The following is a 57,671-nucleotide window of genomic DNA, read 5'->3' as shown; positions in this document are numbered from 1 at the left end:
ATTTACCTTTCATCGTGAATACTCCCTTCTATTTGAATGATTTTTGGTTTAAATTACATTGAAAATAAACTAACTAAATACACCAATTTATATAGATGTTCCTAAAAACAAACTGTATGAGCCCGTAACAATTCCAAGAATAATAAACAAGATTTTACTATATGAAGATTTCAAGAACCTCCAGGTAGCAATATATGTATTTATCTAAAAGCATATTTAACCCCCAGCTTACTATTCTATAAAATCATATTCGTAAGTTTCAAAACTACAACTAAATGATGTTATGATTCATAAAATCGCATTAAAAAAGCACCTCTACGACAAAGTCGCAGAAAGTGCTATAATCCGTCTGGAAAAGTAATCATTGTAAATATACCAGTCTTATCATACACCTCCCTATCCTCGTAGGTTTTATTAGTGTTCATGAAAAAGGCAGGTCTCCTGACTCATGGATCATCGTATTTACTGAATGCAAGATTCAGTTACTCAAGCCTTCCCGTTACTCACAGTGACTTAAATATACTATCCAATTACAGTGGCGGGACCGTGACGGATTTGCACCGTTCTTCCCTATTAAGGAACGAATCAACGTTCCACCTGTTTCAATACTATTCGATTGTTTGAAACTTCTAGTTCATTATAAAGATATATTGAAATACTGTCTATGATTATTTTGAAAACAAGTTTAACTTGATGAACAATAACCCCTATTAGAGTCTCCCGTTTCAACTATTTAATTACGATTACCTTGCATAACGATGTAAGTCGTTATATACTAACTATGAAAGGAAGGGAAATTATGGATAAAGAAATCATGAAAGGCAGCATTGATATTTTACTACTTTCTCTAGTTATAAAAAAAGATATGTATGGTTATGAAATGGTAAAGACATTAAAGGAAAACAGTCAGGATTTATACCAAATGAGTGAAGGAACACTATACCCTGCTCTAAAACGTTTAGAGAAAAAGAACTGGATACAATCATACTGGGGGGACTCAGAATCAGGAGGTAGACGGAAATATTATCGAATAAAAGAAGATGGTAAAAAAGAATTAGATAGAAAGTTATCTGAATGGAAGAAAGTGAACCATCTAATCAAGGTGAACACGGAGGGATTATCTTGGATAAAAGCTTTGAAACCTATATAAATAAAATCGTAAAGAATATCAAAACAAACAAAGAAGAAAAAATGGAAATTGCTGAAGAATTAAAAGACCACTTAATTTTACTGAAGAATGAATTTATTGAAAAAGGTTATTCAGAGAAAGGAGCAATTGCTGAAGCTATTCGTAGTTTCGGAGATCATGAGCAATTAGAAAGTGGGTTTCAAAAGTCTATTTCTCCCTACTATAGTTTATATAGGATCTTTCTTTGGAGTATCTTCGTCATTTATATTTTATATTTATTACTTAGCCTTATTATTCGATTTAGTTTTTTCAATACAACATGGTTTCAGGATAGATTAAATGAAAATAGTTATGTTGATCTTATTATTCAAAACACAAATATAATTCCTTTGAAAACGATTTTGACGTATATTATCCAATATGAACATTTCCTATATGAGCATCATGATTTAAGTATCTTTTTTGAAAATATATTTGGAAATATCATTCTATTTATACCATTTGGGTTATTAATATCTATTTTGTTTATCAGCGCAAACAATGTAAAAAGTATATTTATCATCACTCTTACCACTAGTTTCTTCATTGAAATGCTACAGGTCTTTTCTTTACTAGCTATTTTTGATATAGATGACATTATACTTCATTCTTTCGGTGCTGTGATTGGTTTTTATATCTTAAAAGCTTTTAAGAGAATCGCAGTACATATTAGGACTACATATATTACGCCTTTAAGATAGATATCAAAAATATAAACCCTTTCTCTTATTTGAATAGGGTTTATATTTTGGTTTGTTATAAACAACTAACATATGATAGTATAGCAATTTATATTAAATAAATGAGACTGCTACATATACTATTCTACTTGTCCTATTAGAAGTTATGGTAAATTATATTTTTGTTCTTATTTTCCTCTAGTAAATTCATGCTTCTTTAATTTTATTTTATTGAATAACTTATAATTCCTTTGTCATAAATACACTATATGGATCATCTTCATAATCTGAGAATGGCTTACAATATTGAAATCCATAATTTTCATACAATTTACGTGCTGGTTCAAAAGCATCCATAGCACCCGTTCCTAAACTTAGTCGCTTGTAACCTCTTTGTTTAGCTTCTTCCATTATGTATTCAAGGATCTGTTTTGAAACACCTTTACGTAAATGTGAAGAAACTGTTTTCATAGATTTTAATTCCCCGTGCTGAGAGTCAAGTTCAATAAGTGCACCACAACCAACTAATTCACTCTGCTCCCATGCACTCCAAAATGTAATTTCTGGCTTTTTTAAATCTTCAATATTAAATCCATAATTCATACCCTCTGGATAATGAAGCCCCATGTTATGGAAATGTTCCTCTATTAGTGCTGTTATTTCAGAGCCAGTTAAATCATCAAGTTGAATATCCAATACAATCTCTCCTTTGGAATGAATCTAGTTGTATTAAAAATGCATTATACATGTAAAAATATTTGAATGCAATATCAATAAGGGCCAGTATATATTGTTCTACTTTACGAAGGAATAAAAAATATGGTATATTAGTGATCACTAACTTAGAGGGGATCATTATGAAATGAAATTAAATAGTAAATCTACAACTATGAACAAGCTTCCAGCCTTTTTTCATCTTGGCATATTAACATTTTGTGCAATACTTTTTATCATTTTTCTTATTCTTGCAAATATGGTTCAACGAACAAAATCAATAGCCTTGGATTCAATCATTAAAAATATCTTTCTGGAAGTCCCATCTTCTATATATAATTTATTTGAAACCATATCATGGTTTGCTTCCAACAAAGGTATTATTACACTAGTCGTTGCTATGTTGATATGGTTGCTCTGGAAACATCGTGATTTTAAAGGAGCTATTGTTTTTGTCATCATGGTTGCTTCTTCTAATGTATTAAACAAAGTTTTAAAAGGATATTTTGAAAGAGAACGTCCTCTCATCAATGATACATTAGAGCTAGGTTACAGCTTCCCAAGTGGAGGGGCAATTACCGGATTAGTAGCTTATGGACTAGCAGCCTATTTAATATTAAATAAAAAATCTACAATAAATGAAAAATACATAGTTGGACTGATAGGTGCGATTGTAATTCTCCTAATTGGTCTTAGTCGGATTGTATTATCTGTACATTATCTAACGGATGTTATTGCAGGTCATTTGCTTGGGATCATTTTACTCATTATATCTATATATTTGTATAGAAGCTTTGCAAAAAGATAAAAGGTTACTTCATTAAAAATAATGATTTACTTCACTAAATTATTTTTTATATAACCTAAAGTTTATTCTTCGATTAAACCAGCACCCCATGCATACACAGCATCCGTTGTTCCATTATAATCACCTGACCACAACACCACGGTTACACCATCCTTACCATCTTCGCTCAATTGCAGAGGTTCATCTAATGTAACTTTATAATAATCCCATTCTGTTGTCACGTTGACTACTTCTGCTTTAGAATCACTATTGTCTCTATTTTGAATTTTGATTTGTGCTTCATGATCACGATCTGCCTTTAACCATATCCCAAACGATAACAATTTACCTTCAGGATTGATATCGACAGTTTGCTGTAGGCTTTTATTCACTTCTTCAGGTGTTAACTTTTGTATAGTTTCATCTCCAAAAGGTGTGGAATTCATAAAAAGCTCAAGGAGAACAATTCCCCTTGAGCTCATAAAATGATTTATTGTATTGTTCTTACTATTGGGTAGAATACATCTATTGATCTTGTACCTTCCTCAATATCTGGTTTAATTGAAAATTGAAATTCAGCTTCGACAGATTGATTATGATTAACATCAAGTTCAACTTTTTTCCATTCCGTAGTCACTTGGATATCTTTAGATGTTATAATTCCATCTGAGTTAGTTATACTGATTTTGGCCATATGTTCCTCATTTGCTCGTATCCAAATGGAAGCATCTACAATATGATTTGTAACAAACTTTTGTTTGATTTGAGAATTCACATCGTTTTGAGGAGTTAGTGTGTTTATTATGCCTTGGTCTTCTACAGAAACATAATTCCAACTTCCTTTTATCCAAATATCATTTGAAAAATCATCTATGGATTGTAAAATATTTGTTGGTTCTAAGTGTAGTGGTTCCACTTGTTCTATACTTTCTTCATTTGATTTTGGTGACCATTCTCCATCTTCATTTACACTTATTACATAGTATGTGGTTTTTTCAGCGTTAATTTGATCTGAAAAAGTAATTTCATCTTCTGACGTCCGAATAAATTCTAAAAATTCTTCATTTTTATAAATACGATAACCATCTAATTCCGTGTTTGGATCAGCAGTGATTAACAACTCAACTATTGTACCTGTTGATCCAGCTATTTGAAGTGTTGGTGCAGGAATTTGAGCAACAACTTCTAGTTCAGTTCCCTTTTCTGGGGAATAATTATATCTTGTATTTCCAACCACAAGCTCATAATTAGCCATTACTTCATAAAGATGCGTAGCATCAGGGATAATTCCTTCATCTCTATATATAAAATTGCTAATGTCTATTGTTGAACTAGCTAATGAATCTATCCATTTTCCATCACGATATATTTGTATATTTTCTACTTCCAGATCCTCCACTTGTGGTAAATCTATACCAAATTCTATATAGTGCGCGTCAGTATTTAATAAATTTAAAATAGGTTGGGACTCATTGATGATATCCATAATAGGTTCCATTTTAATAGAAGAAACTTTATCATTGATATTATCATTTCTGAAATTTGCCACATCTTCGTAATATGTTACAACGTTGCCACCGAAGTTCTCATCTTCATATAAAGTGATTTTATAATTTCCATCTGTGATAAGGGATGATAATCGGTCATCTGCTCCAATTGTGCCTGTAAATATATCTTCAGAAGAAGAGGGGTTTTCCGTGAAACCTCCTAATTGAATATCATTTAAAGATGGGTATTCTCCTTCTTGTAATAAAACCCACTCGCCTTCATAATCTATATATCTATAAAATACAACACCTTTATTTAGAGACGCCAATCTCCTAGCTGATATTCGTTCTAAGTTGTTAATAGTTCCATATTCTCTTTGAGTAAGACTAGCAGCATGTGCATAGACAGGATCTGTTGTTCCGTTATAAGCACCTGGCCATAAGACAACTGTTACACCATTCCTACCATCTTCGCTCAATTTTAGCGGTTCATCCAACGTAATTTCATAATATTCCCATTCGGTTGTTACATACACTATTTCTGATTTGGAGTCACTATTGTCTTTATTTTGGATTTTAATTTGTGCTTCATGCTCACGTTCTGCTCTTAGCCATATTCCAAATGTAAACAATTTACCTTCGAGATTGATATCAATCCTTTGTTGTATGCCTCTATTCACTTCTTCCGGTGTTAACTTTTGAAAAGTTACATCGCCATCAGGTAATTCTGCTTGAAATTCCTCAACAACTATTCCACCTGCTTGCCATTCTATAAAATCATTAGGAGATTGTAATAAATTTGTATTTTCAGTTACATCTTGAGATTCTTGAAATTCTTCAATCGAATTAATTAGGTCATCTGCCAGACTCTCTAGGGTAATCGCTCGCCCATGTTCTTTTAGACTAGCCCCCCATGCATAGACAGGATCTGTTGTTCCATTATAAGCACCTGGCCTTAAGACTACTGTTACACCATTTCTACCATCTTGGCTTAATTGCAGTGGTTCATCCAATGAAACTTCATAATATTCCCATTCCGTTGTCACATCGATTACTTCTACTTTTTTGTCACTATCATCTCTATTTTTGATTTTGATTTGAGCTTTATGGTTTTTGTCAGCTTTGAGCCAAATACCAAATGTCAACAATTTCCTTTGTGGATTGATATCAACCGTATACTGTACACTTTTGTTCAATTCTTTTGGTTCAAGTTTATATACTTTTTTGTTTACAAAAGGAGCAATCTCATCGCTTTCATAAATATCTAAATCATTGGTCTTATTCCATTCAAGGTAATTATTAGGTAAATATATATTTACAGGTTTGGAAGTTTGAACATCTAGGTGACCTTGAAAGTCCATATACACGATCGTTTGATCATCTACAGAAAAACCATTATTATAAGCTTTTCGAATATCACTTTCGTCACGAGCAATATTAGATAATCTAAATTCCACAAAGGTTCCATTTAACTGACTTTTACCATCATTTCTGGAACCAATATGCAATATTTCATCAATATCTGGTGTGTAGCTTGTTGTAGTTTCTCCTATGAGTTGACCATCTACATAGGCTTTCGTTACATATAAACCTAATCCTGAATCATATTTGTAAGTCATAGCTACATGGAGTAGCTGACCTGGTACTACCGTCCCTTCATCAGATGAGATTTCATTCGTTTGTCCGACGGATCTAAAATAAATTTTTCCATGAAGATTATAAAAGATTGTCGTTTGTCTATTTCCTAATCCTTCATTATGTGCTACAAATATGTCACTATAATTGTACAAATTATTCGGAATGACAGTCGCTTCGATCGTAAATTCTTCATCATTCATAAAAACTTCATCTTCGTTATTTAAAGTTAATACATCCGCATCCCTTTCACCATCTACAAAACTTGTTGCGTTCTGCATACTCGTCTCTGTAATTCTTCCCTGAAGTTCTTCCACTTGAGGTCCCCACATGTATATAGAACCTGTATCTAAATAATATCCTGCCGGATAGATCGTCGTTCTTAACCAATCTGCTGATTCATCAAAAGATTCTGTTACTTCATAACGCTCCCACTCTGTTGTCACTTGAAATGTATGAATTTCATCATTGTCCCCGTTTCCACTGTTTTGATTACCCTGACTTCGTAAACGTAAACTTACATCATGAGGTTGATCCGCTTTTAACCAAACACTGAACGTATATGTTTTATTGTTTGGATCCACATCAAACGTCCGATTCATATAATCATTTGAGTTAGCAGCAGTTACTTCTAATACTGAGTCCCCATTAAGAAATCGTTCATATGGATGTTTCTCATAAGTAAGACTATCTGCTTTACCATAATCTGCATGTGCTAATTCCAATGGATCTTTCCAAAGATTTACTGCTTTATTCTCTATAATTAAACCATGCTCATTAAATCTTGGTACATCATTTACTGAAATTTCAAAATCGTCGTTGTATGCATGACTGCTTCGTTCAAAAGTAACGACTTCTTCATTTTGAATTAACCCTTCTGGCAGTTCTCTTCGTATGACAGGCACGATCGTTTTCGTATCATAATCAACTTGTTGTGGAATAAATGCTGCATTTCTGGATAAATTTAAACTCGGATATTCATGTAATTTCTCTACTAATTTATTTAGATTTCCACCTGATTCAACCTCAAAAGACCTAATCAGTTGATAGTAAGCATACTTAGCTGGGATACCTGTAAATAGTGGTTCATACGAGTTACTTGTTTTATCCTTTTCAGTAATCGTGATGGTTGTGCCAAAGCTTTCAGTTAAAGTTTCAGACCAATTCTTTGTTAATGAAGAGCTAAAATCTGCACCGGCAAAACTAACTTTTCCCCCTGCAGTAAATGACAACCCAGTACTAGTAGCAAAACTATATGCTTCACTTTCTGCAATACCTACAGCCTTTTCTTTTTCATAAACTAACTTAGGACCTCTCCCTTCGTGATCTGTTCCACTTTCCTGTACTTTAATCCATTGGTTTTGAAGCGTTAAAAAAGAATTTTCTGCAAGTTTAGAATCAGGATCAATCATGACAAGTACTTTACCACTTTCGGTAGTTAAATGATTTATAGAAAAATAACCTTTTATTCCACTAGATGCTCTATGCAATTCTAAAATTCTGCCATCATCTACTAAGGTTACAAAGGGCTTTTGACCAGAGTTATACTTAGTAGCCCCATGCCTTTTGTTCCAATTAATTTCATCTCCTGCTAGTTGACCAACTTTATAATAGATTTCATTTTTTGACTCGCCTTGATGCACTTGAATCACTGTACCACCATTGGTAACCGCAATTGAAGGATTCCATCCTTTTCCGTAAGATACATTTTTCCTTAGCCAATCAATTGTTTTATTACTAGTATTTAATGAACCTATACTATAATGTAAATCACTTCTTAAATTCGCATTGTGTGCTACTACTATTTCTCCACTATCTGTTAATGCGATGGTTGGATTCCAGCCTTTCATTAGAGAATTATGATCATTTCCCCAACTAATATTATGATTATTTTTATTATATTTCCCAACAACATAGTGTAAATTTGATCCATCTCCTGTCTGATAAAACACAACAATATCTCCATGTTTATTTACAGATAATCCATGCACTTGATCATCATAATCTTTCACACCTGGAATTTGTGCATAGCTCCCCCCTTCAAAATCAAAGTCTATACTTTTTCCATTTATTTTTGCTAGATTATAAGCTAATTTGTGATTTTTAACACTTGTCATTAAAACAATATCATCTGTCAAAAATACTGCTTTATTGTATCCCTGTCCACCAGATCCCGAACCAGCAGAGTAACGGGTTCCTTGTGTTTTGGATTGATCATTTCTTGGATTAAACCATTCAATTCTGTTGTCATCCTTCACACTTCCTAAGTTGTAGTACCAGTTACCGGCTTCTGATTCATGAATTTCAAGTACAGTTCCATTATTGCTCACCGCAGCGGCTGGATGGTTTACATCATCATAATTTCTATCGTCATCGGAAGATAAGTCTAAATTAATCGTAGAGTGAATATAATCTGGATCATGTTTTGTTTTATCCACAACGTAGTTGAGTACTGGATTCCCACTTCCCCCTAAATCTTCTTCAACACGAGTAAAAATGGCATTGAACAAAGGAAAATTCAACTGTACGTTAGTCATTTCCAATGGCAAGTAATCTATCACATCCACTTTTTGAGTTCTATGATCTGAGATGATCTCTTCAAAAGTAGTATTTCTATGATAAGCATCAATGGGTATTAAGCTTTCTAAATCATTTGCATCTTCTGGGATGTCTATATTTTCTCCAGCAAGCTCAAACGTTTGAGCTTGTGTGACTGAGCTGAATTGAAACATCTGTGTAAATACTAAGCTTATCATCAGTAAACCTATCAGAATATTTCTACTAGATTGTTTTATTGCTTTTCGCAAGATAAATCCCCCCATATAGATAATATAAACACAAAATGAATACGCTTATAAAGATTGTTTAAACACCTCCTCAATTATAAATATCTATGTCAAGAGGTTAGCGAAAAAAAAGATGATGAGTTATCATAATGAACCCGAAGATGTTTTCAAATTTAAAGCATTTCATTGAGAGAACTTTTCTACTAGCCTCTAGTTTTAGATTATAGGAAATTAATTAGTTATGGTTAGTTAGTTATAAATAACATTATAATACGTGGATTTGTTTTTTTCAAGAAAGATATACTATATTATTGAAAATACAGGAAATAACATAGATACTTTCATGAACTCTAATACGAGGTTTTATTGTAAGGTGTTGGGTGGAGGATTTAAATGAGAATTGAAATTCAGCTTCAATATCTTAAATATGATCAATATTAAATTCAACTTTTTTCCATTCTGTAGTGACTTCTTCTGAAAAGAATCTAAAATAAGAGGATTTATCTACTAAACTCTGGGATATAAAAAATGGAAGCATTTCTCATTCTTTGTCCACTTTTTGAGTTTGTGTACTGATAGAAATAATGAACAAAATGTTTTAATCTATTATTATGTGAAGTGGGATAAAAATAGAGGGTGGGCATAGAATAGGAGTAGTGCTTCATTAGGATGTCTTTGAATGATACAACTCCATAGACATCCCTATTGCAATTCAATAACTTAAGACTCTGTTGTTATACCTTTTTCTTTTTTCATTCTTTTTTTTCTCATTTCATAACGTTCAGGAGCAGAAGCAAACAACTTTTTCTCCTCGTCAGTTTCCGGAATAACTTCAGGAACAGGTACCGCTTTACCATTCTCATCAACAGCGACAAAGGTTAAAAATGCAGTGGCTGTTTTTTTAAATTCTCCTGTTAATAAATCCTCCGAGCATACTTTTACATATACCTCCATAGAACTTCTGTGAGTCCAAGTTACAAAAGCTTCAAGAACTAAGGCTTCACTTAATTTTGCAGGTGCTAAAAAATCTAAGCTGTCGCTGGAAGCAGTTACAATCGTTTTTCTACAATGCCTCATGCTTGCAATTGAAGCTATTTTATCAATGTACGACATCACTAATCCCCCAAAAACCGTACCATGATAATTTGTATCTTGTGGGAAAATAAGCTCCGTCATATAGGTTCGGGATAAATGAGCTGGTTTCGCTTCCACTGTAATTCCTCCTCAAAATAATCTATTGATAAATTTATTGTTAAGAGTACTTAGAGATAGAAGTACTTGTTCAACTAATATCTCTAAATCAGACAAATGATTTTCATTAATTTTCCTTTTAAAGTCCAATTTAATTTCATTTTGAATGATGGATTCAGATAAATCCTGCTTGATTTCAAAGCTGAATTTTTGTGTAATTTGAGGTCTGTTTTCCCATATTTTTTGCAATATTTTTTCTATAATTAGTGCTTCATTACTTACTTCATCCATGGATAAACCAACAAAGTCTATCATAAATCGTACCTCAAGCTTACAGCCAACCTGATACATATCATGTTCCAAAATTTCTGTACTTAAATCACCTACACCTGTATGTAAACTACAAAACGCTCTAATTTGAGTATTATGTTTTTCTGAAAATTCTATAGAATAAGTTCTAGACATCGTAGCTAAGTCAACCATATCTTTACGATCCGTAATTTGAACCTTTTCTTCTAAATCTAATTCATATACAATTCCCTCTAATACCACCTTGATATTGTCAAAAACAGTAGGATCAAACAATGTTTTTCTCCTCTCTATCGTAATCATGAAATTCCATTTATATACATCATTTTAACAATAAAATCAATAACCTACAAAAAAACCTTAAAAGAGTTTTTAAGGTTCATATCTGTTCTCTGTTGGATATTTTTGTCATTCTTTTGGTTTCCCTTCTGATTCAACAATAAGATTTTGATACATGGCATGACTAGCAAACTCATGAACATAGAGATTCGTAAGATTCTTAAAGTCTACTAAGCTATAATCGGAAGTGTGTTCCTTATTACTATCCTTAATGGTTACAACTTCAGAAATTTCATACAATCGTTCTTTTATTTCTAAAGAATTTAAATCGGGTTCATTCGTTTTTAAAAATGATAGCACACCTGATACATAAGCCGCGGACATGCTTGTTCCAGATTTATTAGTGTAATCTCCATTCAACCCAGCACTTCTAATGTTCATTCCGGGAGCAATAAAGTTTACGAGCTCACCATAATTGCCAAATAACTGATGATTCCTTTCATCATAACCTGATATGCTTAGTACTCCTGAATATTTTGCAGGATAATACACATTGTCAATCCCTTGATTCCCAGATGAAGCTACAAATACAACCCCTTTCGATTGCCCATATTTAATCGCTGCATAAGTTAAAGTATTGTAAGATTCTGCATAACTCATATTTATTATGTCAGCACCATTCATGACTGCATATATAATAGCTAAATAAGTATTTTGTACTTCATCTTTTTCCGTAATAACACGAACAGGCATAATTTTTGCATTAGGAGAATTTGTGGTTATGATTCCTGCAACATGTGTTCCATGACCTACAACATCCTCAGGATCAGAATCAAAATCAATAAAGTCATAACCTTCAATGAGCCTATTTTCCAAAAGTGGATGAGAGTCGTCTACCCCAGTATCTAAAACTGCAACAATGATATCATTTGAGTGATCTGTTGGAAATACGAAATAAATGATAGGGTATAGGATTAATGTTAGACTGAGAATCATGTTTTTATATTTATTTTTCATCAGAGTACCCTCCTCTATACTCAAAAAGAAAACGCATACATTTCTTTCTTAAAGTATATTCAATTGGAGGAAACAATGATTTCTCATCCACTTTACACTTTGTTTACGTTCTTATTACAAAAGCTTTGATATAAAAAACTCCCGATTGCGAGCCTTATGGGCGAAAAAAGTGGAACAAAATCTCCTATCGAAGTCTCTCGGAAGATTATTCTTACGTTAACAAATAAAATAGCACCACAAAGGTGCTATTTCAACAGATGATATAAGTAATCTACTGATGTCATCGAATATTCTTTTTTTACTAATATCCTGTTTTTAAATAAAAGCAAGCATGGAACACTTGTAATTTCATATGTTTTTGTTAATTGAGGCAAATAATTAATGTTGCTTTTATATACAGTCTTATTTACTTTCATTTGAAGAGTGATATTCAGCATTCGTTCTGCAAGTTTGCAGGTGCCACACATAGGTGTAAATATAAACAACGCAAATTCATTTTTATCGTTAAGCACATTTATAAAATGATTCTCTGATATATCTTCCATTCATTACGCTTTCCACTTGATGTTACAGCCTATGCTTGGCTTTTGTTTCTCATCCACAGACTCTCCATTTAAGATTTGATCTAACGCTCTTCGAATATCTTCCCCTGTTACTGGTTTTCCATTTTCAGGACGTGAATCATCAAGCTGACCTCTGTATACACATTTTAATTCACCATCGTATATATAAAAGTCTGGTGTACATGCAGCTTCATAAGCCTTAGCTACTTCCTGTGTTTCATCATATAAATAGGGAAACGGATACCCAAAACGTTCAGCATCCTCTTTCATTTTTTCTGGCGAATCATCAGGATAATTCTCAACATTATTAGAACTAATCGCGATAAAAGATATTCCCTTAGGGATATAATCATTTGCTAATTTTACCAATTGCTCCTGCACATGTTTTACAAACGGACAATGATTGCAAATAAACATCAAAACTGTTGCAGTATCAGACTTCAATTCTTTTAACGTGCGTTCATTACCAGTTACTGGCTCCAATAAACTAAAATCTGGTGCTTTTGAGTGAAGTGGAATCATGTTTGAAGGTGTTCTTGCCATATATATCATTCCTTCCTATTTTTACATCAATAATATGATAAACTTTTTCAATTCAATACTTCAAGTATTTTGCTTTTTTTTCTTAGATAATTTATATCAAGCAAACTTCAGGCATGGAAAATCCCAATATTTCTCACTGAATGATACCTGCTCTAGCATAAGATTGAGGTCATTTAAAATCTCGTTTTCAGCATCTAATTTCATATAATTCTCTATTAAAGAAATCAAATAGGATCCAATCGCTCCCCTTTTCCTATTGATGTTGATTAATCATAGGGTTTATTAAAAAAACTAATATTTTAAATTTATAGAAAATATTGTATAATTATAGTTGTGCACAATATAGTTCAGAGGCGTGGTTATTGTTTTCTCTTTTTTAGGGAGGTGAACGAAATGGATTTTGATTGGGTTGAATTTTTTGTAGCCTTTTTTAATTTCATTATCTCAGTTTTAGAATTGTTAGGGTAGTAATATATTTAGGAAAGTGTAACTTCAAACATTATATTTTAACCCAACAAAAGTATTACGAATTGAGTACTAACTACATAATAACACTATACTTTTGTCGGTAAAATTGAACTTATTTATATATATATCCTATAAGTCCTACTGCATACTTATTGTGTTGATCCAACTACCTTCATCATAAGCTAATCCCTCAAAAACCCAGCAAAATCATTTTGCTGGGTTTGGCTTTATAATATATGAATATATTAAAGAAGGATTCGAAGACATCTTCGACAGATCACCGATGGGTGGTTTTCTTACTCATTATAGAATTCCATATGATGTTTTTCATCTCTATAATAAGCCAATCTATCATCTAAGGTTCCAGTATGAAACTCAAACTTATGTCCATCAGGATCTGTAAAATATATAGAACGTTTGTCTCGTCCATCTCTTTCACGTCCTGGCAATATATTTACGTCAAATTGTTTTAATCTTCTAAAACTATCATCAAAGACTTCCTCTTTAATTGAAAAAGCAATATGTGTGTACGACCTATGTATTTCATTCCTAGGTATGTCTGTTTCTTCATTTAATGCTAACCATAAACCATCTAGATCAAAATACGCTAGTTTTCTTCCTTTAACCAACGGTTCTGCACCAAATACTTCTGAATAGAAATGAATCGATTTTTCTAGATTAGATACGGAGAACAACAAATGATTTATACCTGATAATTTCATATAAGAGTGTGCCTCCCTAAATACTGTCTACTTATTTTGATCTCTCTCCTTTAGATCATCCTTTAGCTCTTGTAACAGTGTTTTTATTGATCTCATCTCTTTTATCATCACTGTTTGATTACCTAGAAATGTGGACACGATTATGATGCAAATAATACAAATAACTAATATAAAAAAATCCATATTAATCTACAACCTTCTCATCTAATCCTTCTTTAACAATCTCCAAAAACCTTTCTTTATGATCTGGGTGACATGCAATAATATAAGGTTCTGGATTCATACCTTCAAAAGTGTTCCCTTCAAAATCCATAATCATCGCGCCGGCTTCTTTTGCTAAAAGAAGTCCGCTATATAAATCATCTCCCTCGGAATTGTAAAGGACAACTCCATCAATATCTCCCCTGGCTAACATAGCCCAAATTAGAGTTGGTGCCCATAAGCTAAGTGTTCGCTTAAATGTATAGTCAAGATGATACTTTAATTTTCTAGCATTCTGATCATTTTGAACAACGTGTCCTTGAATCCAACCAACCGTCATTTTTTCGATTGTTGAAGAGGATTTAACCTTAATAAACTCATCTTCACATATGGCTCCTTTATTGTTTTCAGCCATATAAATTTTGTCGAGCATGGAATCATAAATAACGCCTAACACGGCTTCTTTTTTATATAATAGAGTAATAGATACTCCAAAAATAGGTAAACCAATTGTAAAATTATTCGTACCATCTAACGGATCTACTATCCATAACCAATCTCCCTCAACACCTAACCAACCTGTTTCTTCACTTCGGATTTGATGGTTTGGGAAATGCTCTTGTATTTTATGTAATATTTCTTTTTCTGCAAGATAATCGACTTCAGTCACTACATCACCAGACGACCCTTTTTCTTCAATAATGATATCACTACTATTAAATTTCTCTCTTGCTATTCTCCCTGCACTTAGAACTGCATCAACTGCGACCTTCTCTGCAGTTTTTAATATTTGCTCCATACTCCACCTCTTCACAAAAATCTCTTTATATATTTATTATATAACTATATAAACGATATTTATTGGAGAAAGTTTCTATTATTTTGAGATTATTTGAAAAATAGGCTTTCCCTACACAAATAATGAACAAACAAATTATTATAAAGATTTTATATCAATTGTCCTGTGATTTTACAATAACGACTTTACTTCGAATACTAAAAAAACTCCCTATGAATCTTAATTCATAGGGATGAATTTAATTAAATGGTCTTTCAGTTTTTATTACATCAATATAATCTATTTGGGATTATTTTCTTTATTTAAAATAGTAGACGCATATTCATAAATTGCAGGAGTTCCTCCAGTATGGATGAAAAGTACTTTGTCTTCTTTGGAGAAGTAACCCTTTTTCACTAAACCTATTAAACCCGCCATAACTTTTCCTGTATATACAGGATCAAGTAAAATCCCTTCTGTTTGTGCTAACAATTGTATTGCATTTATCGTTTCTTCGGAAGGAAGTGCATAACCGGGACCAATGTAATCATCAAAACATTGAACTGTTTTCCTTGGAATTATATCTTGAAGAATAAGACGATTTGATAGATTTTTGATAATGCCGTATACCTTCTCTTCTTGCTGCAATTTACTACGCCTCACATTTATTCCAGTAATCGATACATCTGCTTTACTTGTGTGGATACCCGCAACAAGACCTGCATGAGTCCCACCACTTCCACTTGCGGTTACAATATGGTCAAATTTCAAATCCATTTCGTCTGATTGTTCTAAAATCTCATAAGAACAATTCATGTACCCCATTGCACCTATATCGTTCCCGCCTCCTTCTGCTACAATGTAACCATTTCTTCCTTCTAATTCTAGCTCTTGCTTCATTGCTTCCATTTCTTTTACAACATCCGTTCCGTCTGGCACAACCTTTAATTGTTCCACATCCATTAATTCAAATAAAAAGTGATTGCCATTTGCATTTGGATTATATTTTCGATTTCTCTCTTCTAAAAGCAACCTGCAACGTAATCCTTCTTTTACCGCAGCGGCAAGTGTCAATCTACAGTGATTAGATTGAACAGCTCCAGTTGTAATCAATGTATCTGCACCTTGTTTTAATGCATCGGCAACTAAAAACTCTAGTTTTCTCGTTTTATTACCACCACCTGTTAGACCAAGTAAATCATCTCTTTTTACATAAATATTAGGTCCACCTAACCTTTTGGATAAATGACACAGAGGTTGAATCGGTGTCTTAAATTCAGTATAGATTTGACGTGGAAATTCTTGTAGATTCATTTTCATTTTCTCCTTTTTTTTGATTTCCTTTTTTTCGTTTTTTGTGTATACTTAGAATAATTTTGATTCTATCATTTGTAAAATTTATTATTTTTATGTTTATGATGAGTTTTTTTAATGATAGGTATAGGAAGTGAGCAAAATTGGATCATCATTTACGCATTTTTATTGCAGTAGCAGAAAAGAAAAATTTCACTCGTGCTGCTGAAGAACTGCATTTAACTCAGTCTGCTGTGAGTATTCATATAAAAACGCTGGAAGAAAAATTCGGAATTAAACTATTTGAGCGTACAAATAAGTTTGTCAGATTAACAAAAGCGGGTGAGATTTTATATTTTCATGCTAAAAATCTTTTAAACCAGTATGCACACATTCAAAGACTCATCGATGATTTGAAGCTTGTCCCTAGCGGTCCACTTCATATTGGCTCTGGTTATACCTTCGGTGAGTATCTGTTGCCTAAATTGATCTCGCAATTTTCAGAAAAACATGAGAAGGTTATCCCTCACATCACGGTTAAAAACTCTCAAGATATTTTCAATTTAGTGATGAATCATGAGATTGAGCTGGGCATTGTTGAGGATCATATTGATTTTGTCGGGTTGGATCAAATTCCATTATCGAAGGATGAGTTGGTCGTTATTATATCTCCTGATCACCCGCTGGCAAACCAAAATGAAGTTGAATTTGAACAACTAATAAGTGAAAAATGGATTCTTCGAAAACCAGGTTCAGGCACTCGAAGTACTGTTGATAAATTGTTTTCGAATTTTATGTTTTCTCCTAATTCAGTCATGGAATTTGGTACATCACAAACGATCAAAGAATCGGTGGAAGCAAGTCTAGGGATATCTATCATTTCAAAATGGGCAATCCAAAAAGAAATAATATTAAAAACCCTTAAACCGCTAAAAATAAAAAACCACCCTATTGAAAGAAACTTTATTTGCATTACACATCCTGCAAACTTAAAAACAAAAACAGCAGATTTATTTTTACAATTTCTACGAGTCCAAAACTAAAGTCACAGAATGAAAGTTGGGAATACATTGGATTGGATTATTTTAATTACTATTGTTTTTTTGGCTACTTCTTTACAGACAAGTACAGGATTTGGGTTTTCTATTTTAGGTACCCCTTTTCTCTTTTTAATCTATCCAGCACAGGAAGCAATACAAATCAACATTGTTCTTTCTCTATTCATCTCTATGATTATGATATATAAAGTTAGACATGATATAAATAAAACATTGGTTAAAAGGTTAATCATTGGAAGTACAGTTGGAATCACTCCAGGTTTATTTATCTATTTAACATTTGATGTTGAAACGTTTAAAATATTCATTGGCATCTTGATTCTAATTTTAACAGTACTATTGATTTTCAAATTAACTATTAAACGTTCACGCATAAAAGATTTTTTCACTGGTGGCATATCGGGGGCTTTAACAACTAGTATTGGAGTACCAGGACCTCCGTTATTATTATATTTTGCTGGAGTGAATACGGATAAATCAACACTTAGAAGTACGACTTTAGCTTACTATTTATTTATTTATCTCATCAGTCTTATCATGCAAATCATATTTGCTGGGACAAATAAAATTGTATTCACTTCTTCACTGATCGCCATCCCGTCACTACTTGGAGGAATCTTATTTGGACAACTATTATTTAAATGGATTAATCAGGAAGCTTTTCGCATTATCACTTATGTGATTCTACTTATTACAGGAAGTTATATGGTTATTTCTAGTTTTTTATAATTAGAATGGAGTGGTTTTTATCTTTTATGTATATATTTTAAAGTGCTCAGACAATACATTATATACTGGATATACAAATGATATAGAAAGAAGAGTTGCCGTTCATAATCAAGGCAAAGCTTCAAAATATACTAGAGGAAGACTGCCAGTTGAAGTAGTCTATTATGAAGAGTGCAATACTAAATCTGATGCTTTAAAAAGAGAAATTGAAATCAAAAAGTTAACTAAAGCAGAAAAACTGAGATTGATCCATCTCAGCTAAACTGCTTATCCTATTAAAATACAATTTGATTGACGGCTAGTTTTTTCATGATCATTGCTTCATTTCTTTAAATTACCCTTCAATTCTTTTAAATTCTGTAAAAAAGTATGTTTATCCTGTTTAGAGACTTCTTTATTACCATAACGAATTTGTTTATATACCTCTATCATTTGAATAGATTGACTTTCATTTACCCCCAAGCGTAAAAGCCAGCTGTCTATTGTTTCAAATGGTTTTCTCCCTTTCCCTTGTTTAGCCATAGCATGTTCTAGTCGATCGATTTTCTTGCGGATCATCTTATTGTTATGAGAAGAATATTGATATTCAATATCATCTAAACTCTCTGCACCTTCTCTTTCATAAGAGTCAACTGGCACTATATAATTAGGAAGTTGCGGGGAGATCTTTATTTTTTTTAACCATTTGTATAAATAAGACCCAACAAATCCAATAATGACAGCTGTCAAGGTATAACCAATGATCTCCAAGACAGGAAAATATTCCACCGTTTCTTGTGTGATCAGAGGCATCGGTTCTTCACTTAAATCCCCTTGCGTTGTAGAAAAAAGCTCTTTAACCCTTTCATTCTCAGGTATGATTGATAACAACCATGCTAGGAATCTTCCTATAACGTGAATAAGAATAAAAGAAGATAAATACAGGAATGCTCTTAATAATAATGGGAATATCAACATAACACTTATGACAATTAAAATACACAAACTAACTAGAGACAAAAATACCCATAAATAATTTCTTTTAGTCCCTTCATCCACCCTTATATTTTCTCTTTTTATTAAAGGTAAACATATAATTTGTATAAAGAACAAATAAAATAAAAATTCAATTGTAAAGTCAGCATTCAAAAATAAACAAAGCGGTAAGATTAAGATAGAAATAAAAATTTGATTTTCAAGATTTTCTATCTTCCTTTCATTCATATGAATAGGAAATCTCCATATTGACACGATTAAAATGAAAAGCGAGATAAAAATTGAAAAACCAAAAAGGAAAGAAACCAATAATATGACTGGAACTGATACAAACATATTTAGTAAGCTTACTTTCCCATTGTTCCTATATATTATCCATGCCATTGGTAATGTTCCAACAACATATGTAATTAGAAAAGGAATAAATAAAGGAGCTTGTTCTTCATAATATGAAATTGTAATTAATACGAAATATATAATAATAGACTCATAGGAATAGTTTAACCAAGCAAGGCGATAATTTTTTATAAAATTAAACAACAGACCCCCTCCTTGTTTCGAACGGTAAGATATGAGCAACTTCTTCTTGTTTTTCTACAGTAAAAATCGTAGTTCCGGTTTTTAACCACGATAGGAGAAATTCTTCAGTTGTTTTCCCATGATCACCAAAATAAATCATAATCGCATCTTCATCCACCCTTTTTTTCAATGAAGCATAAAAATGGTTGGGTTTAATCGTTATACTTCCTGTAGTGATCCTTGCCAACATCTCCATCGCCTTTAACAAATGGGTTTGACCCTTCCCTTGTTCTAAATGGAATGCGGATTGTGTATTGTTCATTACTACATTCGCATACATCTCAAAGGGTATATTATGTTTATGTGCATATTGACACATGTAAGTTATATAACAAATATCATTCTCCATATTTAACGAAAAGTTATTAACTGACTGTGGATGATCCACCAGAACATTTAATACAAATGTCCATTTTACATAATTGGTGTTGTCAAATTCTTTTGTCATTAACCTATTATTTTTTGCTGATAAACCCCAATGAATGCGAGAAAAAGGATCATTAGGAGCATACTCTCTAGCACCTCGAATGAGTGAAGTGTCCTCAAACAATGAATGCCTTGTAATATGATCTCCACCCTTCATCTTTTCAAGAAAATGTGCGTTCGCAACCAGTTTTGGTTCTGGATAAACAAGTACCTCAGTCCGAAAATAAGATTGATAGAAAAGTAAAGAGAATCCAATAAAAAATGGGTCAAGTGCTTTTAATTCAATATTTTGAAATTTAGCTATTCCACGCTTTTTTGCAACTATATCCACTGGATAAACTTTTTCAGAATTGAATTGATGTGAAATAGAAAACCTGTAATTTGATTTCATATCATCCTCTAAAAGCTTGTTCACGTTGGTACAATGTATCGTATTGCTAGATTGAAAAAAAATCTCACCTTGTAGAAAAGGAATAATCCCTCTATGTTTTATATTTATTGGAATCTTTGCTGTCTCACCTGGAAATAACTTCACTGTTTTTTTTCTATTCATCAGATGTATGTCATTCTGAATATGATGAAGATAATAATAAATGAAAGCATATATACTAATGAACAATAGAATCGTAAATATTAAAATAAAAGATGAAAACAATAAGTATTCTAGTAAAAACAATATTGGAATCACGTATATTGCTCGTCTAAAAATTTCAGGAATATGAACTTCTCTTCTCCACATCATGATAAAGCAGCCCCTGATTCAACAGGAACTTCAATCGACTTTACAATATTTTTTATAATCTCGCTTTTCGTACTTTTTAACATCCCTTCAGTTGACAGCACAAGTCGATGGCTTAATAAGTAAGGAGCCAAATTTATGACATCTTCAGGAATGCAATAGTTACGTTCATTTAAAAAAGCCTTAGCTTGAATGGCACGCATAAATGCTAATGTTCCTCTTGGACTGACACCCGTTTCTATTAATTCTGATTGACGTGTAGCATGTACAATCGCAAGCATATAGGTTTCAATATCCTCAGAAATGGTTACTGATTTAATCTGTTCTTGTAACCCTACAATTTTCTCTATATCAATCAACACTTTAATCTCTGAAAGAGGATCTTCGCCCCGATATTTATCCATCATTTCTTTTTCCTGCTCAAAAGTTGGATATCCAACAGGAATCACCATCAAAAATCGATCCAACTGAGCATCTGGTAATGGAAATGTACCATGAGATTCTGATGGATTTTGAGTGGCAAACACGATATATGGCTCAGGAAGTTTATAGGTTTGTCCATCGATTGTTACCTGTCTTTCTTCCATAGCTTCAAGTAAACTTGACTGTGTACGTGGTGTAGCACGATTGATTTCATCAGCTAATAATATATGGGTATGTACAGGACCCAAGCGCAAGCTAAATTCCTGATCCTTCGGATTGAAAAATTGGATTCCAGTAACATCACTAGGAAGAACATCAGGTGTAAACTGGATACGATTAAATGAAGCGTTAATAAGTGTTGCAAAAGTTTTTGCCAATTTCGTTTTTCCTGTTCCTGGAACATCCTCCAGTAAAACATGCCCTTTGCTTAATAAAGAGATGAGCAATAACTCTACCACATGCTCTTTACCTATTACGACCTTACTCACAGAACTCTGAAAATCTTTAAGGAAATTTGACATGATAACAGCCCTTTCAATATATCACTTTTATAATATTTTTTTCCAATCAATCGCTCCCGCGATTGATTTTATTAATACCTCATCTTCTTTTAAATCTGGGATATGATGCTCTACCTATTCTAAAGATTGTTTTCCAGTTAATTCTAATGAAAGAAATTTCAACTTTCATAACACCTCTATTTTTTCTCTAATGCTTTAAACAGTAAACCCTAGTGCTTTGGCTGTCCCTATAGCACAGATTTTCAGGAAGTATATCTAAGATCACACTCATTATATATCACCTCCAGAACATTTCCATGTCATACGTTCTAATTCCTTGTTAGTTTCAAATATTACTATATACTATTTAACGCTTTTTCAGACAAGTTTTCACCCAATAAACGAAGATCTCTATCACTTGCCATCCATCACTTTTGATTAAACCGAAACGGTAAGGTATACCATTCAAAATCACCAAAGCATAAGAATATAAAACAAACATAAGAAAGTCTTTATACCCTGGAAACTGAAATGTAGACATCAACATTAAGATGAAGCTAGCACTAATTAAATTAAAAATAATACCTCCAAGATGAATGATACTAATCCGTACAACACTTAAATTATGTTTTTCTTCCCAATAACAATAACCACCTAATAATAAACCTAATCTAAATGTTAACTTTTTTATATGAATCATTGCAGGTCCTGTTCCAATGGAAATCTCATTCACTTTTGCTCCAAACAATTTTGCAAAATAGGCATGTCCTAATTCGTGCACCAAATGGACAAGAAAGACACTCAACATGAAATGTAATAAAAGCACTGTTTGACCACCTATCTAGGAAATAATATTAAAACAACTATTATACTATATATCTAATCTCTTTTTGCTTTTATTAAACAAAAAACTCCGATTGGAGTCTCTTGAAGTTGTCGTCCAATTCTTCTTGGGGAATAAAACAATAAAAGCTTAGCGTCACTTTTTTGGGTATCTTGAGGGGTGTAGTGTTGATTTTTCTTCTTTACAACCTCAGTTTAGTATTATATATTTGTGGTATGACCAGAGAACAATTGTTGACTGACCAATGTTTGAAGGTACTTGAAAAACAGCATATGAAATTTGAATTAAAGTTTCAGAAAATTTTAAATTGTGCCTCACTTGAGCAAAATTCAACCTACCTAGCTGAAATTAAAACGGAGGATTTTCATTTGGAAAAAAAACAAACCTATGTCCACTCTTCTCAGACTGTAGATCAAATTCTTATGAAAGCGATGTTAGAAGGAGAATATCCACCAGGCAGTACATTGCCCCCTGAGAGAGAATTAGCAGCCTCTTTAGGCATTGCAAGAACTACCTTAAGAGAGTCTTTGCAAAGACTGGCAAGAGATAAGTGGCTGACCATTCGTAAAGGGCAACCTGCACTTGTGAATCATTATTGGCAAGAAGGAAATTTAAATACACTTGAAAACATTATCGCAAATACAGACGAACATACGGAAGACTTTGTGGTTCATCTTCTTGAAGTTCGATCAGCTTTAGCTCCTGCATTTGTTCGTGACGCAGTACTAAAAAATCCAGCAAAAGTCATTGCGGTCTTAGCAAAATATGATGAGCTGGAGGATAGTCCAGATAGTTTTACTCAATTTGACTGGAATCTGCAAAAGCAATTAGCCATTCTTTCTGGAAATCCAATTTATATCTTATTAATTAATAGTTTTTCTGAAATATATGGGCTTATGGGAAAAAAGTATTTTTCTCATGTAAACAACCGTGAATCTACCCATAGATTTTATGCTCGATTATTAGCGGCTGCTATGTCTACTGACGCTTTACAGGCTGAACAAATTACAAAAGAAGATATGCTGAAGAGCATTGAACTATGGAAAAGCAGCATGAGTTAAATCTTGTGCTAATTAAAGTTTTTTGAAAGCGATTACTTTTTTATAAATATTTTATTATTCAAGGGGGAATTAAAATTGAAAAGATGGAATGGCTGGGGAGATGAATCTAAGAGTATGGAGTTGCCTGCTTCAGCTAAAAGCTTTTTACAAAATGAACTAGGCAATGGAAAACCTCCAACAGATGTATCTTTACAAGAAGCAATTAACAATGTACCTGAATCTCGATTACCAAAGCATCATTTGATTCAAACTGAGCCAATGGAACGACTTCGACATGCTGTTGGACAAAGCTTAGGAGATTGGATAGCAATAAGAAGTGGAACGATTCCCGTGTATCCAGATGGTGTCGCATTCCCTTTAAATGAAGAAGAGGTTCGAGAATTATTGCAATTTGCACAAAAAATAAAGGCTAATATTATTCCTTATGGTGGCGGAACAAGTGTAGTTGGACATTTAAGCGCTCTTCCTGGTGATAAACCTACAATAACTGTTGATGTCAGCAGAATGAATAAATTGCTAGACTTGGATGAAGAAGGAGGTTTAGCACAGTTTCAAGCGGGAATCAGAGGTCCTGACTTAGAAGCAGCTTTACAGGCAAAAGGGTTCACATTAGGGCATTTCCCACAATCCTTTGAATACTCCACACTTGGTGGATGGATTGTAACTCGTTCAGCAGGACAGCAATCTTTAAAATATGGAAGAATCGAGCAATTATTTGTCGGTGGTGAAATTGAAACACCTACTGGTAGTTTAAAAATATCTAATTTACCTGCATCTGGAGCTGGACCAAATTTGCGCGAATTTGTACTCGGCTCTGAGGGAAGGTTGGGTATCGTGACTAAAGCTACAGTTAAAATATCATCTCTACCGGAAAAGGAACAATTTTATTCTGCTTTCTTCCCTACCCCGGAGCAAGGAATGGCGGCTATCAGACAAATTGCACAAGATGGGATCCCTCTCTCCATGATGCGTTTAAGTTTACCTGAAGAAACCATTTCTCAACTCACCATGGCAGGTGAAAGCAAGATATTATCCTTGTTGGACAAATGGTTAAAGATAAATGGTGTAAATGAACAAAAATGTATGCTTTTATATGGTGTTACTGGCAGTAAAAAAAGTGTTCGTTCTTCACTAAACCAGGCTCAAAATGTGATTAAAAAACACAAGGGAGTACTTGTAGGAACAAAACCAGGTCATCAATGGGTTAAAAACCGGTTTCGCTCTCCTTACTTACGTGAAAGTTTATGGCAGCAAGGTTACGCTGTTGATACTTTAGAAACAGCAACAACTTGGAAAGATGTTCCGAGAATGGTTGCGGCAATTGAATCTTCTTTAAAAGAAGGATTGCAAGACATCGATGAAAAGGTGTTTGCTTATACGCATCTCTCTCATATTTATCCTCATGGTTCAAGCATTTACACAACTTATCTCTTCCGCATGGGTGATGATCCAGCTGAAACTAAACGCAGATGGGAAAAGTTAAAACAAGCTGCAAGTGAAGCGATTGTTAAAAATAGAGGGACAATTAGTCATCAGCATGGAGTAGGTATCGACCATAAACCATATTTAGAAAATGAAAAAACAAAACTAGGGATGCAAATGATTCGCTCGTTATGCGATACTTTAGACCCGGAAAATACAATGAATAACGAGAAGTTAATCTAATAGGTTGGAAAACGGAATTTTTTAAACATGAAATAAAAGGGGTGTTAAGAATGAACAACCGCCGCGAAGAAATCTGGGATAAGTTAAATGAAACCTGGGATGTTATCATTATCGGTGGTGGAATTACCGGAGCTGGTATTTTAAGAAGAGCGGCAAGTCAGGGATTGCGTTGTTTGCTTTTAGAAAAAAAAGATTTTGCGTGGGGAACATCCAGTCGTTCTGGTAAACTAGTACATGGTGGTTTACGTTATTTAAAACAAGGACAATTAAAAACAACTTGGCAATCTGTACACGAAAGGGAAAAACTGCTCAGCGAATGTGATGGTTTAGTTGAACCTCTCGGCATACTCATGCCATTTTATGAAGAGGATCGATTCGGTCCAATGTTATTAAAAGCAGGTTTAACCTTGTATGATATGATTGCACATCGAAAAAATCATCGAAGTTATGATTCTGAGGATTTTAGTAAAATGGCGCCAGGAATTAGACAAACCGGTTTAAGCACAGGACTGCAATATTATGATGCACGAACAGATGATGCACGACTCGTACTTAGAGTTCTTAAAGAAGGAGAGTTATTAGGAGGTACTGCATTAAACTATTGTTCAGCCCAGGAATTATGTCGTGATCAAAAAGGACATGTTCGCGGAGTAACAGTAAAGGATATACAGACGAATAAAACGAAAGAAGTGTTTGGAAAAATTGTGATTAATGCTACTGGTGTTTGGGTAGATCAACTTCGATCCCAGGTAGGAGAAGTACCAAGAATGAGACCTTTACGTGGAAGTCACCTCATTTTCCCAAATTGGCGGTTACCGCTAGCACAAGCCATTAGCATTACACATCCTGCGGATGGACGTTACTTATATGCATTTCCTTGGGAAGGCGTGACATTAGTTGGTACAACGGATATTGATCATAAAACATCACTAGGTGATGAACCGAGTATAAGTTATGAAGAAGGAAAATATATGCTAGAAGGTCTTAATGAAATATTCCCTTCGTATAATCTAAAAGCTGAGGATGTCTTGTCAACCTTTTCTGGTGTGAGGCCTGTGGTACATACTGGAAAAAAAGATCCATCTAAAGAAGCAAGAGATCATTGTATTTGGATGGAGAAAGGCTTATTAACCGTAACTGGAGGAAAATTAACAACATTTGATTTATTGGCTCGTGAGGTCATGGACAAAGTAAAAAGTGAGATTTCTCATCAAAATGACTCAAATAAAACGAGAAATTTTAAACAAGAAATGAAAATGAATTCAATATTATCTTCACATTTAGGTGATAACATGACACGTCGGTTGTTTGGTCGGTATGGAAATGAATGGTCTAGTTTTATGGATGAAATTGAACAAAATGGTTGTGAATTTATACCAGGAACAAACAACTTATGGTCAGAGCTTCGTTGGGCTGCACAGAATGAATCTATCGTTCATTTAGATGACTTATTACTTCGTAGAGTACGTATAGGTATGTTGCTTCCATCTGGAGGAAGCGACATAATAGGTCGTCTTAAGAATGAGATATTGCCATCCTTAGGTTGGGATGAAAATCGGTGGGAACAAGAGGCATCGCGTTATAACCAAATTTGGAAAAATCACTATAGTCCTGATTTATTGAATCAATAATTTGATTCATTCAGTAAAGTCTCTCAAATATAAACAGATGAAAGGGGAATTTTATCTATGAATGAAAGTGTTTTAACAATAGATATAGGGACTCAAAGTGTTCGTACACTTGTCTTTGATGTACATGGAAATCTTATTGATTTTGCTAGAGTGATTTATAGTCCCGCTTATTTTTCCCCAGAATCAGGTTGGGCTGAGCAGCATCCAGAGTATTATTGGAAATGTGTGGCGGAGTCTTCACAAAAACTGTTCAATCAAGGCAAAGTAAAAAAAGAGTCTATTGTATCTGTTAGCCTAACTACTCAGAGAGGATCGATGGTTAATCTGGATGCCGATCACAATCCTCTACGACCTGCAATTTTATGGTTAGATCAACGAAGATCAACTGAGTGGCCAAAGGTTGGCTCAGCTTGGCAACTTCTATTTCATCTAACGGGGCTAAACAAAACATTACATTACCTGCAAGCAGAAGCTGAGGCCAATTGGATAAAACAGTTTCAGCCAGAAATTTGGGATAAAACCTCCTATTATTTAATGATTTCAGGATATATTAATTTTAAATTAACGGATTCAATTGTAGATTCGATTGGGTGTCAGGTTGGTTACCTCCCATTTGATTATAAAAAGCAGAACTGGTCAAAAAAGTCACACTGGAAGCGAAAGGCAATACCTGTCACCGAAGAGATGTTACCTGAACTAGTTCAACCAGGAGAGCAGTTAGGTACAATTTCAAAGGAAGCTGCAGAAAATACTGGAATTCCAGAGGGCTTGCCAGTCATTGCTGGGGCAACAGACAAAGCTTGCGAAGTGCTTGGTACAGGTTGTTTGAAACCTAATCAAGGAAGTATAGGGTACGGAACAACAGCCACTATCAATGTGAATTCGAAGAAATATCTTGAACCGATTAAACTCATCCCACCTTATCCAAGTGCTGCCCCCGGAGAATATAACTTGGAAGTACAAACCTATCGAGGATTTTGGATGGTTTCATGGTTTAAAGAGCAGTTTGCTAATGAAGAGCTGCGATTAGCAAGTAATTTGGGTGTACCAGCGGAAGAGATTTTAGATGATTTAGTCGCTGATATCCCACCTGGATCCATGGGACTTGTACTCCAGCCATTCTGGTCTCCTGGTATAAGATATCCGCGACCAGATGCGAAGGGTGCGGTCATTGGTTTTGGTGGAGTTCATACAAAAGGTCACTTTTATAGAGCTCTACTTGAAGGTTTAGCCTATTCATTACGAGAAGGTCGCGAACGGATTGAAAAACGAACTAAAACTCCAATGACAGAGTTGATCGTGTGCGGTGGCGGCTCAAATAGCGATAAAATGATGCAAATTACTGCCGATGTATTCCATTTACCAGCCATTAGACCCTCTGTAAGTGAGGCTTCTGGTTTAGGTGCAGCTATACTAGCAGCGGTTGGGGCTGGGCTTCATCCAGATATTGAAACTGCTGTTCAGAAAATGACAAGAAATAGTCAAGTTTTTGAGCCTAATCATGAAAATGTTAAAATATACGATGATCTATATCATCATGTGTATAAAAAAATGTATAAAAAACTTACTCCTTTATATGAATCTATACAAAAGATCACAGGGTATCCAGCTCATTTATAATTCCTACTACACTGGGCAGGGTCAGAAGTTTTCATTACTGTACTCTCCCCTCCTACCCTTTACTCTAGCAACTTAACTAAAAATACTATTATTTTCTTCCGTCAAATTTGGCAATATAACTCCCTGTCTCCCCTAAAAAATCTTTCCTAGTAAGATTTGATTCACCCAAAAATTGTCGATACGAAGTAATCGTCCCATCATGTGATACGATAAATAATCTACTTTTATTCAGCTCTATACACCACTCCATAAAATCTTCAGCTATAGCAGTAAACTCTTCCTCAGATAGAGTATTTATTCCTTGTTCCCACGTAATAGAATTTACTTGATAGATAGAAACTTGAGGAAAATCTACTTCTATTTTTTCTTTTGAAAGCAGTTGATCACAAGGAAAAGCTCTTGATGCAGGTAACATAGGAAACATTCTTGGACCTACTGCTGGATGAACTATAATTTCACATTCAATCGTTTTACTCCAGTACAATGCTGTTTGAATCGTTCTCCTTGTAGGACTTACTATAATCAAATCTTGTTGATTTAAGGGGTAGGTTTCAAATAAAGCTTTTGCCTGTACCCTTCCCTTATCCGTTATGTTAGCATCCATTATTTTAAGGCTGTTTGGTGGATTTAATGTATGTTCGCCTTGTCCATGTCTTATGAATACAATCTCCATGTTTCACTTACACCTACCCTTTATATTGCAGCGAATTAATTCAAGAACACATTATACCATATTTTAGTAGTTGATTATGGATAGTGAATGTGTCTTTTGGACTCACATTTTAAGAAAAATGAAGAACATCTTCTCAGCACTCTTCATTTTTCATTAAAAGATTAAACTATAATCTATAATGTGATCACGGCTGCTTTGAGACTCCGAGAACCAATTGTAATAAACGGAGAGGGATTAGGACTAGAATTTGTGCATCTTAATACATAGGTATTGTTTCCAGGATCAGGATTCTCATCAACTAAAGGAAAATTAGGAAAGTTATTATGTCTCCCATTGACTCCTGGTGTACTACCTACAGCCAGGTAATCCATTTCATCAGTAATTGAAGCAATTCTAGTTCCATTACGCTCCAGTTCATATTCCACTACAAAGGTAACATTAACCGGAAATGGTGACAATGTTGCCCGTACTGCAACCTGAGCCATGGAGTCAAGTAATACGTGAGTTTTATGTGGTTGTTTAACACACACATCAACCGTAAGAACTTCCTCAGAACTACCTGGTGTTGGAATAGAAATAACATTTTCTTCAGTAGGATCAAAAGGGTCTTCTATTGAAAAACTTTGAGCAGTAACAAAGGTCTCTTTTTCTAAACCCATTAATTAAAACACCTCCTCTCGCAGCTCTATTATGTATTTTATGAACCATGTGTTGTTTTTGCTTGGATTGTTAACTATTAATTACAAACAAATGGGTTACAGGTTATGAATAGAATCGAGACTTCAATTGGAATTATTGTTCTAACTTCATTCATCAACTTACATATCTTATAAAATTGAGAATAATAAAAAATTAAACTCAAATAATATAAACAGTCGTGTTTTTCACGTACATAAATTACTAAAAAGGAAGGATGTAAAACAATGTCCTACAAACAACGATTTACAAAAATAATAATTTTCACTTGTATTTTGACACTTGCATTGTCATCCCAAGTCGGAAATGTTATGGGATATGAGCATCATACTGAGACTGAAAGAAATGAAATGACAAATCAAGAAAGTGATTCAAATGAAAGAGAAGAAACCAGTGCAGTAGCTCCTCTCCCAGAAAATGCAAAAGGACCCGTTATTCCTATGGATAAAGGATATGTAGTCGAAGAAATCGGAGATGGAGTTTATGCTGTAATGGATGGTATTTTCACGACGATGTTTCTTACTACTGGAAAAGGAGTTATAGCGGTAGACGCTCCACAATCAATGGGAGAAAAGTACTTAAATGCGATCAAAGAAGTAACGGATGAGCCCGTAAAATACCTCATTTATAGTCATGCGCACAAAGATCATATTGGTGCCGCATCTATGTTCCCTGATGATGTAGAAATTATTGCACATGAAGAAACAAAAAAAATATTAGAGAAGCGACAAGATCCTAACCGCCCTATACCTACAAAAACTTTTAAAGGTAGTAACATGAAATTAAAAGTAGGAAATAAAAAACTTCAGTTAGATTATATGGGAGATAATCATCAGAGAGGAAATATTTTTATTTATGTACCTGATGAAAAAGTTTTAATGGCTGTGGATATCATTTTTCCAGGCTGGGTACCTTTTCGTTATTTAGCTCTTTCTGAAGATATTCCAGGGTGGATAGAAGCTCACTCTAAAATAATGGACTATGACTTTAACACATTAGTTGCTGGTCATGTTACTCGCTTAGGCACACGTGAGGATGTAAAAACTCAAATAAACTACGTCAATGATATAAAGAGAAATGCAGAACATGCTTTACAAACCACTGATCTTAATGCTATCGGTCAAAGTGTCGGATTTGAGAACCCATGGTTACTTATGGATGTTTATTATGATGAATTAATTAAAGTCTGTAATGACGCTACAGTTCCTAATTGGATTGATAAACTAGGTGGAGCTGATGTATTAACCGATACTAACTGTTCCAAAATGATTGATAGTTTACGACTTGATTAAACCTTGCTCATGTTTCTGTAGAAATTTTCTGTTACCCGAAAATGCTTAATTTTAGGCACTTTCGGGTATTTTAGATTTTTTAATTTAAAATCATGATAAATTTAAATCTTTTTTACTTCCTTGTCGTTATACTACCAGAGAGGTGAACAAATTGGCCACAGATCACGAACTTATTCAAGAAATACAAGGCGGAAGTGATGCTGCAACTGAGGTTTTGGTCAAGAAATATTACAATATCATTTACGCATTTATTTACAGAAAAACTGGGGATAAACATTTGGCATACGATTTGACTCAAGAGGTTTTTATTAAAATGATGAAGAACATTCCATCCTACTCAACGAAAAAAGGCAATTTTAAAAGTTGGCTGTTCACCATCGCAGTGAATCATTGCAGGGATTACTTTAAATCAAAATCTTTTCGTACAGCTTCCAAAATAGACGAACTTGATGATCAAATCCCCTCTGATTCAAGAGACATCCATTATATATTTGAAAATAAAGAAAAACGAAAGGAGATAAAACAAGCCATTGATGAACTGCCGGATTATCAAAAAGAAGCGATATTACTAAAGTATTATCACGACTTGAAAATCAAAGAGATTGCTAAAATAACAGATGCAAATGAATCCACAGTAAAGTCTAGATTAAAACAAGGACTTTCTAAACTAAAATCATCACTAAAACAACACACAAAGGTGAATTAATTGTAAAAGGAGGGAATCCTTTGAAACGCAAAGATGAGTTGGATCTTAAGGAATTTGAAGATCCTGAATTAATGAAAATGCTTGATGAATACACAATTGAATACCCAAACTCTGCTCAAGTCAACCATACAGTTGATGTATTACGCACTTACGTGCCAGAAAAAACAAAAAAGAAGAGCTTTTTTCAAATTTATGGAGAACTACTTCGTTTTTCATTCAAGGAAACCTTATTCATCAGTAAAACATTTTGGCTTTTAAACTTGGCTTTTTTTATTATTGGTTTTCTTTCAACTTATAATGCTTTTACAGCAGAAACTGGGATATATAATAATCAACCCTATGCCTCTGTTATGCTGCTTTCACCTATCCCATTTATTCTTGGATTGATTGAAGTATTTAGAGGGAGAGATTCCAATATGTTAGAACTAGAACAAACCTTTAAATACACGGGACAGCAGCTTATGTTTTCAAAAATGTTTATGGTAGGAACCTATAATTTATTTTTAAGTGTTAGTTTAATTGCTTTATTACAATTATTTTTCAGTGAACACATTATGTTAGTAAAATTATTTTTGTACTGGATCATTCCATTTACTTTTGTTTCTTCCATTGGTTTATTTATAACCATGAAATTTAAAAATAACTTTGCAGCGCCTATTATTATGTTAGTATGGATTTCATTTGCAATTTCATATTCAATGACTCCTAATATAATAAATTATTTTGAATCCATACATTTTACTTTTTACTTGCTGTTAATGGCTGTTTCCATATTCTTTTTTGCAAATCAAATTAAAAAAACTTCAAAAGATGAGATGTTTTTTGAAGTAAATTAAAACTTTTACTAAAGATGGATCGTTGTAAAGAGTACAGAGGACTGGACACCCTTCTGTTTATGATTTATGTAGTTTATATTTTTCTTTAGTTAGAAACACTTCCTTTCTTTTGCTCAGCTCTATTGCTGAGTTTTTTTTATTAAAAAATGACATGATCATCATGAGAATTTTTTAACATATACGTTTTTCCAATTATATATTTAAAGAACCTTTAAGTTATACATGGATAAAATAAAAACGATATGTACAAACCATAATTAGGTACTTTCTAAAAGGAGTAAACACCATGAAAGCATTATTAAAATTTGAATTATATAAAATTTTCAGCCAGAAAAGTGTGCTAATCGTTTTTGCGCTGATTTTACTTGTTCTATCCACATTAACTCTTTATAGCACCTTTTCAAGTTCTTTTTATTATGGAAAACAAGAAATGATATCTGCTTACAAACAAGTAGAGGGGAAGCTTTCTAAGGAAAAATATGAACGGCAAGAACAGGAGTTTGAAAGTAGAACAAAAAAAAGTAGTTCAAAGGAAGATCTAGCTTATGGAAGTGCCCTTATTGAAACTATGTCTGAATATGAGGATATAGAATATTATGACAATTTAATATCGAGAATAGAACAAGACCTTACAATAGCTACTGGGTTTAACTATGAAAGCTTACTCCTTCAGAAATTAATGTTAGAGCAGATTGATTTAAATGAAACTTATTTTCATAAAGGACCTGAAAAAATGATGGATTATGTCTCTGCTTTTGGATATATGATTACAGGGATTCTAATTTTGATTGGGTTATCCAGCATATTTTCAAACGAAGATGTTACTGGAATGGATCAACTGATTTTAAGCTCAAAAAATGGGCGTAATAAATTAGTTTCAGCCAAAATCATCACCGCAGTCTTTTTTGTAATTTCAATCATAGGTGTGCAACTCTTATATAATTGGGGAATTTATTCTTTTTTATATGGAAATGATGGGTGGTTGGTTCCTCTTCAAAAGTCATCTTCATTTATGTTGTCACCTTATTCACTGAATCTTTTTGAGTATTTTTCAATCCAAATGATATTGCATACTTTGTTTTCTATAGGTTTTGCCATCTTTGTATTATTGATTTCTAATTTATGCAAAAACAACTATCATTCGATTATTATTAGCAGTGTTGTGTTTGTAGCTCCAATGATGTTATCGTTTTTTAACCTCATTCAAATGAGTAATGTCGTTCAAGTAGCTAAGTTCATTCAAATAGATACCATTATTCAATATAGTTACACTTATCTAATGAAAGTAGATGTACTTTTTAATCGATTTAAAGTATTTAATTTCTTTGAATCACCTGTATTAGGATCGATTGCGATACCCACTGTATTTGTTTTAACTACTCTCTTTTTCACATGGTTGCTTTATCGCACCTATGAAAGAAAGGAAGTAATCTAGTGATGAATACTGGATGTAGGCAATTACAATAAATAACATTCTACAAATTAAATCATTTTCAAACCATCGTCGTTATACTATGTGAACGCCTGATTGATAGCTAGAAAATTAATAATTCAAAAAGAGGTGCTTAACTTGAAACTAAAGGTAGAAAATGTATCTAAACAATTTAAAGATAAATTAGCCGTAAGCAATGTTTCATTTGATTTAACGGAAGGTGTATATGGATTTTTAGGAGCTAATGGAGCTGGTAAAACTACATTAATGAGAATGTTAGTCACTCTATTAAAACCATCATCAGGTCGTATTCTGTTTAATGGAAAAGATATTGATGTACTAGATGAAAAATATCGTGATGTCATTGGGTATTTACCCCAGTATATTGGATTATACAAAAACTTCACTGCTGAAAAATATTTAATGTATATTGCTTCACTTAAAGGGATTGAAAAAGAAAAAGCCATGAAAAAAGTAGACGAGTTATTAGAAGTCGTGAATTTATCAGAACATCGAAAAAGAAAAGTAGGCAAATACTCAGGCGGGATGAAGCAACGTATAGGGATTGCACAAGCTCTTTTAAATGACCCTAAAGTATTGATTGTAGATGAACCTACTGCGGGACTAGATCCAAAGGAACGAATCCGATTCCGTAATCTGTTGTCCTCTATTTCAAAAGACCGAATTGTATTATTGTCTACACACATCGTCTCAGACATTGAATTTATCGCTAAAGAAATCATTGTAATAAAAGCTGGACAATTAATTCATAAAGATCATCCTGAATCATTACTTGATAAAATTAAGGACAAAGTATGGACAGTAACTGTTGATGAAAATGAAGTCCCCAAATTTCAAGCTGCCTTTAAGGTCGGAAATATCGTGAGACAAAATGATGGAGTAGGTCTTAGAATCATTGCTGAAGATAGACCAGATGCCAGAGCAATTCAAGCTGCACCAAACTTAGAAGACTTATATTTATATTATTTTGATCAGGAGGAGATGATTAAATGAGATCATTATTTAAATTTGAACTTTACAAAATTTTTACTCAAAAAAGTGTATGGATCACTTTTCTTATCATTTTTATAGGGTTGCCTCTTCTAATGATGTTTTCATCATCACAATCAATTGGAGTCACTAAAGAGCACACAAAAGCAGCTTACGAAAAGCTTGAAGGGGATCTATCTAAAGAAAGAATAACAAAATTGCAAGAAGAATTGAATGAAATGGATGTTAGTTCAAGTACATCAGAAGAGTTTTCATACAGAGTTACTTTAATGAAAATAATATCTGAATATGACGCTAAAGAAAGAATAAATGAAAAGAAAATTGCTTTAGAACAAGAAATGCAGAATATAAGTAATGCAAGTGGTGCAAAATATGAGCAATTGACACTTGAACATTCCATGTTAGAAAAAATTAACTTTAATGAAACAACATACAGTGAAGGACCTTTAGGTATTATAGCGTTTCTCGGAGTTGGCACAATCTTCACAGGTATACTGCTCATCATTGGATTATCAACGATCTTTTCAAACGAAGCAACAACCGGAATGAATCAAATCCTTTTAAGCTCAAAGCATGGTCGTAAAAAGGTAACTTCAGCAAAGTTGTTTGCAGCTGTCGTCTATGTAACATTCATCATTGGAATTCAGTTCATAATAAATATTGGCATAAATACGATGTTATATACAAGTCAAGGATGGAGTTCACCTATTCATAAATTAGATATATTTCGCGACTCACCTTATGCATTTAACCTATTAGAGTATTTTTCGGTTCAAATGATGTTGCATACTTTGTTTGCACTCGGATTTGCTATGTTGATTTTGTTGATTTCTTCTTTAAGTAAAACTTCTGTAAAGTCAATTATCATTAGCAGTATCCTATTTATCTTACCATTGATTTTGTCCAGTTTCCGAATTAGTGGTTTAGAAGATTTTATCCGATATAGCTATTACAATATGATGAAAGTGGATGAATTTTTTAGATTCTTTGAAGTTTTTCATATCTTCGGAACACCTGTATTAGAACCAATTGCAGCATCCATTGTTTTTACAATTATTTCTATTGTTTTCACATTATTGCTGTACCCAATCATAAATAGAAAACAAGTAAGCTAACATCCTGCAACCTTCCCTATTAAGGATTCACATTCATCTTAAAAATGACATTAAGGCTCAGTATAATCTGAGCTTTTTCCTTGTCCGATTCCCTACTCAATGTGCAGCACTGAGTGTTAATTTGAAAATTTTTCATTCATAAATAAATTTAAATCTTTTTTAAACTTAGATCGTTTTATTATGTGGGAGCTAATAAACAGCAACGAAGAAAACACTTAATGGAATCTCTCGAATTACCGTCGAGTCTTTTATGAAATATCAATCTATTCAAAAGGAGTGCTGAAATTGAAATTATCTGTTGAGAACGTATCTAAACAATTTAAAGATAAATTAGCTGTAAACAATGTTTCATTTGATTTAACAGAAGGGGTATATGGATTTCTAGGCGCTAATGGAGCTGGAAAAACTACATTAATGAGAATGTTAGTTACATTATTAAAACCTTCCTCAGGTCGTATTTTGTTTGAAGGAAAAGATATAGATGTACTGGATGATAAATATCGTGATGTCATTGGGTATTTACCCCAGTATATTGGACTATATAAAAACTTCACTGCTGAAAAATATTTAATGTATATTGCTTCTTTAAAAGGAATTGAAAAAGAGCAGGCTAAGAAAAAAGTGGATGAGTTATTAGAAGTCGTTAACCTATCAGAACATTCCAAAAGAAAAGTAGGAAAATACTCAGGTGGAATGAAACAACGTATAGGTATAGCGCAGGCACTTTTAAATGATCCAAAAGTGTTAATTGTGGACGAGCCTACTTCAGGACTAGACCCGAAGGAACGAATTCGTTTCAGAAACCTATTATCTTCAATTTCAAAAGATCGAATTGTATTACTATCTACACACATAGTATCGGACATTGAATTTATCGCTAAAGAAATTATTGTATTAAAATCGGGACAATTAATTCATAAAAATAGTCCAGAAATATTACTTGAGCATATAAAGGATAAAGTGTGGACCGTAACCGTTAATGAAAACGAAGTACCTAACTTTCAATCAGTATATAAGGTTGGAAACATTGTTAGACAAAATGATGGAGTAGGTCTTAGAATCATTGCTGAGGAAAAACCGGATGCCAGAGCACTCCAAGCTGCACCTAACTTAGAAGATTTATATTTATATTATTTCGATCAGGAGGAGATAAAATGAGATCCTTATTAAAATTTGAACTTTATAAAATTTTTAGTCAAAAAAGCATATGGATTACCTTAATCATTATTTTCTTAGGTTTGTCCGCCATCACACTATCCTCAACTTCTACATCTTATGGAGATTCTGTAGAAGATACAGTTGCTGCGTGGGATAAATTAGAAGGTGACCTTTCAGAAGAAAGAATATCCAAGCTAAAAGATGAATTAAACAAGATGGATGTTGAAAATTTATCCTCACCAAAAGAGAAAGCTTATGGTAATACGATATCAAATATATTATTTGAAGACTTTGAATACTCAAACTTTAAAGAGAGAAAAGCTGCTTTAGAACAGGAGATACAAAGTTTAAACAACAGCAATGGAACTAATTATGAGGAATTAGAGCTTAAACTTTCAATGTTAGAAAAAGTCGATCTAAATACAACCATGTTTAACTTAGGTCCAACTAATATCATTGATAATTTAGAAACATTTTTTGTAATCTTTACAGCCTTATTGCTTATTATAGGATTATCATCTGTTTTTTCCAAAGAAACAGGAACTGGAATGAATCAAATTATTTTAAGTTCGACTCATGGTCGTAAAAAGGTAACTTCAGCAAAATTGTTGGCTGCTGTCATCTATGTATTATTCATCGTCGGTATTCAAATCATATACAATGTTGGTATCAACACTTTATTATATACTGGTCAAGGATGGGATTCACCTTTACAAAAAATAATGAGATTTAATGAATCACCTTATGCATTTAACTTATTAGAATATTTTTCAACTCAGATGATATTGCATACTTTATTTTCAATCGGATTTGCCATTCTTATTATATTGATTTCATCCTTAAGTAAAACTTCCGTACAGTCCATTATCATTAGCAGTATCATATTTGTCATACCTTTGATTTTATATGGTTTTTCAATAACAAATTTTGAAAACTATATTCGCTATGGTTATATTTATTTAATGACAGTTGATCATTTTTTTGTAAGTTTTAAAACTTATAACATATTCGGGACCATCATTTTAGAACCTTATGTAGTTACCATCGTGTTTGTGTTAGTTACTGTCATTTTCGCCCTTTTATTGTATCCTATTCAAAAGAAGAGGCAAGTAAGTTAATTTCATATTGGTCGTTGATTTATAATTAATTAATAAATTACGATACTCACTAAAGCTCAGTTAACTCTGAGCTTTTCATTTTTATTTAATCACCAATTTTTAAAACCTCTTGCAAGAAATAAGATTGAAAAACTTAATAAGATATAGCCATTAATGATTAAATTCCAGTTGACTAATTAGATAATAATCAAACGACCTTTGATCAAGAGTTTGAAAATAACTGTTAATCTTTATTTGAAATTACAATCATTTGCACTACATCTCTACTATCCCCCGCTAGTTTCACTTCATCACTATATAACTGGGATGATCCATCTCCATCTAAAAATATCCCATCCACAAGAACACCAACAGCGACCTTCTCCAATACAGCATCTCGAAATAAATCAGCAGTAGATTTTGTTGAACTAACAATTAAATATACATTTCCTTCTCGGTCAAAAACCAAACCGCTTCGTAAATGTTGGCCATCAGGATAAGGTAGAGCTTCCTCCTCTTTTCGCTCCTTCCAGTGCTCTTCATTTTGCAAACTCATACTTACCCCGCCATGAGCCCAATATTTTGATCTGTCTGTTATATTAATTTCATCGGTGCTTTTTACAACTTGGATAGCAAACTTATTTGTTACTTTATCAAATACCAAAGTACCTCTTGCATATTTTTCATTAAACCATCCAGAGCCATATTTATTTACTTCTCCATTTGCAGGGGTGCCGTCCTCAACAGCAATGCTTAACAAAAAAGATTCATAAAAGAAACCTCCATTGATACCAATTAACTCAGCCTCTGATACATTTTCATTTATTGTTTTAAAGCTTATATAGTTAGGATCAGTTTGTAGTACATGTAATTCAACTCCGTTTGAAGCTTTTAACTTTTCATATTTATAGTCTTTAAAAATCCCTAGAGAAAACCAAACTATCATGTTTAATAATAAAATGATAACTACCGCGCTGAAAATGAACAGAATGAGTTTATCTCGTTTTGTATTTTCCTTCATCATGTATCCCACTTTCAATTCTCCAATTTTCGAGATTTGAGTTATTTGATTATTTAAATTAATTTAGGTGTTGGTAAAGTGTACTACTATATTATAAATAATTCTCTTTCAAACTGATACAACTAAATAACCTCATTTCCCATCAAATCACTTGCTTTAGATGTCATCAAGAAAGTGCGCGGAACGGAATTATGGTTTAAATAAATTAGGTCAAATCAACTAATTTTTATTTTTAGTGGTTTTTATAGGCGAAACCATTATACAAGTTTATCCCTACTTACATATAATGGTGTATAGAGTTTGTTGAATCCTTGAGTATAATTTTTTTTAATGGGTTGTATCTACAAGTATAGATAACCAAACTAACAATGTAAAACCATCGGTTCAGCAGACTCTTTTTTTTCTTCTTTTATTTAGCTTTTATCTTTGTCATTCTTTTCTTGTAAAATTATTATTCCTAGACTATACTATTAAATTAATATTTATAAATCTTAATTACAGAAAAAGGTGAACCTATGAAAATAGAAAAAGAGTCAGCAGTCATCGGATTCATTGGTATTGGTGTCATGGGTAAAAGCATGGCAAAAAACATATTGAAAGCAGGATACAATGTACATATCTTCACTAGAACAAAAGATAAAGCACAGGATCTCATACAGCAAGGTGCCATATGGAAAAACACTGTTTCTGAGCTAACAAAGGAATCTACTGTCATCATAACTATGATTGGTTATCCCCAAGATGTTGAAGCTGTTTATTTGGGAGATGACGGAATTCTATCTCATGCTAAAAAAGGTACATACCTTATCGACATGACTACCTCAACTCCTACATTAGCTCAAAAAATTGCTCAAAAAGCCAGGGAGAAAGGAATCTTTTCTTTAGATGCACCTGTTTCTGGTGGTGATATTGGTGCTAGAGAGGCTCGTTTAACAATCATGGTAGGTGGAGATGACGAAGCGTTTGAAAAATGTAAACCAATCTTTGAAGTTATGGGTAAAAATATTATTCTCCAAGGTGAGGCAGGAGCAGGTCAGCACACAAAAATGTGCAATCAAATCGCAATTGCAACAAATATGATCGGGATATGCGAGGCTGTTGCTTACGCAAAAACATCAGGCCTAGACCCTGAAAAAGTATTGCAAAGTATCTCTTCTGGGGCAGCAGGAAGCTGGTCTTTAAGTAATCTAGCACCAAGAATTATAAATGAAGATTTTGAACCTGGTTTTTTTGTAAAACACTTTATTAAGGATATGGGAATCGCATTAAATGAAGCTAATTCAATGGGAATGGAAATGCCAGGATTAGAGTTAGCTAAGAAATTATACGATGAACTAGCCGACCAAGGCGAGGAGAATAGTGGAACACAAGCTTTATATAAGCTTTGGAATGAAAAATAAACAAATCGAAAAAGTCAACATTTTTTTAAAATAGGGTCAAAAAACCTCTAAGAGGCTGGGACAAAACCCAGCAAAAATGAATAAACCGCATGAAATCAAATTTATAAACCTTGATTTCATGCGGTTTTAATTATGCTTATTGTACAAAAACCAGCTAGATTTCAACTTATGTCCCAGCCTCTTTTAAATTCAACTGATTAGGTTATACAGGAATTCTCCAATTAAACTAAAAATCTCTTACTTATTTCAACCATTCGTTTCTGATTTACACCCAAATCAGAATACCCTGTTCTTGAAGCTGATCGATAATGAATGACTTTTTCTTTTTTATCAAAATAGAATTCAACGTCATCAACAAAACGAAATAATCGCGTTGTAAACGTAACATGTAAATAATTGTTAGTTTGAGTAACTATTTTTGTTCTAGGCATCTCATTAACAACTTTTGTTATTTTTCCTATCGCTTGATCGTCTGAAATTGTATATGGTATCGGCTCCATTTTTTTTGATTCATCTTCAGTTTGAGTTGAGACACAATTTGGAGAACTCGGACAATCTGCAAGTTTCCCATCCTTTACTCCAAGTTCAATTTTAGGCATCTATATTCACCTCGATAATGTTTATTAGATTCATTATAGTTTATTTCATTTAAGAATGGATATTTTCCCATCTAACCATTCCATAATATCACTCATCACTTCATCTGCATTTAATTCATTTAATAATTCATGTCTAGCATTCTTATATAACTTATATGTAACATCTTGTACCCCTACATCTTGATAAGTTTTAACAACATCGATAATATCTTTTCCAAAATTACTCAAAGGATCTTTATCCCCACTGATGAAATACATAGGTAATGCCTTTGGAGTAAGTTTTATATTCTTCATTCGGTGTAGTTCCTGTATCCCTAATAACATATCATAATAAAAACTAGCTGTACATATTCCACCCGTGTAAGGATCCTTAATATATTTATCTACCTCATTCTTGTCTCTGGATATCCAATCAAATTCGGTTCGGTTTGGCCTAAATCTCTTATTAAATTTCCCAAAAATCAACTTATTCATGTGCGGACTTCTACCACGAACTCCTTTTCTGCGCACTTCATTTTTAACAACATATACACCAAGTTTTCCTAATAAACCTCCATCTCCACCACTTCCACTCAAAATCACACCATTTATTTTTTCACCATGCAACTGGATATATCTTCTAGTTAGAAAAGAACCCATACTATGTCCAAAAATAAATACTGGTAAACCAGGAAATTGTTCTTTGATCATGGTATTCAATATATGCATATCCTCAACAACTAAATTCCAACCATTTTGTTCTGCAAAAAAACCTAAATCTTCTTCATTTTCAGCTGTTTTTCCATGACCTCTATGATCATTCCCATATACAGCATACCCTTTTTGCACCAATCTTTTTGCAAAGTGACCATACCTTTCGATATGCTCTGCCATTCCATGAGAAATTTGAATCACAGCTTTAGGTTTAGAATCTGATACCCATCTTTTCACATGAAAAGACGTATCATTTGACTTAACAGAAAAAATCTCAGACTTCATTTTAGTTCATAGCTCCTTTCTATTTATTACTAGTTTGATATATCTTCAATTTTCTAGTGTGCATGTTATACTTAATATAGTAGGACATACATAAGCATTATCCAAAAAATATGAGAGTCTGTTTTACAATAAAAGCATTATTATATTCAATTATATATGAAACAGTGGATGATTAGCACTAATAATTGCTAACGTTTACGTATGTTCTTTTACAATTCAATATGAATAGGAGATTACAAGATGATAAAACCGCTTAAGATTTTACTCATAATATTGTTATTGTCTTCACTTATCGTTCCCTCATCAGCTTTTGCTGCCAAAAATGAAATCACAGTTTACGTTGAGGGATTAAAAGTTGATTTTTCTGATTCAGACCCTATTTTAGATGGAAACCGAGTCTTAATACCACTTCGCGGAGTTTTTGAAAAAATTGGAGCAAAAGTAGATTGGGACAATCAGTCAGAAACCATTAAATCAACATTACATAATGGAAATGAACAAAAAAAAGTGATTATGAAAATCAACTCGTCTTATGTACAGCAAATCAGTGAAGGTTCTAGCACTGATAGTACTGTTTCAAAGATTGATACTACAGCTAAATTAATAGAAAACAGAACATTAATTCCTCTGAGAGCAGCTGGAGAAGCATTTGGTTATGAGGTTTTGTGGGATGCTGATCATTCAACTGTGCATATGGAAAAAGGAGATTCACTAAACCTTAAAGAATCTAGTTTTCTAAATTATGACTATATAAGCAGTAGTTTATATGTACCAAATGATTTCGAATTTGAAGTCTTCTTTCTAACAAATAAACAAAGGGAAAACTACGGTCTTTCACCTCTTACATTAAATGCTAATATTAGTTATGTAGCTAATATAAAATCTTCAGATATGTTGATTAATGATTATTTTGACCATACATCACCAACTTATGGTTCACCTTTTGAAATGATGAAATCCTTCGGTTTAAATTATAAAGCAGCAGCCGAGAACATCGCAGTTGGTCAAAGTACACCGGAGCAAGTAGTAAATGGTTGGATGAATAGCTCAGGTCACAGGGCAAATATTTTATCAAATCAATATACTGAAATTGGTATTGGATATTCTTATGGCTCAAATAACGATTATGGACATCATTGGACTCAACAATTTTTAACACCTTAAATATTCATAACTTCTTTTTATCAGCCATCCAATATTTTTGGATGGTCTTTTTGTTTAAAACACTTGCATTTTTATGCATTTAATATATCATTTTATATAAATATACTAATGAACATGGGTGAGAACGTGAAAACAGCCGAAAAGAACATTATCGATTTATTTGAGTCTGCAAAAACTACTTCTGAATACGAACAAGTAAAAGAACTAATGAAACTAAAAGGTTATTCCGGTTTTAGTCAATTTTTGTATTGGATGAAAGAGCAACTTAAATCCTATGATGAATCAAATGCTTTAAGTGCAAAAGAATTATTAAATAAAGCAATTACCATTTTTCCAAATCCAAAAGAGTTTAGTCCTTCTTGGGTTAATGAGTGGATTCAGCTTGAAAAAATCATGGAATTTAAAAATGAAGTGTTAACTCAAGTTCCTCAGGAAAAACGTGATGGAGAATGGCAAGTTGTCATGGATAATCCCTATACAAATGAAGCTGTTGTTTGTTATCCAGCACTTTCATTTATTGAAGCTGCATATTTATATGGCTTCTTCAGATTAGATCTAAAAAACAATGAATATATCCGAATGCAAAAAGTCGAAGAACTTATTGTTTTCAAAGGAAACGATGAAGATAAACACATATGAAGGTATAATTAGATGTAGTAAACTAAAGCTCATACTCTCGAAGAGCTTACCGCATAATTTTTAATAAATATGGGATACAGTTTCTTATATATTCTTAAGTGATAAAAAAGCGTGGTGTTTGTATTACAATTATACAAACACTACGCTTTTTGTTTTCAAAATATTCTTCTTATTATCGACTTCCGAGTTTGTATGGTTTACCTAAAGCAGTAGGCGCTTCAGCACGTCCTATTAATCCTGCTAATACCAAAATGGTTAACAAATAAGGAAGAATAAAGATGAACTCAACTGGTACAAAATCAGTAATTCCAAACTGCTGCAGCACAGACTTTAAAGCCGTCGCCATTCCAAAAAATAATGCGGCAAACATCGTTTTGATTGGATGCCATTTCCCGAAGATAAGTGCGGCTAAAGCAATAAAACCATGTCCAGATATCGTGCTATGTGTAAAGTTGTTTGTTGTAGTTAGCACTAAAGTAGCTCCACCCATTGCTGCTAATCCTCCACTGATCATCACCGCAATATAACGAGTACGGAATACATTAATCCCCATCGTATCAGCTGCTCTAGGATGCTCTCCAACTGCTCTCAATCTCAATCCAAATGGTGTTTTAAATAACACCACATAAGATATGACGACTACAAAAAACATGATGATACTAGTTGGATAAGCTTTAAACAAAGAACCTACAATTGCATTATCAGATAAAAACGGAATGCTCCACTTGTCAAATGAAGTCATTAACGTTTTCGTCTGAGCAGAACCATTAAACAAAACCTTTGTAAAGTAAATTGCTGCACCAATTGCTAGGAAATTTAATGCTATCCCACTAACAACTTGATCAGCTTCATACCTAATAGATGCAACGGCATGCGGCAACGAGAATATTATCCCTGCAAGAATGGCACTTAAAAAACCAATCCATGGTGAGATAAAACTTCCTCCGAGTGCTTGATCTACAAAAAATGTGACTACAGCGCCTGTAAACGCCCCAATGATCATGAGTCCTTCTAACGCGATGTTAACAACTCCAGAACGTTCAGAAAACATGCCACCTATGGCTGCAAACACTAATGCTGTAGAAAAAACAATGGTATTGTGAGTTAGATCAACAATTAATTTTAGCCATTCCATGTTACTGTTCCTCCTGTTTGTTTACATTCAATGCGTTTAACAATCTTTTGAAAATCAACCTAGAAGCCACAAAGTAAATCACAAGCGCAATAACAATATTGATAATTTCAAACGGAACGCCAGCACCAAGTTTCATTCCTGTGGCACCAAATGACAAGAATCCAAATAGAAAAGCTCCAACAATGGATCCAAAGGCTGTATTCCCACCTAACAGCGCAACGGCGATACCATCAAAACCATATCCTTGGAATGCTGGTAAAATAATGACATTATGTGTTACACCAAGAACTTCTACAGCTCCACCTAAACCTGCAAACATTCCACTTACAACCATCGCTTTAACAATATTTCCTTTAACATTTATACCAGCGTATTCTGCAGCATGTGGATTTAATCCAACTGACCTTAATTCGTATCCTTGCTTCATTTTTTGTAATATCACATAAAATACAACCGCACATAGAAGAGCGATTAAAATTCCAAAATGAATTCGTGCATTGTTAAACATGTCCGTTAAAAATGCAAAGGATAACCATGAACTCTCTGCTAAGGTGACTGACTTTTGCTGTCCTTTTTCAATGAGATATTCTCTTATTAAATAGTTAGACAAGTATAATGCAATCCAGTTTAACATAATGGTAGTTATTACTTCATGAACACCTCTAGAGGCTTTTAGATAACCTGCTATACCGCCCCATAAACCGCCTACAACCCCTCCAACAATAACAGCTAGAGGCATATGGATAATGGCTGGCAAGTCAAGCATAATACCGACATAAGCTGCCGCTAACGATCCCATGATGAACTGACCTTCAGCACCTATATTAAACAAACCTGTCCTAAACGCAAATGCAACAGCTAGACCAGTAAAAATTAAAGGCGTGATCGTACGAATCGTCTCTCCAATTCCATAAATATTACCAAAAGCTTTTTTAAATAAAGCTTGATAGGCTTCAACTGGGTTATAACCACCAAACAACATAATAATTGCACCAATTAAAAGCCCTACAAACACCGAAATAAGAGGTATGATAATCGACTCTTTTAATAACCAACGTGATAATGTTTTCATTGTTCTTTACCTCTTTGGTTTATTTTTCCTCCTGACATCATTAACCCTAATTCTTTTTCATCCGTTTCTTTTGGATCTACGATGCCAACGATTTCTCCTTCATAAATAACTGCAATTCGATCAGAGACGTTTAATAATTCATCTAACTCCAATGAAATGAGCAATACAGCTTTTCCTTTGTCCCGTTGTTCGATTAATTTTTTATGTATAAACTCAATCGCTCCAACATCCAACCCTCTAGTAGGTTGTCCCGCGATTAACAAATCAGGATCACTGTCTACTTCCCGAGCAATAATCGCCTTTTGCTGATTACCACCTGATAACGCTCTAGCAGGTGTTTTATGACTTGGGGTACGAACATCAAATTGCTCAATTAAATCAATGGAATACTGATCAATTTCATCAAATTTTAAAAATCCATTTTTATTAAATCTAGGCTGATAGTAATTTTTTAATACCATGTTTTCACTCACTGAGAAATCTAAAATCAAACCTCTTTTATGACGATCTTCAGGAATGTGGCCTACTTTTTGCTCAGATATCTGTCTAGGATTAAGCGTTTGCAGTTTGGAACCATGTAACGTAATTTCTCCAGAAGACACTTTTCTCAGTCCTGTTAATACTTCGATTAACTCACTTTGACCATTTCCATCAACGCCAGCAATACCAAGTATTTCACCTGCATGAATATCTAAGGATAATTCATTCAAAGCAAGGACACCTCGACTATTTTCAGCACTAACTTTATTTACGTTAAGGATTTTCTCTTTTACTTGAGCTGGTTCTTTTTCTACTGAAAAACTTACCTTACGTCCAACCATTTTAGCTGCAAGCTCATCTGGGTTTGTAGTTTCAACGGATACGCTGTCAATAACCTTCCCGCGTCGAATGATCGTCACATTGTCAGACACTTCCATAATTTCTTTCAATTTATGAGTAATTAAAATGATCGTTTTGCCTTCTTTTATTAAATTGCGGAAAATTTTCATTAGCTCTACAATTTCTTGAGGCGTTAGTACAGCGGAGGGTTCATCAAAGATGAGAATATCTGCTCCACGGTATAATGTTTTTAATATCTCCACTCTTTGCTGCATTCCTACTGATATGTCCTTAATCGTAGCATGAGGATCAATATCTAAACCATATTGTTCTGAAATCTCATTTATTTTTTTAATAGCTTTACTTTGATCAATGATTAGTCCACTTCTGGGCTCAATGCCTAGAATAATATTCTGTACAACTGTAAATGGCTCTACAAGCATGAAATGCTGGTGAACCATTCCAATACCCAATTCATTTGCCATGTTTGGATTTGTTATTTTTACTACTTCACCATTGATCAAAATATCTCCCTCTTCTGGCTGATAAAGGCCAAATAAAACGTTCATCAAAGTGGACTTCCCTGCACCATTTTCTCCTAATAAAGCATGAATCTCGCCCTGTTTTACTTTAAAGCTAATGGAATCATTTGCTACGATACCTGGAAATCTTTTGGTGATCCCTCTCATTTCTACAGCAATATTTTCTTTATTCACCTTCATCACCTAATTAAATATATTTTTATCTCGTAATAACAATCCGTAAGACCTCCCTCTTTATGCAAAAAGGGAGGTACGGACTGTAGAAACATAGGTATGGAATAGTACATCTGTACTATTTGACTTTTCAATAAGCGCTACTGCCACTCACTGAAATTAGGTTCACTTATATTAAATACCTGAAGGGACAACAATTTCACCATTAATAATTTTTTCTTTATAATCGTTTACTGCATCCATGATTTCATCAGAAAGATTTGGGTTTTCAGCAGGTAATCCAACACCATTTTCAGCTAAACCAAGCTCTCTAACTCCACCTTCGAAGTTACCTTCGCCAAAGTCTTTAGAAACTTGATATACAGCTTCATCAACATATTTCATCATAGAAGTTAATGTAACTTCGTGACCAAAAGTAATAGATTGATCTTTATCTACACCAATTACCCAAACACCTGAACGTTCGCTTGCTTCTCCGAATACACCGTCACCAACTCCACCAGCTGCGTGGAAAATAACGTCAACACCATTGTCGTACATCGTTGCAGCAGATGCTTTACCTAAACCTGCATCAACAAATGAACCAGTATATTCAATTACAACTTCAATTGCTGGATCTACTGCTTTAACGCCTTCAACAAATCCTGTTTCGAACTTTTTGATAACAGGAATATCCATACCACCAACAAAACCAATTTTATTAGTTTCTGTAGTCATTGCCGCAACAACACCTACTAGGAAAGAACCTTCATGTTCTTTAAAAACAGTAGAAACAACATTTGGAGCATCAACAACTGCATCAATGATACCGAAGTTGCTATCTGGATTTTGTTCAGCGATAGCTGCGATTGCATCACCCATTAAGAAACCAATACCCCAAGTTAAATCCCAACCATCATTTACAAATTCATTTAAGTTAGGTTCAAAGTCACTTTCACCTTGACTTTCTATGTAGTCTACTTTAGCACCAGCTTCTTCTAAACGTTGTAAACCTTCCCAAGCACTTTGATTAAAGGAGTTATCGTGTACTCCACCAACATCTGTAACCATTCCAACTTTAATTTCATTTTCTAGACTTTCTTCACCTGGTTCTGAATCTTGAGCACAACCAACTAAAGCTAAAGAAAACACTAAAGTTAAAATTAGCCCCTTAAACATAAAACTCTTTTTCATTTTGTAAATCCCCCTTCTTTTTTCGTCTGACAAGCCATTTTTAAAAGTTATGTATCCATGTCAGAATAGAAACCTATTATTATTTTATACAATTATCAGTACATTATTAGGCTTCTATGAATATATATAGCACAATTTATTATAATCTCCAAGCTGATTTTAGTTAATTACAGTGTCATTGCGTTAAAATTTTTCCATAATTACACTTTTTAGAATTCTGAGATATATAAAATATGTATTTTTTGGGTTTTAATTACTTTTATCCGCAGATTTATTTGCTTTCTCTGTTTTTAACGGTTGGAATTTTTTCATCATTAAGATATAACACTTTCATTTCATTATTGTTTAATTTTACATTACATACTTTTAGTTTTTGTTCAGTAATTTCATATAATTCCCATAGTTTAGCATCATTTACTTGCTCTTGTTCAAGAAACACAGGAAGTTCTTCCTCTGCTTCTTGTAATGAGTCCCAAAACTGTGTTCCGTAATAAGGGAGTTTGTATATGTTGATTAGTGTGCAAGTATAAATTTGAGCGCTTTCCTTATGTTTTAACACAAACGGCATTTCTTTATTCCTCCCATTTTATGTATTGCAGCCACAACAATCTAATGTGAAAGGACACAATCACTTTATGGATTGTGCCCTTGAAGTATATTTATATCCATTTCTCAACAAGAAAATTATTTCTTATAAATATTCATTTTCATGTCTAGCTTTTAGTTTCTGCCAACGACGTTCTACTTCATCTTCAAACGATTTATATGCAGCCTCGTATTCTGGTTTTGTCATATGTTTGGTTTTACCCATCGTTTTTAACCAATCAGATAATGGAATTCTTTTCTTCTTAGCTTCTGGATCATAAGTGATTGTTGTGATGCCTCTTTCTATCTCATACAATGGGAAGAAACATGAACCTACAGCCGCATCAATGATTGTAGCCCCTTCTTTTTCCTCTGACAACCAGTTTAATGGACAAGTAATTAATATCTTTCCATACACCAAACCTTCATTCTGAGCATACCATTGGGCTTTAGCTGCTTTTTTCACTAGATCCTGCGGGAATGCTTCAGAACCTGTAAATACATATGGTATATTTGTTGCTGCCATAATTTGAGCCGTATCTTTATGATGGAACAATTTACCACCTTGATGTTTACCTACGTTCGAAGTAGAAGTTCTATGTCCTAAAGGAGTAGAGTAGGATAATTGAGCTCCTGTATTCATATATCCTTCATTATCATATTCTAGAATAATCATTTTATGATTACGTAATGCAGCACCAATCGCTGGTCCCATCCCGATATCCATACCACCGTCACCAGTGATCATGACAAACGTAAAATCATCTTGTAAACCTAAATGGTCAAGCTCTCCTCTACGTTTACGCTCCCAGAACATCTCAACAACACCTGACAACGTTGCAGCTCCATTTTGGAATAAATTATGAATATAAGTAGCTTTATGAGCTGAATAAGGATATCCTGTCGTTACAACCATCGCACAGCCTGTATGGAACAATGCAACGATGTCTCCTTCAATTCCTTTAAAGAATAGTTCTAATCCTGAGAATATACCACAACCAGGACATGCTCCATGACCTGAAGCGATTCTCTTCGGTTTTTTAGTTAACTGACGTAATGGTGGAATGCGAACCTTTAATTTGCCTGCGTCCTCATCTTCTGTCACCTTAATAAGACCCGTATTTAAATCCTCATATTTCATCGGTTCTAATACACGTTTCGGTGCTTTATCAGGATCTCCAGGTGTATGACCATGGTAATCAAAAGGTACTTCGACTTTATCATTTTCCACAGCATCAATCGCTAGTTGGAAAAATTCATGTCCGTCTTCAGCATAAAAATCCTTTCCACCTAATCCATAAATTCGACTGATCACTTTAGTTGTTGTATTACCGTGAGTAAATAGAGCGGCTTTAATTTCCATTACCATATTACCACCGTGCGCACCGTAAGAGTCTGCGCGATCCCCAACTGTAATTGCTTTGACATTCTTTAATGCTTCTGCAATTTGTTTTTGTGGAAAGGGTCTTATAATATTAGGTGCAATCGAGCCCGCTTTGATTCCTTTTTCACGCAATTGGTCTACTACGTCTTTAACAATCTCTGAAGATGAGTTCATTAAAAATACGGCAACTTCTGCGTCTTCCATGCGATATTGGCTTAATATAGGATATTCACGACCTGTTAATTCTAAATATTCTTTTTGAATGCGGTCATAAACATCTTCCGCTCTATATATCGCTTCGGATTGCTGATAACAGTTATTAATATAATCTGGCTCATTCATGTAAGGTCCAACAGTGATTGGATTATTACGATCCAGAGTATCTGGATATCCTTCTGGAGGATTTTCTCCAACAAACTCAAGCACATCTGAACGATCTTTCATCGTCATTACACGACGTTTTTGATGTGAAGTGAAGAAACCATCCTGAGCAACGATAACTGGTAATCGCACTTCAGGGTCTTCAGCAAGTTTTAGAGCAATGATGTTCATATCATAAACGGCTTGAGGATCACTGCACATTAAAATTGGCCAACCTGTATTTAAGGCATAATAAAGATCCGAGTGATCTCCATGAATATTAAGGGGTCCTGAAACAGAACGACAAACTAAGTTCATAACCATAGGAAGTCTAGTTCCAGATTGAACTGGCATTTGCTCTAACATATATAAATATCCGTTTGCACTCGTTGCGTTAAATACACGTCCGCCAGCTGTAGAAGCTCCGTAACAAACACCAGCTGAACCATGTTCACCATCTGCCGGTATTAGCACGATATCATGTTGTCCACTTGTTTTCATTAAATCTAAATATTGCGCTACCTCCGTTGAAGGAGAGATCGGGAAGTATCCCATGATATGATAATTGATCTGGTGTGCAGCGTAGGCTGCCATCTCGTTACCAGATTCATACACCACTCGCTGTTCTACTTTTCCTTTTGTTTTTTCATTACTCATTTCTATCGCCATTTGAATCTCACCTCTTCACTATTCAAATTTATTTAGCTAGGTTAAACACATGAGGGACTCTATGCTTGTCAGAATAACCCTCTTCTTCACGAGCAGAAGATAAAGCTTCCGTTGGGCATGCTGTTACACATTTTAGACACCCTTTGCAATATTGATAATCTATACCTTGTAAAAACATTTGAGGTCTACCTTTTTTGTCAGGCTGCTCATCCCATACAAAACAATAATCAGGACAGACGTTATCACAAGATGCACAATGAATACATGTATTTTCGTCAAAATGTGGCAGCATACCTGATCTAGAAATACTTAAATCCTTCAGAATGCTATTCCCAGGATTAGTAATCACGCCACCCATTGGTTGAGTTTCATAACCTAAAACCGATTCATCACTTCTTTTAAATTCTGGCATTTCCTCGCCATCTGCTAATTCAATCGTTTTGAACTGGACTTCATTATAACCACGATCAAAAGTACGAATAGCTGGTGCAACTGCCTGAGGGTACTTTTTACCCAAGGATTTCTCGATGACATCACGCATGATTTGTGGGTCAAGAAATTCACATAATCTGAATAACCCACCAAGCATAGCCATGTTTACTCGATTTTTTTCTTCAAGTGAAATCCCTGTTGCATCAATCACAGCGATCGTTCCACCTAACATATTGAAATTTTCCTTCAATTGATCAGGTGATTTGTTGGAATTAATTAATACAATGCTATCTTCATAAATCCCGCTGGTCACATTAATTGTTTTGGAAAGAGCTTCATGAAATACCCCTACTACATGTGGTCTTTCAACTGGTGTAGTATCACGAATATTTGCATTTATATCGCAAAAGCGAATGTGAGCTTTTACAGGTGAACCTTTTTTCTCTGATCCATAAGATGAAAAACTTACGCCATTAAAACCTGCACCAACAACGCCTGCTTCAGCTAACATTTTTCCTGCTAAGTTGGCACCTAAACCACCTATGGATTCCAAACGAATTTCAAAAAATCCTAATTCGTTAACCTTTGGAAGTGAACTCATCCATTTTTCCCCTTTCTCCCATGTCATTTAATCAACTCGCACAATGATTAGTTATCAAACAAATTAATTAAATATACATCTAGTAATTTTATAATAACAGCAGCTTGAAATTATGGCAACAATAATGTTCTTTACCGCCCTATAAATTGTTTTTATACTGTGCTTTTGTCACTTTCTTTGATATACAACAGATAGTCTCGTGTAGTATAACAGATATAACTCAATTTAGACGTTTTATTCATCATAATAATTATTAATAAACCAAATATAAGAATGAAAAGTTTAGTAAGCCTTCTTCATCCTTTATTTATTGCATTTCCAGAACCCTAAAGGCACTTAATCTGGATATTTATTGAACAATACAACGAATGTAACTCGTGATCAAATTACGAATCTCACAAATGTATAAATATACAGATGAGAGGCAAAATTTGTATAAATATTTAAAGCGCCCGTATGGGCGCTTTAAATATTCAATCTCTATATTTTATCACGATCATCATACTATAAACCTTCCTCTTTTTTAGGAGAGATAACAAATGATTACCTTTCAATATTAATGACCGCATCAGATGGAGTCAGGTGTTCTTTTTCTCCAATAGAAAAACTAGTTTGTTGGCGATTTATTTCTACATATTGAGCAACCTCTTCACCATCAAGAAACACCAACAAATAAATGTCATCCCTTTTATAAATATTACTTGGGTCTTTAAAAGCAACACCTAATTGGTCATTTATTCCTTCTTGTGAAGTATAAGGTGTAATAAGATAGGCTTTATCCCAGTCGAAATTTATGAAAGATTGTATATTGATTTCACTATTATCTTTGTTTTCTACAACAGAATTAATGGATTCATCTAATTCTTTATTATGTAGTACACTATCTTGACTACAACCAGCTAATAGTAATAAAAATAGAATAGATACAGTTAGATGTTTGACAAGTTTGATTTGCATTATAAAAGCCTCCACTCTCATGATGTTAAATAAATTTATCTTCTACTAAAGTTCAGATTTATATTAAACAATTTTTTAGTTAAATAATAGGATAGACATCCAAATAAAATAAATCCTATAAAATAAATGAAACTATTCGTTGGAATTGAATAATAAGGTGAAATAATTCCTACAAAATATCCCCCAACTAGTCCAGAACAAAGAACGATACCAAACATAAAAAGATTATTTAATTTAGGAAACAACAGAAACTTTCCATTATGCTCTACACTACTTTTTGTATACAGATACAGACCTGTTATTAAAAAAATGATCGTGTATAAAATTGGAACGACTAAAAAGTAATGTTCAATATACAGAAGTCTTGATGTTTTTAAATACGTTCCCAAATATGATCCTATTGTGATTGCAAGGTAAACATCATAGTCCATTTTTATACTTACTTGTTCAAAAAGTTCTAATAATAATCTCATAAACCATGTAGGAAATGTAAAGAAAACATATGTTAATATAACTTGATATATAAATCCACCTGTGATTGTCCCCAATAACAATGAAAGAGTATAAAGAGCGATGAATGTCATTAAAGGATAGATAAAATAAATTAAAGAATATTCAAAATTCAACAAAGCTTGATATTCAGAAAAATAAATGATCACTTGAGAAATTAAATAATTGATTACAAATGCTGAAACGATAGATACAGTTCCAATCATCCATTTATACATGAAAATTTCTTTTCGTGAAAAAGGGAGTGAAAACGTAAAATCATGTGTTTTATTTTCTCTTTCTCTCCCAATAAGTACACCGCTCAATATAACAATAAATATCATTAGCACAAAATATTGGTTTGAAAAATCAAGTACAGTTCTATAGAAAGAATCTTTATTAAACGTATCTACACTCTCAGATAAATTTTGCAGCCTAATAATGACTTGAATCGGGATGCCTATTAAGAATAAAATGCAGATGGACCATAATATGAGTTTTGCTTGTTTATAATCTTTCTTCAAAAGTGCCTTTCTCATCATTTACCCCCCCTATTCATTTCATATTAATTCGATAATAACCTCCCTATCCATAAATTTGTCGCTCATTTTTTAGTTTCTAACCTTCAAATCTGTCTCTATCATAATTTATATATTTATCTACTGCTGATTTTCAAATTCAATTTATATAATTTCTTGGTAAAAAAATAAGATATAACGCCAAATCCAATAAAACCACAAAAATAATTTATCATTCTAAATTGTTCTAATCGATTGGAAACAAATGTCTCCCCGATTAAACCACCAAATAAAGCAAAACAAAACACAATACCAAACATGAAAAACTTATTTAATTGAGGGAATATCAGGAACATCCCATTGTTCTCCACCTTATTTCTTTGATACAGAAAAATACTAATTGGTAATAAAGTCAAGGTCAACAAAACTGGAAATAGCAAATAGTGATAAGAAAACAAATAGTCATAGGATTGATATGAATATAAGTCCGCCTGAACACCACCTGCATCTTGTAAGATATGAAAAAAGACTCTTTTTGCTGCGCTTATATCATAATAATGTCCTAAATATAATACATCCGTTATATTAAAGATGGTCCGACTGTAATATAATTCATACATATCTAACCTAAATATATTTTCAAATAACCTAAACATTAATACGGGAATACCTAGTGGAAAAATGAAAAAGATAAATGCTAATGCTACTTGATAAATGAATCCACCTGTTATCGTGCCAAAAAACAACGCTAACGTATAAAGTGCAATAAATGATAAAAAAGGGTATATGAAATATACAAAGGACCATTCAATATTTAAATACTCCCGGTATGCTGAAAAGTAAATAAATGCTTGTGATAAAATAAAACTTAAAACAAATGAAGTCACAATAAATGTAAATCCAATAATCCATTTCGATAAAAATACTTCTTTTCGGGAAAAGGGAAGTGAAAATGTAAAATCATTCGTTTTGTTTCCTCTTTCTGCTCCTATTAAAGTACTTGCCAAAACAAAAATCATAAATAATAATACGTTATAAATAGATGTGAAATTCAAAATAGAATGATAAAAATAATCTGTGTAAAGTACATAACTCGAGTCATTCTCTTTTTGTTCTTTTATCAATTCGGTTAGACCTTGTAAACGTATTGCTGCTTGAATCGGCATTCCAAAAAATAGTAAAACCCAGATTGACCATAAAATAAACTTTGCTTGTTTATAATCTTTTTTCCAAAGTGCTTTATTAAACAAACTCTTCACCTCCCAGCTTTGCTACAAATAAATCTTCAAGTGTTAATGGAAGTTCCTCGAAATATACTGGTTGCTCATTTTGTATCAGACTAGATAATTTATCAATGTCTCCTTCTAACAACAAAGTAAACACACGACCTGTTTTATTAAGCTGTCTAACATTGTCTTTTGATGATATAGATGTAGGTAAATTTCCATTAAAAACAACCTGTATTTTTTTATACTTTTTTTTCATATCTAAGAGATCTGTGTGAGACTCAATTTTTCCATCTTTCATCACCATTATCGTATCTGATATTTGTTCTAACTCTTCTAAACGGTGTGATGAGATTAAAATGGATGTATGCCCTTCTGACACTTCTTCTAGTATGTATTTCAATATTTGCTTTTTAATAATGACATCCAAACCATCAGTCGGTTCATCTAAAATAATCAGTTTAGCCTTTGTGGAAAAGGCAAGTACCAGCGAAAACAATACCTTCATTCCTTTAGAGTAGTTTCTGATTTTCCTGTCATGATTTAATGAAAATTTCTTCAATAGTTTGTAAAAATACGTCTGATCAAAGTTAGGATATGTTAACTTATAAAGTTGAACAATTTCACGAATCGAATAACTTTTTAATGCTTCTGGTGAATCAGGAACAAATACGATCTGTTGCTTTATTGCTGGTTTTGTGTATACACTTTCTTGTTCAAAACGTATATCTCCTTGAGTTGGAGTTAGAATCCCGACAATTGTTTTTAATAATGTTGTTTTTCCTGCACCATTCCTACCCACTAGACCAACAATTTTTCCAGGCTCAATCTCAAAAGAAATATTGTT

At 33.4% G+C, this 57,671-nt stretch carries 53 protein-coding genes and 1 riboswitch (2 of these 54 only partly in view); of the genes, 21 read left to right on the top strand and 32 right to left on the bottom strand.

Going from position 1 to position 57,671, the window contains the following annotated elements; translation table 11 throughout:
• Positions 1-13: the 5' portion of a precorrin-3B C(17)-methyltransferase gene (gene cobJ / locus Q5Y73_RS08635; protein WP_305991459.1), read on the bottom strand. The gene continues 1,616 nt to the left of window position 1, outside the view; 13 of the gene's 1,629 nt are visible here — the first part of the coding sequence; the start codon lies at positions 11-13; its stop codon lies beyond the left edge, outside the window.
• A gap of 401 nt (positions 14-414) precedes the next feature.
• A riboswitch (cobalamin riboswitch) is annotated at positions 415-616 on the bottom strand.
• A 183-nt stretch (positions 617-799) separates the two neighbouring features.
• Between cobJ and Q5Y73_RS08630 the strand changes: the two genes are divergently transcribed.
• Together Q5Y73_RS08630 and Q5Y73_RS08625 are read left to right on the top strand one after the other, a co-directional pair.
• On the top strand, positions 800-1,150 hold the full coding sequence (locus tag Q5Y73_RS08630) for a PadR family transcriptional regulator (protein WP_305991458.1): 351 nt from the start codon (positions 800-802) through the stop codon (positions 1,148-1,150).
• Positions 1,123-1,869 (top strand): VanZ family protein, encoded by a 747-nt coding sequence (locus Q5Y73_RS08625; RefSeq protein WP_305991457.1) that lies wholly within the window; start codon positions 1,123-1,125, stop codon positions 1,867-1,869. The genes Q5Y73_RS08630 and Q5Y73_RS08625 overlap by 28 nt, the downstream gene beginning before the upstream one ends.
• 219 nt (positions 1,870-2,088) lie before the next feature.
• Here Q5Y73_RS08625 and Q5Y73_RS08620 read toward each other — a convergent pair whose 3' ends face one another.
• Positions 2,089-2,544, bottom strand: a complete 456-nt coding sequence (locus Q5Y73_RS08620; protein WP_305991456.1) for a GNAT family N-acetyltransferase — start codon at positions 2,542-2,544, stop codon at positions 2,089-2,091.
• A gap of 166 nt (positions 2,545-2,710) precedes the next feature.
• On the opposite strand from Q5Y73_RS08620, the gene Q5Y73_RS08615 reads away from it, so the two are divergent.
• Positions 2,711-3,370: a phosphatase PAP2 family protein gene (locus Q5Y73_RS08615; protein WP_305991455.1), complete on the top strand. Its 660-nt coding sequence runs from the start codon at positions 2,711-2,713 to the stop codon at positions 3,368-3,370.
• Positions 3,371-3,432: 62 nt separating this feature from the next.
• Here the strand turns inward: Q5Y73_RS08615 and Q5Y73_RS08610 are convergent, their stop codons facing one another.
• From Q5Y73_RS08610 to cuyA, 10 genes are all read right to left on the bottom strand, one after another.
• Entirely contained in the window at positions 3,433-3,795 is a 363-nt protein-coding gene (locus Q5Y73_RS08610) for a hypothetical protein (protein ID WP_305991454.1), read from the bottom strand.
• 44 nt (positions 3,796-3,839) lie between these two features.
• A complete protein-coding gene (locus Q5Y73_RS08605) occupies positions 3,840-9,278 on the bottom strand; it encodes a phage head spike fiber domain-containing protein (RefSeq protein ID WP_305991453.1) in 5,439 nt (1,812 codons plus the stop codon).
• Between the two features lie 699 nt (positions 9,279-9,977).
• Positions 9,978-10,469 (bottom strand): acyl-CoA thioesterase, encoded by a 492-nt coding sequence (locus tag Q5Y73_RS08600; RefSeq protein WP_305991452.1) that lies wholly within the window; start codon positions 10,467-10,469, stop codon positions 9,978-9,980.
• A gap of 12 nt (positions 10,470-10,481) precedes the next feature.
• Positions 10,482-11,033, bottom strand: a complete 552-nt coding sequence (locus tag Q5Y73_RS08595) for a hypothetical protein (protein ID WP_305991451.1) — start codon at positions 11,031-11,033, stop codon at positions 10,482-10,484.
• A 132-nt stretch (positions 11,034-11,165) separates the two neighbouring features.
• Entirely contained in the window at positions 11,166-12,053 is an 888-nt protein-coding gene (locus Q5Y73_RS08590; RefSeq protein WP_305991450.1) for a S8 family peptidase, read from the bottom strand.
• Positions 12,054-12,298: 245 nt separating this feature from the next.
• Positions 12,299-12,598 carry a thioredoxin family protein gene (locus Q5Y73_RS08585; RefSeq protein WP_305991449.1) on the bottom strand — a complete coding sequence of 100 codons (300 nt, stop codon included), beginning with the start codon at positions 12,596-12,598 and terminating at the stop codon, positions 12,299-12,301.
• A 3-nt stretch (positions 12,599-12,601) separates the two neighbouring features.
• Positions 12,602-13,159, bottom strand: a complete 558-nt coding sequence (locus tag Q5Y73_RS08580; protein WP_305991448.1) for a thioredoxin family protein — start codon at positions 13,157-13,159, stop codon at positions 12,602-12,604.
• Between the two features lie 764 nt (positions 13,160-13,923).
• Positions 13,924-14,349: a metallothiol transferase FosB gene (fosB, locus tag Q5Y73_RS08575; protein ID WP_305991447.1), complete on the bottom strand. Its 426-nt coding sequence runs from the start codon at positions 14,347-14,349 to the stop codon at positions 13,924-13,926.
• A gap of 184 nt (positions 14,350-14,533) precedes the next feature.
• Positions 14,534-15,349 (bottom strand): inositol monophosphatase family protein, encoded by an 816-nt coding sequence (locus Q5Y73_RS08570; protein ID WP_305991446.1) that lies wholly within the window; start codon positions 15,347-15,349, stop codon positions 14,534-14,536.
• A gap of 279 nt (positions 15,350-15,628) precedes the next feature.
• A complete protein-coding gene (gene cuyA, locus Q5Y73_RS08565) occupies positions 15,629-16,642 on the bottom strand; it encodes a D-cysteate sulfo-lyase (protein WP_305991445.1) in 1,014 nt (337 codons plus the stop codon).
• A 143-nt stretch (positions 16,643-16,785) separates the two neighbouring features.
• Between cuyA and Q5Y73_RS08560 the strand changes: the two genes are divergently transcribed.
• From Q5Y73_RS08560 to Q5Y73_RS08550, 3 genes are read left to right on the top strand one after another with little or no spacing between them, the layout of a single operon-like run.
• Positions 16,786-17,664 (top strand): LysR family transcriptional regulator, encoded by an 879-nt coding sequence (locus tag Q5Y73_RS08560; protein ID WP_305991444.1) that lies wholly within the window; start codon positions 16,786-16,788, stop codon positions 17,662-17,664.
• Positions 17,665-17,691: 27 nt separating this feature from the next.
• Positions 17,692-18,408: a sulfite exporter TauE/SafE family protein gene (locus Q5Y73_RS08555; RefSeq protein ID WP_305991443.1), complete on the top strand. Its 717-nt coding sequence runs from the start codon at positions 17,692-17,694 to the stop codon at positions 18,406-18,408.
• A 10-nt stretch (positions 18,409-18,418) separates the two neighbouring features.
• Positions 18,419-18,670 carry a GIY-YIG nuclease family protein gene (locus Q5Y73_RS08550; protein WP_305991442.1) on the top strand — a complete coding sequence of 84 codons (252 nt, stop codon included), beginning with the start codon at positions 18,419-18,421 and terminating at the stop codon, positions 18,668-18,670.
• A 59-nt stretch (positions 18,671-18,729) separates the two neighbouring features.
• On the opposite strand, the gene Q5Y73_RS08545 is transcribed toward Q5Y73_RS08550, so the two are convergent.
• From Q5Y73_RS08545 to Q5Y73_RS08530, 4 genes are all read right to left on the bottom strand, one after another.
• Positions 18,730-19,923 carry a hypothetical protein gene (locus Q5Y73_RS08545; protein ID WP_305991441.1) on the bottom strand — a complete coding sequence of 398 codons (1,194 nt, stop codon included), beginning with the start codon at positions 19,921-19,923 and terminating at the stop codon, positions 18,730-18,732.
• A complete protein-coding gene (locus tag Q5Y73_RS08540; RefSeq protein WP_305991440.1) occupies positions 19,916-21,130 on the bottom strand; it encodes a DUF58 domain-containing protein in 1,215 nt (404 codons plus the stop codon). The genes Q5Y73_RS08545 and Q5Y73_RS08540 overlap by 8 nt, the downstream gene beginning before the upstream one ends.
• Entirely contained in the window at positions 21,127-22,071 is a 945-nt protein-coding gene (locus Q5Y73_RS08535; protein ID WP_305991439.1) for an AAA family ATPase, read from the bottom strand. The genes Q5Y73_RS08540 and Q5Y73_RS08535 overlap by 4 nt, the downstream gene beginning before the upstream one ends.
• A gap of 346 nt (positions 22,072-22,417) precedes the next feature.
• Entirely contained in the window at positions 22,418-22,876 is a 459-nt protein-coding gene (locus Q5Y73_RS08530) for a site-2 protease family protein (RefSeq protein WP_305991438.1), read from the bottom strand.
• A gap of 386 nt (positions 22,877-23,262) precedes the next feature.
• On the opposite strand from Q5Y73_RS08530, the gene fadR reads away from it, so the two are divergent.
• The 4 genes from fadR (at position 23,263) to Q5Y73_RS08510 (ending at position 28,871) form a co-directional block, all read left to right on the top strand.
• Complete coding sequence (gene fadR, locus Q5Y73_RS08525; protein ID WP_305991437.1) at positions 23,263-23,955, top strand: fatty acid metabolism transcriptional regulator FadR; 693 nt, start codon at positions 23,263-23,265, stop codon at positions 23,953-23,955.
• 75 nt (positions 23,956-24,030) lie between these two features.
• Positions 24,031-25,620 (top strand): FAD-binding oxidoreductase, encoded by a 1,590-nt coding sequence (locus Q5Y73_RS08520; RefSeq protein ID WP_305991436.1) that lies wholly within the window; start codon positions 24,031-24,033, stop codon positions 25,618-25,620.
• A gap of 50 nt (positions 25,621-25,670) precedes the next feature.
• The gene (locus tag Q5Y73_RS08515; protein WP_305991435.1) at positions 25,671-27,251 is read left to right on the top strand and encodes a glycerol-3-phosphate dehydrogenase/oxidase; all 1,581 of its coding nucleotides are present in this window, start codon (positions 25,671-25,673) and stop codon (positions 27,249-27,251) included.
• Positions 27,252-27,308: 57 nt separating this feature from the next.
• Entirely contained in the window at positions 27,309-28,871 is a 1,563-nt protein-coding gene (locus Q5Y73_RS08510) for an FGGY-family carbohydrate kinase (RefSeq protein ID WP_305991434.1), read from the top strand.
• 88 nt (positions 28,872-28,959) lie between these two features.
• On the opposite strand, the gene Q5Y73_RS08505 is transcribed toward Q5Y73_RS08510, so the two are convergent.
• Positions 28,960-29,544 (bottom strand): histidine phosphatase family protein, encoded by a 585-nt coding sequence (locus Q5Y73_RS08505; protein WP_305991433.1) that lies wholly within the window; start codon positions 29,542-29,544, stop codon positions 28,960-28,962.
• A gap of 173 nt (positions 29,545-29,717) precedes the next feature.
• Positions 29,718-30,203, bottom strand: coding sequence for a hypothetical protein (locus tag Q5Y73_RS08500; protein WP_305991432.1), 486 nt, complete (start codon positions 30,201-30,203; stop codon positions 29,718-29,720).
• 264 nt (positions 30,204-30,467) lie between these two features.
• Here Q5Y73_RS08500 and Q5Y73_RS08495 point away from each other — a divergent pair, with 264 nt between their 5' ends.
• From Q5Y73_RS08495 to Q5Y73_RS08460, 8 genes are all read left to right on the top strand, one after another.
• A complete protein-coding gene (locus Q5Y73_RS08495) occupies positions 30,468-31,532 on the top strand; it encodes an MBL fold metallo-hydrolase (RefSeq protein WP_305991431.1) in 1,065 nt (354 codons plus the stop codon).
• A gap of 151 nt (positions 31,533-31,683) precedes the next feature.
• Positions 31,684-32,238, top strand: a complete 555-nt coding sequence (locus tag Q5Y73_RS08490) for an RNA polymerase sigma factor (RefSeq protein WP_305991430.1) — start codon at positions 31,684-31,686, stop codon at positions 32,236-32,238.
• Between the two features lie 20 nt (positions 32,239-32,258).
• Positions 32,259-33,074 carry a hypothetical protein gene (locus Q5Y73_RS08485; RefSeq protein ID WP_305991429.1) on the top strand — a complete coding sequence of 272 codons (816 nt, stop codon included), beginning with the start codon at positions 32,259-32,261 and terminating at the stop codon, positions 33,072-33,074.
• Positions 33,075-33,360: 286 nt separating this feature from the next.
• Entirely contained in the window at positions 33,361-34,509 is a 1,149-nt protein-coding gene (locus Q5Y73_RS08480) for a hypothetical protein (RefSeq protein WP_305991428.1), read from the top strand.
• Positions 34,510-34,644: 135 nt separating this feature from the next.
• The gene (locus tag Q5Y73_RS08475) at positions 34,645-35,520 is read left to right on the top strand and encodes an ABC transporter ATP-binding protein (RefSeq protein ID WP_305991427.1); all 876 of its coding nucleotides are present in this window, start codon (positions 34,645-34,647) and stop codon (positions 35,518-35,520) included.
• Positions 35,517-36,632, top strand: a complete 1,116-nt coding sequence (locus Q5Y73_RS08470) for an ABC transporter permease subunit (protein WP_305991426.1) — start codon at positions 35,517-35,519, stop codon at positions 36,630-36,632. The genes Q5Y73_RS08475 and Q5Y73_RS08470 overlap by 4 nt, the downstream gene beginning before the upstream one ends.
• Positions 36,633-36,917: 285 nt before the next feature.
• Entirely contained in the window at positions 36,918-37,790 is an 873-nt protein-coding gene (locus tag Q5Y73_RS08465; RefSeq protein ID WP_305991425.1) for an ABC transporter ATP-binding protein, read from the top strand.
• Positions 37,787-38,908 carry an ABC transporter permease gene (locus Q5Y73_RS08460; protein WP_305991424.1) on the top strand — a complete coding sequence of 374 codons (1,122 nt, stop codon included), beginning with the start codon at positions 37,787-37,789 and terminating at the stop codon, positions 38,906-38,908. The genes Q5Y73_RS08465 and Q5Y73_RS08460 overlap by 4 nt, the downstream gene beginning before the upstream one ends.
• 223 nt (positions 38,909-39,131) lie before the next feature.
• Here the strand turns inward: Q5Y73_RS08460 and Q5Y73_RS08455 are convergent, their stop codons facing one another.
• On the bottom strand, positions 39,132-39,911 hold the full coding sequence (locus Q5Y73_RS08455; protein ID WP_305991636.1) for a phosphodiester glycosidase family protein: 780 nt from the start codon (positions 39,909-39,911) through the stop codon (positions 39,132-39,134).
• Positions 39,912-40,423: 512 nt separating this feature from the next.
• On the opposite strand from Q5Y73_RS08455, the gene Q5Y73_RS08450 reads away from it, so the two are divergent.
• On the top strand, positions 40,424-41,308 hold the full coding sequence (locus Q5Y73_RS08450; RefSeq protein ID WP_305991423.1) for an NAD(P)-dependent oxidoreductase: 885 nt from the start codon (positions 40,424-40,426) through the stop codon (positions 41,306-41,308).
• A 221-nt stretch (positions 41,309-41,529) separates the two neighbouring features.
• On the opposite strand, the gene Q5Y73_RS08445 is transcribed toward Q5Y73_RS08450, so the two are convergent.
• Together Q5Y73_RS08445 and Q5Y73_RS08440 are read right to left on the bottom strand one after the other, a co-directional pair.
• Entirely contained in the window at positions 41,530-41,907 is a 378-nt protein-coding gene (locus Q5Y73_RS08445; RefSeq protein WP_305991422.1) for a DUF1499 domain-containing protein, read from the bottom strand.
• A gap of 45 nt (positions 41,908-41,952) precedes the next feature.
• Complete coding sequence (locus Q5Y73_RS08440) at positions 41,953-42,885, bottom strand: alpha/beta hydrolase (protein WP_305991421.1); 933 nt, start codon at positions 42,883-42,885, stop codon at positions 41,953-41,955.
• Between the two features lie 240 nt (positions 42,886-43,125).
• On the opposite strand from Q5Y73_RS08440, the gene Q5Y73_RS08435 reads away from it, so the two are divergent.
• Positions 43,126-44,049 (top strand): stalk domain-containing protein, encoded by a 924-nt coding sequence (locus Q5Y73_RS08435; RefSeq protein ID WP_305991420.1) that lies wholly within the window; start codon positions 43,126-43,128, stop codon positions 44,047-44,049.
• A gap of 126 nt (positions 44,050-44,175) precedes the next feature.
• Complete coding sequence (locus Q5Y73_RS08430; RefSeq protein ID WP_305991419.1) at positions 44,176-44,688, top strand: hypothetical protein; 513 nt, start codon at positions 44,176-44,178, stop codon at positions 44,686-44,688.
• Positions 44,689-44,860: 172 nt separating this feature from the next.
• Here the strand turns inward: Q5Y73_RS08430 and Q5Y73_RS08425 are convergent, their stop codons facing one another.
• The 11 genes from Q5Y73_RS08425 to Q5Y73_RS08375 all read right to left on the bottom strand — a co-directional run.
• Complete coding sequence (locus Q5Y73_RS08425; protein ID WP_305991418.1) at positions 44,861-45,823, bottom strand: ABC transporter permease; 963 nt, start codon at positions 45,821-45,823, stop codon at positions 44,861-44,863.
• 1 nt (position 45,824) lies between these two features.
• On the bottom strand, positions 45,825-46,895 hold the full coding sequence (locus Q5Y73_RS08420) for an ABC transporter permease (RefSeq protein WP_305991417.1): 1,071 nt from the start codon (positions 46,893-46,895) through the stop codon (positions 45,825-45,827).
• Positions 46,892-48,403, bottom strand: a complete 1,512-nt coding sequence (locus tag Q5Y73_RS08415) for an ABC transporter ATP-binding protein (protein WP_305991635.1) — start codon at positions 48,401-48,403, stop codon at positions 46,892-46,894. The genes Q5Y73_RS08420 and Q5Y73_RS08415 overlap by 4 nt, the downstream gene beginning before the upstream one ends.
• Before the next feature lie 201 nt (positions 48,404-48,604).
• A complete protein-coding gene (locus Q5Y73_RS08410; protein ID WP_305991416.1) occupies positions 48,605-49,603 on the bottom strand; it encodes a BMP family lipoprotein in 999 nt (332 codons plus the stop codon).
• 271 nt (positions 49,604-49,874) lie between these two features.
• On the bottom strand, positions 49,875-50,171 hold the full coding sequence (locus Q5Y73_RS08405) for a hypothetical protein (protein ID WP_305991415.1): 297 nt from the start codon (positions 50,169-50,171) through the stop codon (positions 49,875-49,877).
• Between the two features lie 123 nt (positions 50,172-50,294).
• Positions 50,295-52,601: a thiamine pyrophosphate-dependent enzyme gene (locus Q5Y73_RS08400; protein WP_305991414.1), complete on the bottom strand. Its 2,307-nt coding sequence runs from the start codon at positions 52,599-52,601 to the stop codon at positions 50,295-50,297.
• Positions 52,602-52,629: 28 nt separating this feature from the next.
• The gene (locus Q5Y73_RS08395) at positions 52,630-53,634 is read right to left on the bottom strand and encodes a 2-oxoacid:acceptor oxidoreductase family protein (protein WP_305991413.1); all 1,005 of its coding nucleotides are present in this window, start codon (positions 53,632-53,634) and stop codon (positions 52,630-52,632) included.
• Positions 53,635-54,177: 543 nt separating this feature from the next.
• Positions 54,178-54,591 (bottom strand): hypothetical protein, encoded by a 414-nt coding sequence (locus Q5Y73_RS08390; RefSeq protein WP_305991412.1) that lies wholly within the window; start codon positions 54,589-54,591, stop codon positions 54,178-54,180.
• Between the two features lie 35 nt (positions 54,592-54,626).
• Positions 54,627-55,619 (bottom strand): ABC transporter permease, encoded by a 993-nt coding sequence (locus Q5Y73_RS08385; protein ID WP_305991411.1) that lies wholly within the window; start codon positions 55,617-55,619, stop codon positions 54,627-54,629.
• A gap of 116 nt (positions 55,620-55,735) precedes the next feature.
• Positions 55,736-56,848, bottom strand: a complete 1,113-nt coding sequence (locus Q5Y73_RS08380) for an ABC transporter permease (RefSeq protein WP_305991410.1) — start codon at positions 56,846-56,848, stop codon at positions 55,736-55,738.
• Positions 56,841-57,671 carry the 3' portion of an ABC transporter ATP-binding protein gene (locus Q5Y73_RS08375; protein WP_305991409.1) on the bottom strand. Its footprint extends 51 nt past the window's final position, so only the last 831 of its 882 coding nucleotides appear in the window; its start codon lies off the right edge, out of view — the gene reads right to left on this strand; it ends in the stop codon at positions 56,841-56,843. Before Q5Y73_RS08375 ends, Q5Y73_RS08380 begins: the two co-directional genes overlap by 8 nt.

The sequence above is a fragment of the Chengkuizengella axinellae genome (assembly GCF_030730905.1).
Classification (GTDB): domain Bacteria; phylum Bacillota; class Bacilli; order Paenibacillales; family KCTC-33759; genus Chengkuizengella; species Chengkuizengella axinellae.
Note: the sequence above shows the minus strand (reverse complement) of the source record. Positions and strands in the feature narration are given on the sequence as shown.

Excerpts from the sequence above, each read along its gene's own strand:
- Q5Y73_RS08390 (WP_305991412.1), bottom strand. The coding sequence starts at position 54,591 with ATGCAAATCAAACTTGTCAAACATCTAACTGTATCTATTCTATTTTTA.
- cuyA (WP_305991445.1), bottom strand. The coding sequence starts at position 16,642 with ATGAATCTACAAGAATTTCCACGTCAAATCTATACTGAATTTAAGACA.
- Q5Y73_RS08415 (WP_305991635.1), bottom strand. The coding sequence starts at position 48,403 with ATGAGAGGGATCACCAAAAGATTTCCAGGTATCGTAGCAAATGATTCC.
- Q5Y73_RS08470 (WP_305991426.1), top strand. The coding sequence starts at position 35,517 with ATGAGATCATTATTTAAATTTGAACTTTACAAAATTTTTACTCAAAAA.
- Q5Y73_RS08540 (WP_305991440.1), bottom strand. The coding sequence starts at position 21,130 with ATGATGTGGAGAAGAGAAGTTCATATTCCTGAAATTTTTAGACGAGCA.
- Q5Y73_RS08480 (WP_305991428.1), top strand. The coding sequence starts at position 33,361 with ATGAAAGCATTATTAAAATTTGAATTATATAAAATTTTCAGCCAGAAA.
- Q5Y73_RS08630 (WP_305991458.1), top strand. The coding sequence starts at position 800 with ATGGATAAAGAAATCATGAAAGGCAGCATTGATATTTTACTACTTTCT.
- Q5Y73_RS08385 (WP_305991411.1), bottom strand. The coding sequence starts at position 55,619 with ATGAGAAAGGCACTTTTGAAGAAAGATTATAAACAAGCAAAACTCATA.
- Q5Y73_RS08455 (WP_305991636.1), bottom strand. The coding sequence starts at position 39,911 with ATGATGAAGGAAAATACAAAACGAGATAAACTCATTCTGTTCATTTTC.
- Q5Y73_RS08495 (WP_305991431.1), top strand. The coding sequence starts at position 30,468 with ATGTCCTACAAACAACGATTTACAAAAATAATAATTTTCACTTGTATT.
- Q5Y73_RS08405 (WP_305991415.1), bottom strand. The coding sequence starts at position 50,171 with ATGCCGTTTGTGTTAAAACATAAGGAAAGCGCTCAAATTTATACTTGC.
- Q5Y73_RS08615 (WP_305991455.1), top strand. The coding sequence starts at position 2,711 with ATGAAATTAAATAGTAAATCTACAACTATGAACAAGCTTCCAGCCTTT.
- Q5Y73_RS08570 (WP_305991446.1), bottom strand. The coding sequence starts at position 15,349 with ATGGAGCAAATATTAAAAACTGCAGAGAAGGTCGCAGTTGATGCAGTT.
- Q5Y73_RS08420 (WP_305991417.1), bottom strand. The coding sequence starts at position 46,895 with ATGAAAACATTATCACGTTGGTTATTAAAAGAGTCGATTATCATACCT.
- Q5Y73_RS08460 (WP_305991424.1), top strand. The coding sequence starts at position 37,787 with ATGAGATCCTTATTAAAATTTGAACTTTATAAAATTTTTAGTCAAAAA.
- fosB (WP_305991447.1), bottom strand. The coding sequence starts at position 14,349 with ATGAAATTATCAGGTATAAATCATTTGTTGTTCTCCGTATCTAATCTA.
- Q5Y73_RS08435 (WP_305991420.1), top strand. The coding sequence starts at position 43,126 with ATGATAAAACCGCTTAAGATTTTACTCATAATATTGTTATTGTCTTCA.
- Q5Y73_RS08440 (WP_305991421.1), bottom strand. The coding sequence starts at position 42,885 with ATGAAGTCTGAGATTTTTTCTGTTAAGTCAAATGATACGTCTTTTCAT.
- Q5Y73_RS08585 (WP_305991449.1), bottom strand. The coding sequence starts at position 12,598 with ATGGAAGATATATCAGAGAATCATTTTATAAATGTGCTTAACGATAAA.
- Q5Y73_RS08400 (WP_305991414.1), bottom strand. The coding sequence starts at position 52,601 with ATGGCGATAGAAATGAGTAATGAAAAAACAAAAGGAAAAGTAGAACAG.
- Q5Y73_RS08450 (WP_305991423.1), top strand. The coding sequence starts at position 40,424 with ATGAAAATAGAAAAAGAGTCAGCAGTCATCGGATTCATTGGTATTGGT.
- Q5Y73_RS08590 (WP_305991450.1), bottom strand. The coding sequence starts at position 12,053 with ATGAAAAATAAATATAAAAACATGATTCTCAGTCTAACATTAATCCTA.
- Q5Y73_RS08445 (WP_305991422.1), bottom strand. The coding sequence starts at position 41,907 with ATGCCTAAAATTGAACTTGGAGTAAAGGATGGGAAACTTGCAGATTGT.
- Q5Y73_RS08515 (WP_305991435.1), top strand. The coding sequence starts at position 25,671 with ATGAACAACCGCCGCGAAGAAATCTGGGATAAGTTAAATGAAACCTGG.
- Q5Y73_RS08505 (WP_305991433.1), bottom strand. The coding sequence starts at position 29,544 with ATGGAGATTGTATTCATAAGACATGGACAAGGCGAACATACATTAAAT.
- Q5Y73_RS08510 (WP_305991434.1), top strand. The coding sequence starts at position 27,309 with ATGAATGAAAGTGTTTTAACAATAGATATAGGGACTCAAAGTGTTCGT.
- Q5Y73_RS08535 (WP_305991439.1), bottom strand. The coding sequence starts at position 22,071 with ATGTCAAATTTCCTTAAAGATTTTCAGAGTTCTGTGAGTAAGGTCGTA.
- Q5Y73_RS08610 (WP_305991454.1), bottom strand. The coding sequence starts at position 3,795 with ATGAATTCCACACCTTTTGGAGATGAAACTATACAAAAGTTAACACCT.
- Q5Y73_RS08500 (WP_305991432.1), bottom strand. The coding sequence starts at position 30,203 with ATGGGTTTAGAAAAAGAGACCTTTGTTACTGCTCAAAGTTTTTCAATA.
- Q5Y73_RS08395 (WP_305991413.1), bottom strand. The coding sequence starts at position 53,634 with ATGAGTTCACTTCCAAAGGTTAACGAATTAGGATTTTTTGAAATTCGT.
- Q5Y73_RS08425 (WP_305991418.1), bottom strand. The coding sequence starts at position 45,823 with ATGGAATGGCTAAAATTAATTGTTGATCTAACTCACAATACCATTGTT.
- Q5Y73_RS08580 (WP_305991448.1), bottom strand. The coding sequence starts at position 13,159 with ATGGCAAGAACACCTTCAAACATGATTCCACTTCACTCAAAAGCACCA.
- Q5Y73_RS08410 (WP_305991416.1), bottom strand. The coding sequence starts at position 49,603 with ATGAAAAAGAGTTTTATGTTTAAGGGGCTAATTTTAACTTTAGTGTTT.